The organism is Clostridium sp. 'White wine YQ' (genome assembly GCF_028728205.1).
Lineage (GTDB): Bacteria > Bacillota > Clostridia > Clostridiales > Clostridiaceae > Clostridium_T.
On sequence record NZ_JAQYUU010000001.1, the window covers coordinates 403700 to 461370 of the forward strand.

Annotated in this window: 55 protein-coding genes, 1 tRNA gene, 1 pseudogene and 1 riboswitch (1 of these 58 cut by a window edge); of the genes and pseudogenes, 41 read left to right on the top strand and 16 right to left on the bottom strand. The window is 29.8% G+C overall.

All coding sequences use genetic code 11. From position 1 onward, the window contains the following. The first annotated feature begins 25 nt into the window (after nt 1–25). Entirely contained in the window at nt 26–259 is a 234-nt protein-coding gene (locus PTZ02_RS01890) for a hypothetical protein (RefSeq protein WP_238882314.1), read from the top strand. A 387-nt stretch (nt 260–646) separates the two neighbouring features. Next, a complete protein-coding gene (locus tag PTZ02_RS01895) occupies nt 647–2644 on the top strand; it encodes a fructose-1,6-bisphosphatase (protein ID WP_274226134.1) in 1998 nt (665 codons plus the stop codon). A gap of 93 nt (nt 2645–2737) precedes the next feature. Here PTZ02_RS01895 and PTZ02_RS01900 read toward each other — a convergent pair whose 3' ends face one another. Beyond that, nucleotides 2738–3592 (bottom strand): MurR/RpiR family transcriptional regulator, encoded by an 855-nt coding sequence (locus PTZ02_RS01900; RefSeq protein ID WP_274226135.1) that lies wholly within the window; start codon nt 3590–3592, stop codon nt 2738–2740. Between the two features lie 260 nt (nt 3593–3852). Here PTZ02_RS01900 and PTZ02_RS01905 point away from each other — a divergent pair, with 260 nt between their 5' ends. From PTZ02_RS01905 to PTZ02_RS01925, 5 genes are all read left to right on the top strand, one after another. Beyond that, complete coding sequence (locus PTZ02_RS01905; protein WP_274226136.1) at nt 3853–5649, top strand: bifunctional diguanylate cyclase/phosphodiesterase; 1797 nt, start codon at nt 3853–3855, stop codon at nt 5647–5649. 107 nt (nt 5650–5756) lie between these two features. Next, the gene (locus PTZ02_RS01910) at nt 5757–7760 is read left to right on the top strand and encodes a cell division protein FtsA (RefSeq protein ID WP_274226137.1); all 2004 of its coding nucleotides are present in this window, start codon (nt 5757–5759) and stop codon (nt 7758–7760) included. 17 nt (nt 7761–7777) lie between these two features. Continuing rightward, complete coding sequence (locus tag PTZ02_RS01915; protein ID WP_274226138.1) at nt 7778–8956, top strand: M20 metallopeptidase family protein; 1179 nt, start codon at nt 7778–7780, stop codon at nt 8954–8956. A 120-nt stretch (nt 8957–9076) separates the two neighbouring features. Then, complete coding sequence (locus PTZ02_RS01920; RefSeq protein ID WP_274226139.1) at nt 9077–10048, top strand: RluA family pseudouridine synthase; 972 nt, start codon at nt 9077–9079, stop codon at nt 10046–10048. Between the two features lie 10 nt (nt 10049–10058). After that, entirely contained in the window at nt 10059–11666 is a 1608-nt protein-coding gene (locus tag PTZ02_RS01925) for a putative polysaccharide biosynthesis protein (RefSeq protein ID WP_274226140.1), read from the top strand. An 87-nt stretch (nt 11667–11753) separates the two neighbouring features. On the opposite strand, the gene spoVB is transcribed toward PTZ02_RS01925, so the two are convergent. Further along, a complete protein-coding gene (spoVB, locus tag PTZ02_RS01930) occupies nt 11754–13259 on the bottom strand; it encodes a stage V sporulation protein B (protein WP_274226141.1) in 1506 nt (501 codons plus the stop codon). A 170-nt stretch (nt 13260–13429) separates the two neighbouring features. Between spoVB and PTZ02_RS01935 the strand changes: the two genes are divergently transcribed. From PTZ02_RS01935 to PTZ02_RS01950, 4 genes are read left to right on the top strand one after another with little or no spacing between them, the layout of a single operon-like run. Beyond that, nucleotides 13430–14728, top strand: a complete 1299-nt coding sequence (locus PTZ02_RS01935; RefSeq protein WP_274226142.1) for a PQQ-dependent sugar dehydrogenase — start codon at nt 13430–13432, stop codon at nt 14726–14728. Then, nucleotides 14729–15463: a zinc dependent phospholipase C family protein gene (locus PTZ02_RS01940; protein ID WP_274226143.1), complete on the top strand. Its 735-nt coding sequence runs from the start codon at nt 14729–14731 to the stop codon at nt 15461–15463. Between the two features lie 57 nt (nt 15464–15520). Continuing rightward, entirely contained in the window at nt 15521–16147 is a 627-nt protein-coding gene (locus PTZ02_RS01945) for a hypothetical protein (protein WP_274226144.1), read from the top strand. Then, a complete protein-coding gene (locus tag PTZ02_RS01950; protein WP_274228052.1) occupies nt 16029–17693 on the top strand; it encodes a B12-binding domain-containing radical SAM protein in 1665 nt (554 codons plus the stop codon). The genes PTZ02_RS01945 and PTZ02_RS01950 overlap by 119 nt, the downstream gene beginning before the upstream one ends. A gap of 79 nt (nt 17694–17772) precedes the next feature. On the opposite strand, the gene PTZ02_RS01955 is transcribed toward PTZ02_RS01950, so the two are convergent. Both PTZ02_RS01955 and PTZ02_RS01960 read right to left on the bottom strand, forming a co-directional pair. Further along, a complete protein-coding gene (locus tag PTZ02_RS01955) occupies nt 17773–17979 on the bottom strand; it encodes a hypothetical protein (RefSeq protein ID WP_274226145.1) in 207 nt (68 codons plus the stop codon). 104 nt (nt 17980–18083) lie between these two features. Beyond that, entirely contained in the window at nt 18084–18560 is a 477-nt protein-coding gene (locus PTZ02_RS01960; protein ID WP_274226146.1) for a hypothetical protein, read from the bottom strand. Between the two features lie 587 nt (nt 18561–19147). Here PTZ02_RS01960 and PTZ02_RS01965 point away from each other — a divergent pair. Continuing rightward, nucleotides 19148–20101: an MraY family glycosyltransferase gene (locus PTZ02_RS01965; RefSeq protein ID WP_274226147.1), complete on the top strand. Its 954-nt coding sequence runs from the start codon at nt 19148–19150 to the stop codon at nt 20099–20101. A 93-nt stretch (nt 20102–20194) separates the two neighbouring features. Next, nucleotides 20195–21334, top strand: coding sequence for a MalY/PatB family protein (locus PTZ02_RS01970; RefSeq protein WP_274226148.1), 1140 nt, complete (start codon nt 20195–20197; stop codon nt 21332–21334). Nucleotides 21335–21394: 60 nt separating this feature from the next. Here PTZ02_RS01970 and PTZ02_RS01975 read toward each other — a convergent pair whose 3' ends face one another. After that, nucleotides 21395–21961 carry a hypothetical protein gene (locus PTZ02_RS01975; protein ID WP_274226149.1) on the bottom strand — a complete coding sequence of 189 codons (567 nt, stop codon included), beginning with the start codon at nt 21959–21961 and terminating at the stop codon, nt 21395–21397. A gap of 101 nt (nt 21962–22062) precedes the next feature. Next, nucleotides 22063–22172: riboswitch (SAM riboswitch) on the top strand. A gap of 77 nt (nt 22173–22249) precedes the next feature. On the opposite strand from PTZ02_RS01975, the gene metF reads away from it, so the two are divergent. Beyond that, a complete protein-coding gene (gene metF / locus PTZ02_RS01980) occupies nt 22250–23137 on the top strand; it encodes a methylenetetrahydrofolate reductase [NAD(P)H] (RefSeq protein ID WP_274226150.1) in 888 nt (295 codons plus the stop codon). Nucleotides 23138–23151: 14 nt separating this feature from the next. Further along, nucleotides 23152–23607, top strand: a complete 456-nt coding sequence (locus PTZ02_RS01985) for an S-ribosylhomocysteine lyase (protein ID WP_274226151.1) — start codon at nt 23152–23154, stop codon at nt 23605–23607. Between the two features lie 45 nt (nt 23608–23652). Here PTZ02_RS01985 and PTZ02_RS01990 read toward each other — a convergent pair whose 3' ends face one another. Together PTZ02_RS01990 and PTZ02_RS01995 are read right to left on the bottom strand one after the other, a co-directional pair. After that, entirely contained in the window at nt 23653–24159 is a 507-nt protein-coding gene (locus PTZ02_RS01990; RefSeq protein ID WP_274226152.1) for a hypothetical protein, read from the bottom strand. Further along, nucleotides 24152–24382: a helix-turn-helix transcriptional regulator gene (locus PTZ02_RS01995; protein WP_274226153.1), complete on the bottom strand. Its 231-nt coding sequence runs from the start codon at nt 24380–24382 to the stop codon at nt 24152–24154. The genes PTZ02_RS01990 and PTZ02_RS01995 overlap by 8 nt, the downstream gene beginning before the upstream one ends. Nucleotides 24383–24549: 167 nt before the next feature. On the opposite strand from PTZ02_RS01995, the gene PTZ02_RS02000 reads away from it, so the two are divergent. The 11 genes from PTZ02_RS02000 (at nt 24550) to PTZ02_RS02050 (ending at nt 35061) form a co-directional block, all read left to right on the top strand. Further along, complete coding sequence (locus PTZ02_RS02000) at nt 24550–24699, top strand: hypothetical protein (protein WP_202767698.1); 150 nt, start codon at nt 24550–24552, stop codon at nt 24697–24699. A 159-nt stretch (nt 24700–24858) separates the two neighbouring features. Next, on the top strand, nt 24859–25581 hold the full coding sequence (locus tag PTZ02_RS02005; RefSeq protein WP_274226154.1) for a hypothetical protein: 723 nt from the start codon (nt 24859–24861) through the stop codon (nt 25579–25581). Between the two features lie 164 nt (nt 25582–25745). Continuing rightward, complete coding sequence (gene def, locus PTZ02_RS02010; RefSeq protein ID WP_274226155.1) at nt 25746–26231, top strand: peptide deformylase; 486 nt, start codon at nt 25746–25748, stop codon at nt 26229–26231. Between the two features lie 138 nt (nt 26232–26369). Beyond that, nucleotides 26370–28655, top strand: a complete 2286-nt coding sequence (gene helD, locus PTZ02_RS02015) for an RNA polymerase recycling motor HelD (protein ID WP_274226156.1) — start codon at nt 26370–26372, stop codon at nt 28653–28655. A gap of 90 nt (nt 28656–28745) precedes the next feature. Next, nucleotides 28746–29918: an FprA family A-type flavoprotein gene (locus PTZ02_RS02020; protein WP_274226157.1), complete on the top strand. Its 1173-nt coding sequence runs from the start codon at nt 28746–28748 to the stop codon at nt 29916–29918. A 100-nt stretch (nt 29919–30018) separates the two neighbouring features. Continuing rightward, entirely contained in the window at nt 30019–30276 is a 258-nt protein-coding gene (locus PTZ02_RS02025; RefSeq protein ID WP_202768111.1) for a DUF1292 domain-containing protein, read from the top strand. Nucleotides 30277–30279: 3 nt separating this feature from the next. Next, nucleotides 30280–30678, top strand: a complete 399-nt coding sequence (locus tag PTZ02_RS02030) for a hypothetical protein (RefSeq protein ID WP_202767693.1) — start codon at nt 30280–30282, stop codon at nt 30676–30678. A gap of 779 nt (nt 30679–31457) precedes the next feature. Next, entirely contained in the window at nt 31458–31640 is a 183-nt protein-coding gene (locus PTZ02_RS02035) for a DUF896 domain-containing protein (protein WP_274226158.1), read from the top strand. 20 nt (nt 31641–31660) lie between these two features. Continuing rightward, nucleotides 31661–32569, top strand: coding sequence for an HPr(Ser) kinase/phosphatase (gene hprK, locus PTZ02_RS02040; protein WP_274226159.1), 909 nt, complete (start codon nt 31661–31663; stop codon nt 32567–32569). A gap of 85 nt (nt 32570–32654) precedes the next feature. Further along, nucleotides 32655–33584, top strand: a complete 930-nt coding sequence (locus PTZ02_RS02045; protein ID WP_274226160.1) for a magnesium transporter CorA family protein — start codon at nt 32655–32657, stop codon at nt 33582–33584. Between the two features lie 76 nt (nt 33585–33660). Then, nucleotides 33661–35061, top strand: coding sequence for an aminopeptidase (locus PTZ02_RS02050; RefSeq protein WP_274226161.1), 1401 nt, complete (start codon nt 33661–33663; stop codon nt 35059–35061). A 53-nt stretch (nt 35062–35114) separates the two neighbouring features. On the opposite strand, the gene PTZ02_RS02055 is transcribed toward PTZ02_RS02050, so the two are convergent. From PTZ02_RS02055 to PTZ02_RS02075, 5 genes are read right to left on the bottom strand one after another with little or no spacing between them, the layout of a single operon-like run. Next, a complete protein-coding gene (locus tag PTZ02_RS02055; protein WP_274226162.1) occupies nt 35115–35819 on the bottom strand; it encodes an ABC transporter ATP-binding protein in 705 nt (234 codons plus the stop codon). Between the two features lie 2 nt (nt 35820–35821). Further along, nucleotides 35822–36580, bottom strand: a complete 759-nt coding sequence (locus PTZ02_RS02060) for an ABC transporter ATP-binding protein (protein ID WP_274226163.1) — start codon at nt 36578–36580, stop codon at nt 35822–35824. A gap of 3 nt (nt 36581–36583) precedes the next feature. Beyond that, entirely contained in the window at nt 36584–37540 is a 957-nt protein-coding gene (locus PTZ02_RS02065) for a branched-chain amino acid ABC transporter permease (protein WP_202767686.1), read from the bottom strand. A gap of 9 nt (nt 37541–37549) precedes the next feature. After that, nucleotides 37550–38425 (bottom strand): branched-chain amino acid ABC transporter permease, encoded by an 876-nt coding sequence (locus PTZ02_RS02070; RefSeq protein ID WP_274226164.1) that lies wholly within the window; start codon nt 38423–38425, stop codon nt 37550–37552. A 23-nt stretch (nt 38426–38448) separates the two neighbouring features. Further along, on the bottom strand, nt 38449–39594 hold the full coding sequence (locus PTZ02_RS02075; RefSeq protein WP_274226165.1) for an ABC transporter substrate-binding protein: 1146 nt from the start codon (nt 39592–39594) through the stop codon (nt 38449–38451). A gap of 380 nt (nt 39595–39974) precedes the next feature. On the opposite strand from PTZ02_RS02075, the pseudogene PTZ02_RS02080 reads away from it, so the two are divergent. Beyond that, a pseudogene (locus PTZ02_RS02080) lies at nt 39975–40172 on the top strand (holin); the annotation flags it as partial. A 220-nt stretch (nt 40173–40392) separates the two neighbouring features. On the opposite strand, the gene PTZ02_RS02085 reads toward PTZ02_RS02080, so the two are convergent. After that, nucleotides 40393–41226 carry a PHP domain-containing protein gene (locus tag PTZ02_RS02085; RefSeq protein WP_274226166.1) on the bottom strand — a complete coding sequence of 278 codons (834 nt, stop codon included), beginning with the start codon at nt 41224–41226 and terminating at the stop codon, nt 40393–40395. 212 nt (nt 41227–41438) lie between these two features. Between PTZ02_RS02085 and folE the strand changes: the two genes are divergently transcribed. The 5 genes from folE (at nt 41439) to PTZ02_RS02110 (ending at nt 45309) form a co-directional block, all read left to right on the top strand. Further along, entirely contained in the window at nt 41439–41996 is a 558-nt protein-coding gene (gene folE / locus PTZ02_RS02090; RefSeq protein WP_274226167.1) for a GTP cyclohydrolase I FolE, read from the top strand. Then, complete coding sequence (locus tag PTZ02_RS02095) at nt 41989–42465, top strand: HD domain-containing protein (protein WP_274226168.1); 477 nt, start codon at nt 41989–41991, stop codon at nt 42463–42465. The genes folE and PTZ02_RS02095 overlap by 8 nt, the downstream gene beginning before the upstream one ends. Nucleotides 42466–42477: 12 nt before the next feature. Then, nucleotides 42478–43290: a dihydropteroate synthase gene (gene folP / locus PTZ02_RS02100; protein WP_274226169.1), complete on the top strand. Its 813-nt coding sequence runs from the start codon at nt 42478–42480 to the stop codon at nt 43288–43290. A gap of 4 nt (nt 43291–43294) precedes the next feature. Then, nucleotides 43295–44116: a 2-amino-4-hydroxy-6-hydroxymethyldihydropteridine diphosphokinase gene (folK, locus tag PTZ02_RS02105; RefSeq protein WP_274226170.1), complete on the top strand. Its 822-nt coding sequence runs from the start codon at nt 43295–43297 to the stop codon at nt 44114–44116. Nucleotides 44117–44271: 155 nt separating this feature from the next. Beyond that, on the top strand, nt 44272–45309 hold the full coding sequence (locus tag PTZ02_RS02110) for an abortive infection protein (protein WP_274226171.1): 1038 nt from the start codon (nt 44272–44274) through the stop codon (nt 45307–45309). A gap of 24 nt (nt 45310–45333) precedes the next feature. On the opposite strand, the gene PTZ02_RS02115 is transcribed toward PTZ02_RS02110, so the two are convergent. Further along, nucleotides 45334–46212, bottom strand: a complete 879-nt coding sequence (locus PTZ02_RS02115; protein ID WP_337992988.1) for a GNAT family N-acetyltransferase — start codon at nt 46210–46212, stop codon at nt 45334–45336. A 50-nt stretch (nt 46213–46262) separates the two neighbouring features. Beyond that, on the bottom strand, nt 46263–46733 hold the full coding sequence (locus PTZ02_RS02120) for a DUF4883 family protein (protein WP_274226173.1): 471 nt from the start codon (nt 46731–46733) through the stop codon (nt 46263–46265). Between the two features lie 206 nt (nt 46734–46939). Here PTZ02_RS02120 and PTZ02_RS02125 point away from each other — a divergent pair, with 206 nt between their 5' ends. The 5 genes from PTZ02_RS02125 to PTZ02_RS02145 all read left to right on the top strand — a co-directional run bounded on the left by PTZ02_RS02125 (nt 46940) and on the right by PTZ02_RS02145 (nt 51495). Next, on the top strand, nt 46940–47401 hold the full coding sequence (locus tag PTZ02_RS02125; protein ID WP_274226174.1) for a hypothetical protein: 462 nt from the start codon (nt 46940–46942) through the stop codon (nt 47399–47401). Nucleotides 47402–47498: 97 nt separating this feature from the next. Then, a complete protein-coding gene (locus tag PTZ02_RS02130; protein WP_274226175.1) occupies nt 47499–48503 on the top strand; it encodes a pyruvate kinase in 1005 nt (334 codons plus the stop codon). A gap of 64 nt (nt 48504–48567) precedes the next feature. Next, entirely contained in the window at nt 48568–50670 is a 2103-nt protein-coding gene (locus PTZ02_RS02135) for an SPFH domain-containing protein (protein ID WP_274226176.1), read from the top strand. Between the two features lie 116 nt (nt 50671–50786). After that, nucleotides 50787–50871, top strand: a tRNA-Leu gene (locus tag PTZ02_RS02140). A gap of 282 nt (nt 50872–51153) precedes the next feature. Next, nucleotides 51154–51495 carry a cupin domain-containing protein gene (locus PTZ02_RS02145; RefSeq protein WP_274226177.1) on the top strand — a complete coding sequence of 114 codons (342 nt, stop codon included), beginning with the start codon at nt 51154–51156 and terminating at the stop codon, nt 51493–51495. A gap of 126 nt (nt 51496–51621) precedes the next feature. Here the strand turns inward: PTZ02_RS02145 and PTZ02_RS02150 are convergent, their stop codons facing one another. Beyond that, nucleotides 51622–52383 carry a DeoR/GlpR family DNA-binding transcription regulator gene (locus PTZ02_RS02150; RefSeq protein WP_274226178.1) on the bottom strand — a complete coding sequence of 254 codons (762 nt, stop codon included), beginning with the start codon at nt 52381–52383 and terminating at the stop codon, nt 51622–51624. Between the two features lie 194 nt (nt 52384–52577). Between PTZ02_RS02150 and PTZ02_RS02155 the strand changes: the two genes are divergently transcribed. From PTZ02_RS02155 to PTZ02_RS02170, 4 genes are all read left to right on the top strand, one after another. Beyond that, the gene (locus PTZ02_RS02155) at nt 52578–53477 is read left to right on the top strand and encodes a glycyl-radical enzyme activating protein (protein ID WP_274226179.1); all 900 of its coding nucleotides are present in this window, start codon (nt 52578–52580) and stop codon (nt 53475–53477) included. A gap of 4 nt (nt 53478–53481) precedes the next feature. Continuing rightward, nucleotides 53482–55887, top strand: a complete 2406-nt coding sequence (locus tag PTZ02_RS02160) for a glycyl radical protein (protein ID WP_274226180.1) — start codon at nt 53482–53484, stop codon at nt 55885–55887. A gap of 236 nt (nt 55888–56123) precedes the next feature. Beyond that, a complete protein-coding gene (gene gpmA, locus PTZ02_RS02165) occupies nt 56124–56900 on the top strand; it encodes a 2,3-diphosphoglycerate-dependent phosphoglycerate mutase (protein WP_274226181.1) in 777 nt (258 codons plus the stop codon). A gap of 280 nt (nt 56901–57180) precedes the next feature. Next, a protein-coding gene (locus PTZ02_RS02170) for an HD domain-containing phosphohydrolase (RefSeq protein WP_274226182.1) crosses the window boundary here: on the top strand, nt 57181–57671 show its 5' portion. Its footprint extends 1945 nt past the window's final position; the window shows 491 of its 2436 coding nt (coding positions 1–491); it begins with the start codon at nt 57181–57183; its stop codon lies beyond the right edge, outside the window.

Below are 57671 nucleotides of genomic sequence, written 5' to 3' on the forward strand. Positions count from 1 at the left end.
AAATGAGTTAATTGGGGGTTATAAAATGGAGGGATCAAAATTCGAAGGCTTTGAAGGATATGAGCTTGATGAATATATAGAAGAACCTGAAGAAATTAAATTTCCTAAAGAAATATATATAGCATATGCAGTTTGTAGCAAGCAGTGTGGTAATGTTGAATTTATAGTTGATGGTAGTTCTCAAGTATGTCAATATTGTGGGAAAATGATGTTTAGAACTGAGGTAAAAAAATATGTCTTAAGAAATGAGCATAAATGAATATCTTAAGCTATGACTAATTAAGGAGGTTAAATGAAAAAGATAGATGTTAATAGAGCAATGCAGTTAAGTACTATAATTATACTGGCAATTGGTATGGAGCTTAAAATTTTTTCAGTAATATCCAATAATTAATTAATTGTTTGTGATGTTGTATTGGCTTCAATATACATTATATTTTTAATAATTAGATGGGTTAAAAAGAAAAATGAATAACTATAACATATTAATTTATGATAGATAAGAAAATATGTGCTACACTATTTATTTAAAGTATATAACATTGTACAAAAACAAAAGAAATAGTATACTCTATATATGAATTAAATTATGAAATGATTATTAATTTTAGATTTAAATTAGCCTTTAGTCTTAGGAGGAAATACTATGTCTTATATTGAAGAAGATTCAAGTAAAGAGTTTCATGACAAACTAAAATATCTTAAACTCCTATCAAATAGTTATCCAACTATAGCTGATGCTTGTACAGAAATAATAAATTTACAGGCGATTTTAAACCTTCCTAAAGGAACTGAACATTTTCTGTCAGATATTCATGGAGAATATGAACCTTTTATTCATGTCTTGAACAATGCTTCAGGAGTTATAAAACGTAAAGTTGATGATGTTTTTGGTAATATATTGAGCCTAAATGAGAAAAAAAGCCTTGCCACTTTAATATACTATCCAGAGCAAAAAATAGAATTAGAACTGAAAGAACAGCAAAATATCGAAGATTGGTACAAAATAACACTATATAGATTAATTGATATGTGCAGACATGTATCTTCAAAATATACCCGTTCTAAGGTAAGAAAAGCTCTACCAAAGGATTTCTCATACATTATAGAAGAACTTCTACATGAACAACCAGCCAAGATGAATAAAGAAAAATACTATGAGGAAATAATAAAAACCATAATTAGTGTGGGTCGAGCTAAAGAATTTATAGTAGCTATATCAAAGTTAATCCAACAACTAGTAATAGATAGACTTCATATAATAGGGGATATATTTGATAGAGGACCAGGAGCAGATATTATAATGGATACTCTTTTAAATTATCACTCTATTGATATTCAATGGGGCAATCATGACATAGTTTGGATGGGGGCAGCAGCAGGAAGTGAGGCATGCATTGCAACAGTTCTTAGAACAAGTGCAAGATATGCAAATCTAAGTACCATAGAAGATGGCTATGGAATAAACCTTTTACCATTAGCAACCTTTGCCATGGAATTTTATAATGATGATAAGTGCGAATTCTTTAATCCTAGGTTTGAAAACGATAATACTTGCAATGATAAAGATGTAAAACTTATGGCAAAGATGCATAAAGCTATAGCTATCATACAATTTAAACTAGAAGGAGATATAATTAAAAGACGTCCATACTTTAGAATGGATGAACGATTACTATTAAACAAGATAGACTATGATAAAGGCATAATTAATTTGAATGGGCAAATATATAAATTAAGGGATAGTAAATTTCCAACTATAAATCCTAATGACCCATATAAATTAATCCCAGAAGAGCTAGAGCTTATAGATAAGCTTAAATCATCCTTTTTAAATAGTGAAAAGCTACAAAAGCATGTTAGATTTCTTTTTGCAAAAGGAAACTTGTGTTTAAAGTATAATTCTAACTTACTATTCCATGGATGTATTCCACTAAATGAAGATGGAAGCTTTAGAAAAGTAACCATTGGAGCTTCGGGTAAAGAATACTACGGTAAAAATTACTTAGACAGATTAGAGATTTTAGTAAGAGAAGGATATTTTTATAAAAACAATCCAGAGGCTAAGCTATATGGCATGGATATAATATGGTATCTGTGGAATGGGGCAGATTCACCTCTTTTCGGAAAAGACAAGATGACAACCTTTGAAAGATATTTTATAGAGGATAAAGCAACCCATGTAGAGAAGAAAAATTACTATTTTGAACTAGAAGATAACGAGAGTGCATGTAATATGATCTTTAAGGAATTTGGGTTAGATCCAAAGATTTCTCATATAATAAATGGACATGTACCTGTTAAGTTAAAAAAAGGAGAAAGTCCGATAAAGGCAAATGGAAAACTTCTCGTTATAGATGGGGGATTTTCAAGGACGTATCAACCTGAAACTGGAATAGCAGGTTATACACTAATATATAATTCTTATGGGCTATTACTAGTATCACATGAACCTTTTGAATCTACGCAAAAAGCTATTGAAGAAGAAAAAGATATTCTTTCAACTACAATAGTGCTAGAACAGGAAGTTGAGAGAAAGCGAGTTGGGGATACAGATATTGGGGAGGAACTCAAAATTCAAATTGCGGATTTAGAGTGGCTTTTGGATGCATATAGAACAGGAATAATAAAAGAGCAACGATAATAAAACTTAGAAAAGGTGCAGTATTAGCTTTTTAGTTAATCATGCACCTTTGTTTACTTTCCAGAATAGATTTTATTACTGTAGTTCATTAATTTAATTATTATTCTCCGAGATCTTCCTATAGGTATCAATCTTATACGTAATATTATTATTGTAATCAAGTTCAAAATAGCATGTATAAATACAGTCTAAAAGATAAAGCAAGGACAATCTTGTTGAAAAGGACGATATCTTATTAAAGTGGTTTTCATTTGAACTTAAATACAGATTATAATTAGCATATTTAGTTAGTGGGTTTTCATTAGTAGAGGAAATCAAAATAATTGGTGTTTTGTTCTTTTTTAATATTTCTGCTATGTCTTGTATGATTTTTCCTCTTCCTTCATATGAAAATATTATAGCGATATGCTCTTTATCACTAGTGGATGCAGTTAAACGTTGAAGATACTCTTCCATTGGAACGTTAATAAAAGTTCCGATTTCCTGCATTTGAAACTTAAAATTTTCTGCAAAATATATATTTCCCGCAGATGTATAAAAATCAATATGCTTAGCTTCTTTTAAAGCGTTGACAATTAATCTTAATTGATCTAAATCTATTAAATTTAGTGACGACACTAAAGTCTGTTCATATAATTCTTTCATTTTCAAAGATATTTGATGCTGATTCTCGTTTTGTTTAAAAGGGTAATTGTAATCTAAGGAATTCTGTTCTTTTAAATATTCATTAATAGATACAGATACTTGTACCTTAAGTTCTGATAAACCTGCTAAGTCAAGTTTTTGACAAAGGCGATAGATAGTTGAAGCTGAAATAAAGCATGTCTCACTTATTTCAATTGCACTCATTTTAATAAACTTCTCTGGATTCTCTTCCATATAACTAACTAATATTTTTTCGTTTGCAGTTAAATTAGTCAATTTGTTTAATTTAGTAAAAATATTCATCTAATCACCTCGTAAATATTATACAAAAATACGGCTTTTAATGCTATTTTATATTAAAGCTTTTGCTTATGTAGAATTTTGTCATCCATTGTATAGTATTTGGATATTTTGTTTTATGATGGAATAAAATGAAAAAAATCCTTGAAAAAGCTGATATTTTATAGGTTTATAAGATTAAAGGAATTAATAATATATATTGGTAAGTTCCAAAAAATATGATAAAATTATAAGTAATCTAGCATAATACGAGGAATAATTATATGGAATACTTAGAGAATTTTGAAAATGCAATTGATTTAATTAAAAACGGATCAAAAGATGCAGAAAAAGTTAAGAAAATTGTAAAGGATTTATATGATCAATTAAAGTACAATGAAACAACAAAAAAGCTCATAATTGAAGGAGCTGCAGATTACGTATTTGAATGGAACATAGAGAAGGATTACTTTAATATATCTGAAGACTTTATTAATTTAGTAGGATTAAGTAATGTTAATAGTATTAATAGAAAAGAATTAAGTAAAGCCTTTGATATACTAATTCATGATGAGGATAGAAATAGGGTTAAAGAGTTAATATATGAATTTTTAGATGGAGAGAATGAATACTTTATTTGTGAGTGCAGAATCTTAAGAAACGATGGAGAATATGCATGGATTTATTGCAAGGGAAAAGGTATACATGATGAAACAGGAAGTCCATTATTAATGGCAGGATCCATACTTGATATTTCAGAGAAAAAATCTTATGAAGATTATATAATTAAAATGGCATTTGTAGATCAACTAACTTTATTACCAAACAGATTAAAGTTTGAGCATGATTTTAATAATTTAACCAATAATGATATTATGGGAGAAAATAAGTTCTCAATATTCATGTTTGATATTGATAATTTCAAAAACTTCAATGATACTTTTGGGTGTAATTTAGGTGATAAGGTAATTAAAGAGATATCTGAATTCTTAAGTACCCTAGATTTGAAATCTTATAGTTCATATAGAATTGGTGGAGATTCTTTTATATTACTAGTACATCAAGAAGATAAGAATGACATAATTTTAAGTTTAAATAAAATACTTAATAGATTTAAGTCTACTTGGAACATATCAGGATATGAATATTATTTTACAACTTCAATAGGAGTAGTAAGTTATCCTAAGGACGGAAAAGATGTAGAAACAATATTAAAAAATGTTGAGAGTGCTCTATTTAAATCAAAACAAGAAGGTAAAAATAAATATACCTTCTACTCTAAAGAGCATCATGATAGATTTCATAGGCAAATTCAACTTGAAAATAGCATGAGATGTGCGGTTAATAATAATTTTGACGGTTTTTATGTTGTCTATCAGCCGATAGTAGATAGTAATACTAAAAATTTAGTAACTGTTGAGTCTCTATTACGATGGGAACATAAAGATTTAGGAATGATTTCTCCACTTGAGTTTATTCCAATTGCTGAAACTTCAGGTTTAATAGTGCCTATGGGTGAATGGATACTTAAGGAAGCAATTTCTCAGTGCTCAGCTTGGAGAGTAATGGGAATAAATGATTTAACTGTAAACGTAAATCTATCAGTAAAACAGCTTCAAGTTGATGGTTTTGATAAAATGGTTATGGATTTACTTATGGAAGCAGGATTACCATCTGAGGCATTAACCTTAGAAATTACAGAGTCATTAATAATGACTGATTTTATTCATTCTTCAAGGATATTAGAAAATCTAAGAAATGAAGGAGTTAAGATATCCATAGATGATTTTGGTACTGGATATTCATCTCTTAGTTATCTAAGAAAATTACCTGTAGATAACTTGAAAATTGATAGGAGTTTTATTAGTGATATTGAGTCAGATAAGTATTGTGTGTCATTTACTGATACTATGATAAATTTAGCTCATAATTTAAATATAACGGTTACATCTGAAGGGGTAGAAACCGAAAGTCAGTTAAATATTCTTGAGAATTTAGGCAGTGATTATATTCAAGGGTATTATTTTAGTAAACCAATGACTCCTGCAGAACTTGTGAAATATGTTGAGGCGTATATATAATAGAAAGTCTTTCAATGTTGAAACATGCTAAATTATGTAATATAATTTTATTAGGCTCATATTCAAGAGAATATGAGCCTTTATCATAAAGGAGTAGATGAATTAGTATGAGAATAGATGGATTAAATTCAGATAATTTAATATTTGCATTAGATATAGGAACAAGAAGTGTAATTGGTACCGTTGGTATGGTAATTAAAGATAAATTTTCAGTTGTTGCTGAAAAGTATATAGAACATGATGAAAGAGCTATGCTTGATGGGCAAATACATGATATAGAATTAGTGGCTAAAAAGGTTAGAGAAGTTAAGGATTCCTTAGAAGAGGATTTAGGTATTACCTTAAAGGATGTATATATTGCTGCAGCTGGTAGACTTCTTAAAACTCTTGAAGTTACTGTTGAAGAGAGAGTAGACCCTACTGAAGAAATATCTAAAGATATAATCAGAGGGCTTGAAATGCATGGAATTAAGAAAGCTCAAAATAAGATAAATCATCAAAAAGCAGGAAAACTTTATCCAGTTGGATATAGCATTAAGAACTACTATTTAAATGGATATAGTATTTCTAATCTATTAGGGCATAAGGGAGAGCAAATTAGGGCTGACGTAATTGCAACCTTCTTACCTCGTTCAGTTGTAGATTCACTTTATGGAGTAATGAATAGAGTAGGACTTAAGGCTGTAAATATGACCTTAGAACCTATAGCAGCCATGGAAGCTGTCATTCCGCAAAATTTAAGACTGCTTAACATAGCATTAATAGATATAGGAGCAGGAACATCAGATATAGCAATATCTTCAAATGAAACAATTTCTGCTTATGGAATGGTGCCAATTGCTGGAGATGAAGTTACAGAGGTTATTTCTCAAGCTTTATTAGTGGATTTTAATACTGCTGAAGTAATTAAAAGAAAAATTCACACTGAGGATCAAATTACATACTTAGATATTATTGGATTAGAAAATAGTGTTTCAAAGGAACATTTATTAAACATAATAAGACCTGTTGTTACTAAGATGGCACAGGAAGTTGGCTCTAAAGTTATTGCATTAAATGGAGGTAAATCCCCTTCAGCATTATTCCTAGTTGGGGGAGGAGCACGTACTCCACTACTAAATGAGCTTATTGCAGAAAAATTAAATCTTCCCTTACAAAGAGTTGCAATAAGAGGAAGAGAATCTGTTACTCAATGTATACCAATGGATAATAAATTAGGTTCAGAAGGAGTAACTGTACTTGGAATTGCTTTAGTTGGACTTAAGAGTTCGGGAAGAGATTTCATAGATGTACTTCTAAATGACAAAACTATAAGTTTATTTAACTCACATAATCATAAGGTTATGGATGTATTAATTCAAGCTGGTATAAACCCTAAAGTCTTAATGGCCAAAAATGGAAAGAGCTTAAGATTTAATTTAAATGGAAGTAAGAGAATAACTTTCGGAGAACTAGGTGAAAAGGCTAAAGTTTATATTAATGAAAATGAGGAAACACTAGATAGTAAGGTGAAAAATGGAGATAACATTAAGCTGGTATTTGCAAAAGAAGGTAAAAATGCAAGTACAAAATGTATAGAGCTTATTAAAGAAGTGGATTCTAAAAGTTTTTACTTAAATGGTGAGAGTTATTATTTAGATCCTATTTTCCTAATAAATAACCAAAGTGTTACGCCTGATACATACATAAATGAAGGGGATAATGTTGAAATTATATACCCTAAGACAATTAAGGAAATTAAGAAATACATAATCAATGAAGATATAAATTTATATAAAGATGGAAAACTTTTAGAGGATGATTATGAGATATTAGATGGTGAACATATTTCAAAAGAAGAAGTTGTGAAAGAGAATGAAGTTGTTGCAAATGAAGCAGCAAAGGAGAAGTACGAACAAGTTAAAAAAGGAAACTCTATTACTGTAATAGTAAATGATGAGAAGATTGAATTAACTGGTAAGGAATCCTATGTTTTTGTAGACATTTTTAACTTCATTAATTTTGATATAACTCAAGTTAAAGGAAGCTTAAATCTAGTTTTAAATGACAAAAAGGCTGCATATACTGATACTTTAAATAATGGGGATGAAATCAAAGTTTTCTGGGATTAATTTTTAGGAGGAAATGAATGATAAATTTTTTAGAAGAAGCAATAAGCATTAAGGAAGAATTAATAGCATGGAGAAGAGACTTTCATGAAAATCCTGAGTTAGGTTTTGAAGAAGTTAGAACTTCAAGGGTTATAAAAGAGTTTTTAAATAAAGAGGGCATTCCTTTTGTGGAGGCAGCAAAGACTGGTATTGTAGCCACTATTAAAGGAGGCAATGAGGGTAAAACTATAGCTTTAAGAGCAGATATAGATGCCCTTCCTATACAAGATAAGAAAACTTGTGAGTATTCATCAAAGGTGCAGGGGAAAATGCACGCTTGTGGACATGATGCACATACCACAATTTTACTAGGGGCTGCAAAATTATTAAATAAACATAAAGAATCACTAAATGGGAATGTTAAGCTATTATTTGAACCAGCAGAGGAAACTATTGGTGGAGCACCATTTATGATTAAAGAAGGAGCACTTGAAAATCCTCATGTAGACGGGATTATAGGACTTCATGTTAATGAAAGTTTAAGGGCAGGAGAGATTAAGGTTAAGAAAGGTGTTGTTAATGCAGCATCCAATCCTTTTACAATTAAAGTTAAAGGAAAGGGTGGTCATGGAGCAGAACCACATAATACTGTAGATCCTATAGTTATAGCTTCACATTTGGTCCTTGCTCTTCAGCCATTAGTAAGTAGGGAGATATCTCCAGTTAATCCTGCTGTTGTTACAGTTGGAAGTATTAATGGAGGATTTGCTCAAAATGTAATTCCAGATGAGGTTGAATTAAAAGGAATTATAAGAACAATGACGAAAGAAGATAGGGCATATGCTGTAAAAAGAATTGAGGAAATTTCTAAGGGTATAGCAAGTACCTTTAGAGGTGAGTGCACTATTGAAATAGAGGAAAGTTATCCATGTCTATATAATAATGATGATATGGTGGATATAGTAAGAACATCGGCAGAAACTATTATTGGCACGGAAAATATATATGAACAAACAGCACCTTTTATGGGGGTTGAAAGTTTTGCATATTTTGCAATGGAAAGAAATGCTGCGTTTTATTTCTTAGGAATAGGCAACGAAGAAAAGGGAATAAATAAGCCTATTCATAATGCTCTTTTTGACATCGATGAAAATGCATTGCAAGTAGGTGTTGCAATCCAATGCCAAAGTGCATTTAATTATTTGACAAGAGGGTAAAATAAGATTAATCTAGTATAATGGAGAAAGCATATTTAACCACTTTAAGCTATGTATAAAGTGGTTAAATATATGCAATAAATTAAATATCCTATACAAATAAAATATGGAGTTGATTTTGTGAAAATTGAAATAGGAACTAATGAAGCAGGACAAAGGCTTGATAAGTTTGTTAGAAAGTTATTAAAGGATGTTCCTTTAAGTGCTATATTTAAAGCTTTAAGAAAAGGCGATGTCAAGGTTAATGGAAGAAAGCAAAAAGAAAAATATTCTCTTGAAATTGGGGATATTGTTGAAATCAGAAATATAGAGAGTGACCAAAAGAAGAAAGAATTTAATTTCCAAAGAGTTGATGCTGGTGGACTGAAAATAACTTTTGAAGATGAAAATATGTTATTAGTTGAAAAATGGCCAGGAGTTTTAGTTCATTCAGATAAGAAAAATGGAGAGCCAACCTTAACTGATTACGTTTTAAGCTATTTACATGAGAAAGGTGACTACCTGCCAGAGAAAGAAGTTACTTTTACACCTGCACCATGTAATAGATTAGATAGAAATACTTCAGGTATAGTGTTCTTTGGAAAGAACTTTGAATCTTTAAAAGTACTTAATGAATTGATTAGAGAAAGAAAAGTTAAGAAGTTTTATACAGCTTTAGTTAAAGGAAGAATTAATGATAGGGTTTATGAAGGATACATATTAAAAGATCAAGAAAATAATGTTTCTAAAATATATAATGATAGAATTCCTAATAGCAAAAAGATAGCAATGGAAGTTAAAACAATTCAAAGTAATGGAGCATACTCTTTAATTGAAATTGATTTGATTACTGGAAGAAGTCACCAGCTTAGAGCACATTTAGCTCATTTAGGAAACCCAATTATAGGTGATAGTAAATATGGAGATAAGAAGCTAAATGATTTCTTTTATAATAAGTTCGGGTTAAATTATCAATTCTTATATGCATATAAGGTTATATTTAAGGATGTACCTGAAAAGTTTAGTTATTTAAAAAATAAAACAATAGCTGAAAGTTTACCTCCAATGTTTAAAAAGATAAAGGTGGATGTTTTTAAATTTGTTATAAGATAGGGGTTTATCTATGAAAGAACAGTCAACCACTAAGGGCTTTGCAGTTTTATCAGCTGCAGGTTTCTTAGTTAAAATTCTATCTGTATTATATGTACCTATTTTAACAAGGATTTTAGGGGATCAGGGATATGGTATATATAGTAAAACTTATGATGTTTTTATATTCATTTATGCTGTAGCAAATTCAGGAATGCAGCCAGCTATATGTAAGGTTGTATCTGAACTTTCAGCCTTAGGCAGAGAAAGGGATGCCTTAAGAGCTTTTAGGATTGCTAGAAAGTTATTACTAGGAGTTGGTCTTCTATTTACTATTTTATTAATAGTACTCGCAAAACCAATTGCAGCACAGGCAAAATCTGATATAACCTATGGGTTAATAGCTTTGTCACCTACAATTGTTATATCTTCCACACTTGTAGCTTATAGAGGATACTTTAATGGTAAAAATCAAATGAATTCATTGGCTGCATCTCAAGTGTTGGAGCAGCTTATTAACGTTTTTGTAAGTCTTTTATTTGCATTTTTATTAGTTAAGAACTCCTTAGCATTAGGAAGTGCAGGAGGAACAATAGGTACTTCTGTAGGAGCCTTGGTAGCTTGTATTTACTTAATGGTTATCTTTGAATTTAAGCATTTTAGTAGAGAAGCAATAAAACAGCCAATTACAGGCAAGAAGATATCTAATAAGAAGATTATAAAAAAGATTATACAATATGGTTTGCCAATAACCTTAAGTGCAGGTTTATCTAATTTTGGAGCTTTAGTTGATATGTCAAATGTAAGTGGTAGGTTAATGCACATAGGCTTGACCAAAGAAAATGCGGATATATTATATGGTTTATTAAGTAAATATAAAAATCTTATGTATGTTCCATTGATTTTTATTACTGCATTAGGTTCAGCTGTACTTCCAGCTATCTCAAAAGCTGTGATATTAAATGACAGAAAAAATGTTAAATCAAAAATTAACTTCGCCTTAAGATTAACATATGGAATTACAATTCCAGCAGCCTTTGGATTATCTGTTCTAAATGAATATATCTATCTTGGATTCTATGGTAATTCTAGAGGAAGCAGCTTAATGATATTTGGTGCATTTGTAGTTATTTTTATGGGTCTTTCGCAGATAGAAATTACAATTCTTCAAAGCTTGGGAAAATTCAAATTCCTGCTACTTAGCTTGTTTTTTGGAATAGTAGGTAAGATTGTAACTAACTACATTTTAATTGGAATTAAAAGCATAAACATATATGGAGCAGTTATTGGTGGATTTGTATGCTTTGTAATACCTGTTATTATGAATCATAGAAAACTACAACAAACAGTTAGAGTAAAAATTCCACTAATAAGATTAGCACTTAAACCACTATTTGCATCTGTGGTAATGTCCTTAGTCTTATTTGGATTAGACAAGTTCTTTTTATTATTATTACCACACGCTATAACATCTAATAGAATAGTTATAACCTTATTAACTTTTGTATACATAGCATTAGGAGGATTTATATACCTATATCTAATGATTATGACTAAAGGCATAAGGAAAAGTGATATTGAGGGAATATCTCCAAAAGCGTTAAAAGTTATTCCTGGATTTATGAAAAGAAAACTTAGATAAAGATTTGTAAAAGAGGATGTCTTAAAAATAATTTTAAGACATCCTTTTTTGGAGGGTAAAAATTTTAATATAGATAATAGCTTATAGTTAATCCTCCTGTAACTTTCTATTTGCAAAAAGTAAAAATGAGAATAGCAAAACGCAAGAACCTACTGTTGTAAGAGTTTTAAACATAATGCCATCATAAGGTACTACTCTTAGGAATAGGTTTAAGCAGAATAAGGCTAGTACAAAAAATAACAATAATATTAGAATATTACTTATTGATAAATTTAATTTAATACTTTTATTTACTTCATAAAGATTTAGTGATAAACCAACAGTTGCAGTAATGACATTTGCAATGGCAACTCCCAATATATTAATTGAAGGTATAGCAGTTAATATAAAAAGTGAAGTTATTTCTATGAGTTCAACTATCAAAGAATTTCTTAATATCTTTCCTTGTTTACCAAGTCCATTTAGTATTCCAAACATTGTGATAGCAGGAAATAAAATTGGAGTACAAATTGACGCAGACCTAATAAAAAAGCCAAGATCATCTCTACTAAAGAACATCTCACCCAATAAGTCAGGTATTGTTTGACAAATTAGCAAAGTACATAGGCCTAATAAAAAGGCAATAATTAAAACTTGTTTTATTCTTCTGTAAACATTGAAGTATTCCTTACTATGAAGACTTTGAGATAAATCAGGAATCAGTAATGAATTAATGGATGCAATAACTATAATAGGAAAGGTTACTATAACAAAAGCCATTCCATTAAACTTACCTATTAATGATAAGGAGGCAGAATAAGTAAAACCTGCAACCATAAGCCTTCTAGGAACAATTAATGTTGAAATTGTAGTAAAAATAGATGTTAGAAATCCATTTACACCTAGAGGTATTGAAACAAAAAGTACATCAAATAATAACTGAGCTCTACCTTCAGTTCTTCCACCAGAAGTTTTTACACCCATTAAGGTGAATTTATAATAAACAAAAAGTAATGCCAAGCTTTGGAATTCACCAATACATAAAGCTAAATATGCAACTGTAACAAGAGCTGAAAGGCTTTGTGCACTAAATAGGTATATTAGTCCTATTAAAACAAAAATACGCATAGCTTTTTCTAATATATCAATAAACGAAGGCATGGTAACCTTGGATATACCATAAAAATAACCCTTAAGAATATTTGATACAGCAATGCAAAACATAGCTGGACAAGTTATTTTTATAGCATCGATGGTTCTTTCATCATGAACGCCATATGTACCAATCATAGGAGCAAAAGCAAAAACCAGTAGTCCTATAATAGCAGCCCATATTAAATTGAAAAATGCTACAGTTCTAAGGGTTTTAATTAGGTTTGGATAGTCTCCCTTATTGTGATAAAGGGCAGAAACTTTAGATATTGCAGCGATTATACCAGCTGTCATTAGCCCAATAAATAAGTTGTAAACTGGCATAACTAAACCATATAGACCTACTCCCTCAGGCCCTAGTTTTTTTGATAAGTAAATTGAAAAAATGAAACCAAGGACCCCTGTTGTTATATTGGAAGAGGTTAAAATAAAAGAATTTTTATAGAAACTATCTTTGCGCATGTTAATACCCCCTAAAAATATCAATATTAACATATTCTAATAATTGTAAAAATAGTACATAATTCACCTAAATATATAGTAATCAAATTTAACTTTACAAAATATAAATTAGTAAAGGGGTTTACAGGTATTAAAATTTAAATCTCTATTAGGGTATAGGGGGATTTTGAATGAAAAGATTTATTACATTGATATTATTAGCTTGTGTTATTTCTGTGGGTACTTTTTTTATCTATAGGATATCGAGAGAGAAAGTTAAATTATCTGTGTCGAATGGATATGAATATAAAATAATAGCAAAAGGTCAGCAAGGAGCAAAAGCTATTTGTGAAGATGAAAATAATAATATCTATATAGCTTTTAAAAGCGTAATTAAAATAATAAATGAAGATGGAAACGAAAAACAATTATATGAGGATTCTTCCCTAGACATATATTCAATAGTATATAAGGATGGAAAACTTTATTTTGTTTCAGGTAACTCATTGATGGAATTTGAGATAGTAAGTAAAAAAGTTAAAACCTTAATGAATAATCTTCCCAATATGGGTGAGTATAATGAAAGTAAATTGGTTTTAAAAGATAATCAAATATATGTTACTATTGGAACTGTCACTAATTCAGGTGTTGTATCAGATAATCAATTAGTTAAGGATGCGGGTATTTATGATAAAACTCCATTAGATATAACATTAAGTGGCATAAATTATGACCAAACTGGTGCATTTGCTAAATATGGAACTGAGACCAAAAAAAATGAAGTTGTAAAAGGAGTTTTTCCAGGAAATGCGTCCATAATATATTATGACTTAAGTAATCAGAATAAAAGGCTTTATGCTTGGGGAATAAGAAATATAGAAGGAATTGATTTTAATTCAAAAGGGGAAATATATGCAGCAGTTGGAGGAATGGAGCCTGTAAAGCCTAGGCCTATATATGGAGATGTAGATTATATTTATAAGATAGAGAAAGATATGTGGTATGGATGGCCAGATTTTTCAGGCGGGGATTCGGTTGATTCCTCAAGATTTGGAGATAAAGAGAGTGAGAAACCACAACTATTATTATCAATTCATCCTAGTAAAAACCCACCAGCTCCTTTTTTCCAAAGCAAGAATCTTTCAGGCTTGACAGCATTAGCAATAGATAAAAAAGAGATTATGTTTGAAAAAGATAGCATTATTTTCTTTGACAAAAAAGAAAATAAGGTATTTACTTTAAGTAAAGAGGGAGTATTGAATTCATATATATCCCTAAAAGGAAATGGAGAAATTAATGATATAAAAGTTGATAATACTGGAATTATACTGTTAGAAAAAAATCAAGGAATTGTATTTCAAGTATTTAAAGAAAATAATGAAAATGCCATTTCTTTCTCAAAGAAATTATTAATGACAATTTCATTTATATTATTAATATTTATAGTAACAATAATTATAAAACTTAAACTAACAAAAGAGGTGAAATAATTGGTCAAAAGGATAGAAAATGCTTATGGAAAAGTTGTAAGAGGGGTATTTTTTGCTGTAAACCCAATAAAGAAGGTAGCTGTAAAAACTACATGTATAATTCATAAGTTTATAAATATTCAAAGTATACAGATTCTTCATAATGAAGGAGAACTGGAGGCTTGGAGCTTTTATAAAGAGCATATAAGACAATTAAATGCCGGAGTAAAATGGGCAGACAGTGATTTTAAAAGTTCAAATCACTTCTTCCATTATGAGAAGGAAAAAGGACTTTATGGATTATCAAATGCCTTAAGTGAATGTGAAAAATATCATAAGATGTCTTTAGAGCATTTAAAAAAAGGTGAACTTGAAAAAGCATTATTCTATTTAGGTGCAGCTTGTCACTTATTACAAGACTCAACAGTTCCACACCATGTTAATAATAAATTATTAAAGAAACATAGAGAATTTGAATTATGGATCATATCAAAACTCTTTAATGATTATGATTTTACTCAAGAGGTTGGTATAATAAGAAATGAGTCAGTAAGAGATTATATCAAGAAGAACGCAATATTTGCTAATGCTACTCATGAGGGATATAGAACTATTGAAAATAAAGAGGAAAGATATTATTTAATAGCATCAGAGATATTGTCAAGAGCACAAAAAACTACTGCTGGATTTTTACTTGATTTTTATAATAAAAATTTACAAAATAGAAATTTACAACATAGAATTCCTTCTGCTTGAAGGAATTCTTTTTTTATTATAGAAAATATATATGTAAGTATTTACCAGGAGGCTGTTATGGAGAAAACAATAGTTTTGAATCTAAAAGATATGGAACTAAAGGGTGATATATTAGATGTAGGAGGAGAAAATTACGGAGTTATTTATAATATAAAAAAATATCTAGATAGTGAAGTTGCTGTAGATTTTGTTGATGAATCTAGAGAGATTATAAACTCTAATTATGATACATGTATCCTATTTTTTTCATTAGGAAAAATAAATAATAATAAGGAAAGGCATAAATTAATGTCTGAAATTTACCCTCTTATAAAGGAGGATGGTGAACTTTATATTTGGGATATTGTAAAGAAGAAGAATGAAGTATTTAAAAATAAGATAAGAGTAATACTTCCAGAAGAGAAGACTAAGGAATTTTCTATAAAAGATAGTAATTTCCTTAAGGAATGGTCAGCGGATGAAAGTAAAAAAGTTCTTGAAAAATATTGTGATATACTAGAAACTAGAGAATGGGAAGACATATTTTTTATCAAGGCAAAGAAGAAGGGAAGAAATACAGATGAAGATATTATTAACAGCGATCAACTCAAAGTACATTCACAGCAATTTAGCGGTGAGATACTTAAAGACATTTACAGAGGACTTAAATTATCAAGGTATTATAAGGGAATTTTCAATAAATGATAAAATAGAGAGAATACTAGAAGAAATTATAAAGGAGAAGCCAGATGTAGTAGCTTTTTCTACTTATATATGGAACTTGGAATACGTTGAAAGATTGACTGAGCTTATAAAAAGAGTAGATAGAAATATTGAAATACTATTTGGAGGACCTGAAGTTACCTATGATAGTAGGCTGTTTCTAGAAGAACATAACGGAAATTATGTAATCTCTGGTGAAGGAGAAAAAACATACAGAGATTTTGTGTTGTTTAAACTTGGGGAAAAAGATATAAAAGATATTAAAGGGTTATATTATAAAGAAAATGAAAAGGTATTTTTTAATGGAGAAAGACCTTTAATGGATATGTCTGAAATTGTTTTTCCATATAAAGATAATGACAATACCATACATGATAAGATAGTTTACTATGAAGCAAGCAGAGGATGTCCATTTAGTTGTAAATATTGTCTAAGCTCAACTATTCATGGAGTAAGATTTTTACCAGCAGATAGAGTAAAAAAAGAACTTCAATTCTTCATGGATCATAAGGTTAAATTAGTTAAGTTTGTAGATAGAACCTTTAACTGTAATCATAATTTTTCAATGGATGTGTGGAGCTTCTTAATAAATTCAGATACAAATACAAGATTTCATTTTGAAATTTCAGCTGATATTTTAACTGAAGAGGAATTAAAGCTATTAAGCACAGCTCCAAAGGGAAGATTTCAATTTGAAGTAGGAGTGCAGACTACAGATAATAAGGTTTTAAATAATATAAATAGATTTGTAAATTTCAATGAAATTAAAGAAAAAGTAGAAGAAATGATGAAGCTTAAGAACATTCATCAACACTTAGATTTAATAGCAGGTCTTCCAGAAGAAGATTATGAGACCTTTAAGAAATCCTTTAATGATGTTTATGAGATAAGACCAGAAAAAGTACAATTAGGTTTTCTAAAGCTATTAAAAGGCTCATTAATGAGAGATGAAAGTGAAAAGTGGGGAATGGAGTATTCACCATATCCACCTTATGAGATCTTAAGAACTTCAGTTTTAAGTTACGATGAAGTTATAAAATTAAAAAAAGTAGAAGAGATGGTAGATAAATATTATAACTCTGAAAAGTTTTATAATATTCTTAACTTCTTTGTAAATATGTTCGAAACACCTTTTGATTTCTACTATGAGCTAGGAATGTTCTTTGAAGAGAAAGGATACTTTAACAGAAATATAGGAAATGTAGAATACTATAAGGTTTTTATAGATTTCTATACTGAAAAGCTAAGTGGAGATAAACTTCTAGAACTTAAAGAGATAATTAAGTTTGATTACCTATCCTTTAATAAGAAGAAGTGGCTTCCAGACTTCTTAAACAGAACTATAACAAAGGAAGAAGAAAAAAATGTAATGCTAGAGTATAAAGAAATATATGCAAGTAAAAGGTACCATGTAGAAAAGTTTTCAATAGACATAATGAAATACGTTAAGAATAATGAAATTGTACAAAAAGACAAATATATTATTTTCAATGAAGAAAACATGGAACATATAATTGAAGTAGGATAAACAAAAAAGTAGTAGAATAATTTATTCTGCTACTTTTTTATTAACTAAAATATATGAAGGTGTTGATAATAACTAATTTTTAATCGTCATCATCTGTATCAATTGATGTGGTTTTTGAAGACCAGTTTTTATCCTCATGAAAACTAGGAAAAAGTGATGTACTATCATCACCATCTGGCCCAGCGAATCCAACGTTTAGATTAGCAGAAGTAGATGTTCCAAGCGAATCAGTTGTTGGAGGAGAAGCAAGTGTTTTATCTTTTTTATTTGTATTACTCTTTTTCATAAAAGCACCTCCACATCTAGTATGTTCAGTTAAGAGAAAAAATATTAGATTTTAAGGAAATACATTAAAGCGTATCGATTTGGAATAATGCTACGTTTAGGACATTACTTCTTCACAACAACATCCATATTATCTTTTAAGTTAGTCTTATCAACTTCTATAAATATAACCCATTTCCATGTACCATTAAATCCACTTTTGCCATCTACTTGTGCAACTGCAGATTTTTTTAGCTTAACAGTTAAAATTTTATTGTTTATATTTATACTTTCAACATTATATTGATTCACAGAAGAAGTAGATGAAGGGATTTGCAAATATAAAACTGCTTTTTCTTTATCAGGCGACTCCATTGGAATTTCCCTTGGGTTAAAGTATTTATCCTTAAATTTTTGGAAATCCTCATTTGTCAGCATTAGAATTGTATCTTGTGGTATAGGCTTTGATTTTTCATCATTTTCACTAAAGCCAATTACTTGAGAATAAAACTCTTTAAATTGCACGCTCTTTTTCGTTGAACAGCCAACAAGAAATTGAGAGGTAATAACAAAAAGACAAATAAAGACTAATAATTTTTTCATAGTAATCCCCCATTTATTTTAGGACTTAATATTAAATACAATTAGTAACATTAAAATTTGCTCATTATATGAATATTGTACAATAGATCAAATTATTTGTAATTAAGTTACAAATATATGTGTTACAAGAAACATGAACAAAGCTGAAGTAATGCTAAGCAGACCGCGTATTTCCTTTAAATAAAGTATGTAAAAATTAAAATTAATATAAAATTACATGGATAAATATATTCTTAATAAATAAGTTACATGAGACCAATAAAAACCGAAGGAATGCTAAACATGCCGCGCATGGATGAGGTTTTTAATTGGTCGTAACTATTTGTAACTAATATTTTATTATTTTTAACATTTTCTGTGGTATTATTTTAATGACAGAGGTGTATAATTTTGAGTGACATAAGATTTATTAGAAAAAACTTTGAATATTTCAATATTTTTTTATTGTTTTAACAAGAGAATAAAATGATGAATATTGATAATAAATAGAATAAAAGATATAATTATCTTTAGTTATGTAATAAAGGGGTTATTTGTGCATATTTTGATACTTAAGATTTAGTTAACACCCTAGAAGGAGATTATATATGAAGTATGGAATAGCATTAGCATGTGCTGTATTTATAGTTTATTTAATTATTCCTGTTTTAATGAAATTATTTGTAAAATATGATTTTTTAGATAAACCAACTGAAAGAAAAAAACATAAGGAACCAATACCTCTTTGTGGAGGACTTGGGATGTTTATCGGCTTTTTCGTAATGTATTTTGTATTTGTAGGAGATTTTATTACAAAGGAAAAGATTACAGTTTTTATAGCATCTCTAAGTATTTTATTAATTGGACTAATAGACGATTTCTATAAAACAAGAGGAAAAGAATTTCCTATATATCCTAGATTTATAGTACAAATACTTGCAGCTATTTTAGTTTATAGAAGTGGAATAGCTTTTAGTGGATTTACAAATCCTTTTAATGGACAATATGTGGAATTGCACGTAGTGGTTCAATTTATTCTTACAATAACTTGGATATTTGGGGTTACTACAGTAATAAATTGGTCAGATGGTATGGATGGACTTGCAGGTAGTTTGTCTACAATATCTTCAACAACTTTATTTGTTGTAGCTCTTGCAATGAGACAGCCAGAATCAGCTATGATGTGTATTATATTAGTTGGATCTATTTTAGGTTTCTTAAAGTATAACAGACATCCAGCTAAAGTATTTATGGGAGATTCAGGCGCTAACTTTTTAGGATTTATTTTAGGGATAATTGCCTTAGATGGAGCATTTAAGCAAGCTACAGTTATGAGTTTAATAATTCCAATATTAGCATTAGGTGTACCAATCTTTGATAATTTATTTGTAATTTTTAAAAGATACGCAGAAGGTAAGCCTATATATCAAGCAGATAGGAGCCAAATACATTTTAGACTTCAAGAAAAAGGACTTACTACAAATCAAATAGTTTTATATATTTGTGCAATTAGTATGTGCTTAAGCATAATATCAATAGTGTTATTATTTGTTAAAGTTTAAAAAATAGCTAGAGTTGAGATTTACTTATATAATAAAATCTCAGCTCTAATTTTATATAAAAGACAATTATAGTATCTAAAGGGAGGAAATTCTATGAGTATTAATTTTAATGAAGATATAAAAAGATTTAATACATCTTGCTATAAATGGGACCAATACGGAGAGGACTATATTCCATTATGGGTTGCAGATATGGATTTTAAATCGCCAGATACAATAATAAAAGCCTTAAATAATAGAATTGAGCATGGTATATTTGGATATACCAAACCTGATAAAGAGCTAGTAGAAACTATAGTAGAACATTTTAAGAGGGAATATAATACAGAGATAAAAGAATCATGGATAGTATGGCTTCCAAGCATCGTGCCAACTATAAATGTAGTATGTCAGATGATTGAGGGCTCTGTAATGATAAATACACCGGTATACCCTAACATAAGAAAAGCACCTGTAAATGTTAATAGGGAAGTAATTGAAGTTCCATTAAAGAGAGAACAGGGTAAGTATACTTTTGATTTTGAAGAAATGGAAAAATCGATAAGAGAGGATACTAAACTATTTATATTATGCAATCCACATAATCCTGTAGGAAGAGTTTTTTCTAAAGAGGAGTTAGAGGATTTAGCAGAGTTTTGTGAAAGGCATGAGCTAATCCTATGTTCTGATGAAATACATTGTCAGCTTATATTTGAAGGAAAACATATTCCACTAGTGTCACTTGGAGATAAAGTATCTCAAGGTATAACTCTTATGAGCCCAGGAAAAACATATAATCTTCCTGGAATACCAATAGCCTTTGGGGTTATACCAAACACAGAATTAAGAAAAAAGTTTCTTAGAGCATCAGAAGGATTGCTACCGCATCCAGGAGTTTTAAACTATGTTGTATGTAAAGAAGCATATAAAAATGGAGAGCCTTGGAGAAAAGAATTATTAGAATATCTAAAAGGAAATTTAGAATTTTTAGAGTGCGAATTTAAAAGCAGATTGCCAGAATTAAAATTAACTCCGGTGGAAGGAACGTATTTGCTTTGGATAGATTTTAGAGAAACAGGCATTAAGGATCCATATAAGTTTCTATATAAAAAGGCTAAAGTTATTCTTTCAGATGGAAAGGATTTTGGTGAAGAAGGATTTTTAAGGCTTAACTTTGGATGTAGAAGAGATACATTAGTTAGAGCTTTGGATAGAATTGAAAAAGCCTTGAGGGAAAATGAAAAAAATAGTTGAGATTAAATAAGGGAACTCAGCAAATACTGAATTCCCTTTATATTTAGACATAAGTTTCTGTTATTTGATTTCAGAGATAATATTTCCATCTTTGTCTAGCAGCACGTAGGTAGCAGTTGAATTTTCACTTGGAAGGTTAAATACTGCAAAATCTTTTCCATTTGATATTTCTGCTTCTTCCGTTGTTGAATTTGAGGTTATTTTGATTTTATTGACATTAGTATTTGAAAAATCTCCAAATACTATAAAGTATTTTCCTATAGTTTTAGTATTAATTTTAGTAGTTGACTCATATTGTTTAGTAGGAACAAACCTATTATAAAGGAATTTATGTCTATCAAATTCAATAATACCAGTTGAATTTTGGGACTCATAAATACCAATGATATTATCGTTTGTTGATATTATTTTATCGACTTTTATAGACTTATCATCAAATTTTTTAGAAGTAGTTTTTGTAATAGAATCTATAGGTGTATCTGTTGCAATGCTTTCACTCATAACTCCACCTAAATAAACTATGATTAATATTGATATTATTGCAAAGCTGTTTAATAGTAGTTTAATGTTTATCTTTTTTGACCCTTTAGTGCCTTCTGAATCTTTATGTTTATTTTTTTCGCTCATATATAAACCCTTCCTGTAGTTAAGTAATAAGTATATTATATCAGTATTGTAAGAATAAAAAAATATTTACAATATTATCATGATAGTGTATAATTTATTCAAACTTATCTAGAGTGGTGGAGGGACTGGCCCAATGAAACCCAGCAACCTATAAGTTATCATTTGACTTAGTGGGTGCTAATTCCTGCAGTGTTTAACTGGAAGATAAGGATATTATTTGGGGAAATCGCGTTATATAAACCTAAAGGTAATATCCTTTAGGTTTTTATTTTTTAAGGGGGTATTTATATGTTTATTAAGGATATTTTTGAGAGTAGGAAGGTAGTTTATTCTTTTGAGATCTTTCCACCAAAGACTACATCTTCACTTGAAACAATATACACAACACTAGAAAATCTTGGGGAATTAAAACCAGACTTTATATCAGTAACCTACGGAGCTGGTGGGAGTACAGTAGATAATAAAACTACACAATTATCTTCACTAATTAAGAATAAATATGGTATTGAGGCACTTGCACACTTAACCTGCATTGGATCAACAAAAGAAGATATCAATAATATTCTAAATGACTTGAAGAAGAATAATATTAATAATATCCTTGCACTTAGAGGAGATATTCCAATAGGTCAAACTAATAATGGGGAATTTTCCTATGCTTATGAATTAGTTAATCACATTAAAGATCAAGGAGATTTTGGGGTCAGTGCTGCTTGTTATCCAGAAGGGCATATAGAATGCAGGAATTTAGAGCTTGATATAGAGAGACTTAAGCAAAAGGTAGATAATGGTGCTGAACACTTAGTTTCTCAGTTGTTTTTTAATAATGAAATATTTTATAATTTTCTTGATAGAGCAGATAAAGAAGGAATCAATGTTCCTATTGAAGCAGGAATAATGCCAGTAGTGAATAAAAAGCAAATCGAGAGAATTAGCAGCCTTTGTGGTGCGCAGTTACCAGCTAAATTCTTAAGAATGATGGACAAATATGAGCATAACCCTGAAGCTTTAAGAGATGCAGGAATAGCATATGCAGTAGAGCAGATAGTTGATCTATTATCATCAGGAGTTAGGGGTATACACTTATATACAATGAATAATCCATTAGTAGCAAGAAGAATAACAGAAAATATAGGAACTATAATTACTACATTAAATGAAAAGGCAGTTATTTAAAAGGAGGAAACAAAATGGAAAAAGTAGAAAGTTTTGAGTTAGATCATAGAATAGTAAAGGCACCTTATATTAGAAAAGCTAAGACTCTAGATGGTAGTTTAGGGGACAAGGTAACTAAATTCGATTTAAGATTTACACAACCTAATAAGGAAGCTATCCCAACAGCTTCAATTCATGGATTAGAACATCTTTTAGCAGGTCTTTTAAGAGAAGAATTAGATGGAATAATTGATTTATCTCCAATGGGATGCAGAACAGGATTCTATCTAATAGTTTGGGGAGATAGAGAACCTGTAGAAGTTAAACCAGCTTTAGAAGCAGCACTTAAAAAAGTATTAGTTGCAGATGAGATTCCAGCAAGAAATGAAATTCAATGTGGTAACTATAGAGATCTATCACTTTTTGGTGCAAAAGAATATGCTAAAAAAGTTTTAGAAACTGGTTTTTCTCTAAATGTATTCGGTGAATAAATAATATAGAGACTTAAGGTATTTAAATGCCTTAAGTCTTTTATTTTAAAATATTTTATTCTTTTTTAAGAAAGCTAAAATATATAGAACAATGGACAAGGAAATGTATGCAGTAATTCCTAATATACTTTTTAAGTATAGAGCATATGAATTGCTATTTATATAAATCGCAAAGAAAACAAAAGCCAACAATAAAAATGAAAATATATATAATGATGCTCTAATACTGTTTTTATTTGTTTTACTTATTTTAATTAATTTAGGAAAACTCAAATCTGTTTTCGTTTTTATTTGATAACTTAATAAAAGAATAAGTGAACTTGAAATAAGAATCCAACCTATCTCTTTTACGTCAAATGTTTGGACTGAGTGAATTAACTTATTAGTTATAGTAAGTCCAAAAATAAAAATTGTAAATAAACATGTAAGTTTAAGAGAATCAAGGAAAGCTTGGGTTTCTCTCTCATCTTTTTCTTTAATAAATAACTCTACAGCAAAGTTAACTATAATACAAATAATTGCTAGTCCTATGATTATTAAATACTTATTCATCTTCCACATCCTCCTGTAATAATTCAAAGATATCATCAACTCTTTTATCAAAATATTGAGCTATTTTAAAGGCTAATTTTAATGATGGATTAAAGGTTCCACGTTCAATTTCTAGTATTGTTCCTCTAGACACATCTACATCTTCTGCAAGCTTTTCTTGTGTTATATTTTTTTCAGCTCTTAAAACCTTCAAATTAGTTTTGAATATTTTAGACTTAGCCATTTTTAGTTACCTCCGGTAAGTTTTGGTATAAATTGATTGTATTATATATAATATAAAATGTCAAATATATAATACATTTTGTGTGATATAAATAACATTAAATTTTGAATTATAAAATTCTAATTATTGAGAAAAATAAATCTGAGAAATAATAAAGGAGTGATTGTATGCTTAATGAGAAGGAAAAAGAATTATATAAAATAGCAAAAGAAAAAATAATAGCAGGTGAGAGTTGGGATAAAATAATGGAAGAAACCCATTTAAGATTAAAAGATTTAAAAAGAATACAAAGGGATGAAATAGATCCACATTTTTAATTTTTGAACATAAGTAATAGCCTAGGTAATATTTAGTTTACCTAGGCTATAATTTTATATAATACAAAAATCATATTAAGAAAAACTTAAGGTGATATATATAATTTTATTAAGAAAATAGAACTATTATAAATATATAAAGTAAAGGAGGTAATTAATATGAAAAGTAAGGGCAAGGCATTTATATACTCCCTATTACCGGGAGGTGGTCATTTTTACTTAGGTCTTTATAATAGAGGAATAATATTTTTATTAAGTACAATGGTTTTATCCATAGGTGGCAGAGAGCACGGATTCGGTAATTATAATTTTTTCGGAGGAATAAATAATCTATTTGATCATTTTGCATTTATTGTGTGGGTATTTTCAGCAGTGGATGCATTTATGTCTGCAGACTATATAAATAGAGGAATTATTAATTTAGAAGAGGAAACTAAATTCTCACAAAGAAATAAAAATTTATTAGGAGTAATACTTTCGATTATTCCAGGTTTCGGACATATTTATGAAGGTTATACTGATAAGGGTATGAAACTATTTATTACATTTCTAGCAGGTATATTCATAAATGGACTTTTAAACATGCAATTAGTAAATACATTGATTTTATTACTATCAGTATTTTCAGTCTTAGATTTACTTGCACTTAGAGAGGGGAAAAGCTTTGGATTCTTTGAAGGAGAGTCAAAAGAATTTAAGCTGTTTTTTAAGATAGTTGGAGTTGTACTTATATTCTTCGGAATATCTGAGGCTCTTCAAAATGCTGGATTCTACTTTGCAGACTTTGGGTATAATTATATATTTAACACTATATCAGTATTTATTAAAGCAGCAATATTTATTGTTATTGGTTTAATAGTTATATATAAAACAAGAAAATAATAAATATTATATAGAATGGCCTTCATAGTAAATTATGAAGGTCTTTACTATTTATTGAGAAAAGTTAAATCCACAAAATGCTACACAGTTTTATTATAAAGTTAATGCAAAAATCATGATTTTATGCAATAATAGTATTGTAAATAACCGAAAGGAGAATTGTGATGGCAGTTAGAAAAATTGTGCAACTAGGTGATGAACATTTAAAAAAAGTTTGTGAACCAGTAAAAGAAATAAATGAAGAAATTGATGAATTAATTCAAGACTTAAGGGATACTCTAGCAACTGTAGATGGGGTAGGATTAGCAGCACCACAAATTGCAGTAAATAAAAGAGTAGTATATATAGATTTAAGAGATGGAGAATCTGAACCAGTAGTACTTATAAATCCAGAGATACTAGAACAAGATGGTAAAGAAGTTGATTCTGAAGGATGCTTAAGTTACGTTGGATATGAAGGATTAGTTGAAAGACCAACTAGAGTTGTAGTTCAAGCTTATGACGAAGATGGAAATCTAATGGAATATGAAGCAGAAGGATTTTTAGCAAGATGTTTCTGCCATGAAATTGACCATTTAGATGGAATCATGTATGTTGATAAAGCTACAGAAGTTTACGAATTAGAAGAAGAAGAGGATTCAGAAGAATAGTTTGACAACCATTATTAGTGGTTGTATAATTTTGGTAGTAAATTATTAAATGAATTTATAAATAAACTTAGCCTAAGGCTAAGTTTATTTTCTTTAATAGTTAAGAAAGTAGAGTTACATTGAGAGGATGGTGATAGTATGCATAATGAATTTGATTATGAAGTTGAAGTTCTTCAGGAGAAAAAGAATAGGATCAACATTGAAATAGAGAGAAAAGTTAATGAAGAAGAGGGTTTTAAAACAAAAATTTCGGATTTAAAGAAAGCTTCAAGAGGAAGTTATAGCTTAGAGCTTGAGAATACAAAAATAATATATGATATAGTAAGTAAAAATCTTAAAAATTATTCAGAGGCTACAGAAAATCCTTATTTCGGAAGAATCGATTTTAAAGAAGATAAAAGAATGCCAGAAAATTTCTATATAGGAAAGTATGGTATATACGATTCAAAAGATGGGGAAGAGATAGTAATTGACTGGAGAGCACCTATTGCAGACCTTTACTATAGTGGTACACAAGGAGAAGCATACTATAGATCACCAGTTGGTGTAATAAACGGAAAGCTTCAATTGAAAAGAAAGTTCTTAATCAAAGATGGTGAACTTAAAGATATATTTGATGAAGGAATAAATGAAATAATTTTAAAAGGTGAAACTGCAGATGAAGAAAATGAATTAGTAGATGAATTTCTTAAAATAAATCTTGAAGAAAGTGCAGGAAGTAAGCTTAAGGAAGTAGTTGCTACAATTCAAAAAGAACAAAACGACATTATAAGAGCACCGCTTAATTTTCCACTGATTGTACAAGGTTCAGCAGGTTCAGGGAAAACTACAGTAGCACTTCATAGACTTGCGTATTTAGTTTATAGATATAATGAGAAGATAAAAGGGGAAGATATATTAGTATTAGCACCAAATAAATTGTTCCTAGATTATATATCTGAAATACTTCCTAATCTAGGTACTTATGAAGTTAATCAAAAAACTTTTCCTATTCTAGGGAAAGAATTTTTAGGATTAAAGGGTAAGATTTATACAAGAGACGAAAAGCTAAGGGAAATACTAGAAGGGGATAGTGAAAGAGCTAAATATTTAAAAAACATTAGTAAAATAAAAGGCTCAATACTATTTAAAACTATATTAGATAGATTAATTACCATTTGGGAAAGGGATTCACAAAATCTAGAGGATATTAAAATTCAGGGATTTACTCTTTATGGAGCTAATGAAATTAAAAGATTATACTTTAAAGATTTGGTACATTTCCCGGTAAATAAAAGGATAGAAGAGATACATAAATATTTTAATAAAAAGCTTGATAATACACTGCTTAGAGTATATGAGCAGCTTGATCTTTTCTATAATTTAAAGATAAATAAAATTAAAAAGAACGAAGAAGATTCACTAGATAGAAGAAAGAAACTAATAGAAATATACGATGAGAGAGATGAGAAAAAGAAAAATCTTAGAAATGAAGCTATTTCAAAATTAAAAGAGTATTTCGAGGCTTGGAATAGTCAAAGTGGAGAAGGACTTTATTATAGATTGTTTGAGGAAGACGAAATATTTGAAGAAGCTACTGGTGAAAAGATTCCTAAAAACTTAGAAAAATTTATGAGAGAAGAAGTTTTAAGTAATAGGGAAAAAGAAATAATAGATGAAGATGATATTGCAGCTCTTTTATATTTAAAGCTTAAAACTGAAGGAATTAAGGATGAGAATAAATATAAACATATAGTAATTGATGAGGCGCAAGATTATTCTCCGTTAATGTTTCATGTAACTAAAATGATGTGCCAAGGAAGTTCTATGACTATAGTTGGGGATTTAGGACAAGGAATATATAGCTATAAAGGAATTAACAATTGGGAAACCTTAATTGAAGATATTTTTAATGGAGAATGTACCTTTATATCATTAAGTCAAAGCTATAGAAGTACTATGGAAATAATTGATGTTGCAAATATTGTTTTAAATAAGCAATTAAATGCTCCAAAGCCGGCAAAGGCAGTAATTAGAAGTGGACCAGTTCCGGAAATAATTGAATATAATAATTTCAAAGACTTGGCTAAGAATATTGATGAAAAGGTAGAAGAAATAAGAAATGCAAATAAGAAATCTATTGCAATAATTTGTAAGGATTTTGAGGAATGTAAAAAGCTTAAGAGCAGAATAAAAAATTATAGTAATTTCTCCTGGGATGTTGTTAAAGAGGGGGATAAGGAGTTAAATGTAAATAATGTAATAATACCTTCATATTTAACAAAAGGATTAGAATTTGATGGTACAATACTTTTTAATGTAGATAGCAGTTTATATAAAGATACAGAGGAAGATAAAAAATTACTATATGTAGCTTTAACAAGAGCTTTGCATAGAGAAACTATCTTCTATAAAGGGGAATTAACACCATTACTAGAAGCTTAGGGAGCATTCTCCAATAGTTGTTAAAGAACTATCAATGTGATACAATTACTTTGTGTTTAAAGATGGAGTATAAGTATGGGGAGGTATAACATGTCTGTAGAAAAATTAAGAGAAAATATTTATTGGGTTGGAGTAAAAGATGCAAAACTAAGAGTGTTTGACATCATAATGGAAACTAAAAAAGGTACTACTTATAATTCATATGTAATTGATGATGAAAAAGTAGCTGTAGTAGATACAGTGAAAAATGGTTTTTATGATGAATTTAAGGAAAATCTTAGAGAAGTAATCGGAGATAAAAAGGTTGACTATGTAATAGTACAACATACAGAACTTGACCATAGCGGTTCATTAATAAAGTTAATAGAAGATTATCCAGATGTAACTGTAGTTGGGTCAAAAGCAGCTATAAATTATCTTAAAAATATTTTAAATAGAGAATTTAACTATATTGAAGCTAAGGAAGATTTATCTTTAGGAAAAACTACACTTAAATTTATTTCTGCACCAAACTTACATTGGCCAGACACTATATTTACATATGTTGAAGAATTAAACTTCTTATTCACATGTGACTTTACTGGATGTCACTATTGCCCAGCAGGAAGTATATCAGCTGCCTTTGGGGATGAATACTTTGAGGAAATGAAATATTATTTTGATTGCATAATGGGACCATTTAAGAAATTTGTAAATATGGGTTTAGATAAAATTAAGGATTTAAAGTTTGACATAATAGCACCAAGTCATGGACCAGTTCATGTTAATCATGTTCAAAAATTCTTAGATTTATATAGAGAATGGGCTAAGATTGAGGATGTAGAAAAAAACATACAAATATTCTATATTTCTGCATACGGTAATACTGAACATATGGCAAAATATCTAGCTGAGAAAATAAGCGCTAAAGGTATTAAGACCGAAGTTCATGAAATAACAGCTATGCCATTAGAAGAAGCATCAGCTTTAATTGAAAGAAGTAATGGCTTCTTAATTGGTTCACCAACAATAAATCAAGATGCAGTAAAACCATCTTGGGATTTATTAAGTTTAGTTAATCCTATAATTAACAGAGGAAAGGCAGCTGCAGCATTTGGATCTTTTGGTTGGAGTGGTGAAGGTGTGCCTATGTTAACTGAAAGATTAAAGAGCCTAAAACTTAAAGTTAACCATCCAGGATTAAAGTTTGCTTTTGTTCCATCAGATGAAGATTATAAAAATGCAGATGAGTTAGCTGAACAATTTGCTGAACTTGTAAAATAGATTTGTTTTTATTATAATGGGTAAAAAGTATATGACTTTTTACCCTTACTTTTTAATCACATAGAGAAAGGAAATGAGTATAATGGAAAATAAAGAAACAATGGAAGATAAAGAAATAATGTCCTTTAGAGACGAAGATGGAAATAAAGTTGATTTTGAGGCAATTGCAAGAATATATTTAGAAGAAAAAGAATATTTAATACTATCACCCCTAGAAGGAGATGGTAATGTTGAAGATGCCTTCATTTTTAGAGTAGATGAGGTAGAAGGAAAAGAAGAGTATAATTTTGTTGAAGATCAAAAAGAGTTTGAAGCTGTTAAAAAGGAGTATAAAAAATTACTATATCAAGGAGAATAGAAAATGGTAAGTAGTGAGATTTTAAAGTCATTAAAAGAAAAGGATTTAAGTGATATCGAAGAAATCAAATACAAAAAAGGTTTCTTGCTTGTAAAGTTTTTTTATGATTTTGATAAAGATGAATTAGCAGCAGCTAAAGCCTATGCTGATGAAGAAGAAACTTATGAGAGTGAAAGTGAAGAGTGGTACAAAGAATTATATCTACCATACCTATATGACATAGCACTAGATAATGTTGAAGAAATAATTGATGAAGTTATGGAAGAAGAGGAAGTAGAGGGACAATTTTTGGCCTATGACTTAGATATTAATAATCCTACCTATGGGGAATTTGTAGCACTATTTAATGACATTGATGAAGAAAAAGATATAGAAGAAGTTATGGATGAGTTAGGTCTTTAATATTACAGCTAAGGTTAACGACTTATGTTTTTTCTTAATTATATAATATGTACAAATGAAAACAGAAACCTTGGGTTTCTGTTTTATTATTCTTAGTAAGTGAGATAATTCAAGTATCTTATTAAATTAAAGATATATCTCGTCTAGATTAAAATCTAAGTTATGTGTAGATTACTTTGTTAATTGTTCTTTTTGTCTTTTAGCTAAGCTGTGTATCGTAAAGGAAAAGTTTTTCTTCTATTATGCTTTCTTTTATATTTTTTGTATAAACGAAGTTGTCCTTTTACTATAAGCTTGTCCAAATGTTGACTTAAGTATATAACAAAGCTATTGGTTGGAGATAAAAATTTTAATAAAAAATTTAAAAGAGTCTTTTCTAAGTTGATTCTGCGTTGAATTGTTTTTGTTTTCATTTCTTTCACCCCATCCTCTAAAATTTATACGGTGCAAAAAAAGGAAAGAAGGGCACCATATATTATATGCTTAGTCCTTATACCTATATTATACCAAATTGAAAAATATTGTAAATCAAAATTTAGCATTATTTTAATAAAAAATTGTAAATTTTATCAATATAAAGTAAATATCTTCTAAATTATACATTATATTACAAAGGTCGTAATATAAATTAATACAATTAAATATAAATTATTTATAAGTATTAAAACCAGAGGGATTTTTGTTAGTAATAATTACACTCCTGTGGTATAATTTCTTTATAGAAATTAGATATTGATTAGAGTTTAAAACACTCTAGAGATCAAAGGAGAAATTAGCAAATGAATGAAGACGCTTTAATTGCAAGAATAAATGAATTATATAAAAAAAGTAAAGAAGAAGGTCTAACAGATATAGAAAAAGAAGAGCAGGATAAACTAAGGAAAAAATATATAGAATCAGTAAAAAATAATTTTAGAGCTCAATTAAGTGGAATTAAACCAAAAAAGAAGTTTAATAATTAATATGTATGAGGGTGGTTAGCATGGAGGTTACAGTAGAAAAGCTTATCAAGGATTTTGATTTAGAGGTATTGGTTAAAGGGGAAGTTAATAAGATAATAAATGTAAGTGATATAAACAGACCAGGACTACAGCTTGCAGGATTTTATAACTACTTTGCTCCGGAACGTATTCAGGTAGTAGGTAAAGCCGAATGGAGCTTTTTAGATGATATGGGTATAGAGATTAGAAAAAAGAGATTGAATAAATTTTTTAGTTTCGATTCAACATGTTTAATTATTACAAGAGATTTAGAACCTCATAAGGAACTGGTAAGTGCGGCTGAAAAGAGTAAATCATGGTTACTTAGAAGTAATATGGTAACTACACAATTTATGAGTAAATGTACAATGTACCTTGCAGATAAGATGGCTCCAGAAACAAGACTTCATGGAGTTCTAGTTGATGTATACGGTATTGGAATATTAATAACTGGTGAAAGTGGAATTGGAAAAAGTGAAACTGCACTAGAATTAATAAAGAGGGGTCATAGAATTGTAACAGATGATGCAGTGGAGATAAGAGCAATTGATGGAGAATTAATTGGGACATCCCCTGAAATAACATTCGGAATGCTTGAAGTTAGGGGCATGGGAATTATTGATATAACTGCATTGTATGGATTAAGCTCAGTTATTCCTTCAAAAGATATAAAACTAATTATACATTTTGAACATTGGAAAGATGATGGGGATTATGAGAGATTAGGTACTAATGCAGATTATCAAGATATATTAGGTGTTGATGTTAGAAAGCTAATAGTTCCAATAAGACCAGGAAGAAATATAGCTGTAATAATTGAAGCAGCAGCAGCTAACTATAGATATTCCTTGATGTCAGATGTTACTCCAGTTGACATAATTGAAAGCAGAATGAATAAAATGAACGGATAATAATACAAGTATTTATGTAAATATAATAAAATTTCATCTTTTGGAACATAATATATATCTAGAAATATTTATTATAGGTGAGAAGATGATAATTTATGATATATCGAATAAATTCAAAGAAGTTGATAAATGGGAACAAGAAAAGAGCTTATATTGGATCATACTTCATGCAGAAGAAATTGAGGTATTGAACCTTGTACTTGACGAGGAATGTATACAAGAATGTAAGGATTTTTCACAAGAAGCTCAGATTCATTTTTACAATGATTATATTTTTATGGTATTAAATGTACTTGATATTTATGAGGAAGATATTATCTCTAAGGAGCTTAATATCTTCCTTAGTCATAATTTCATAATCACTGTGTATAAAGATAGAATACCAGTATTAGAGGAATTTATAAAAGATATAAAAAAGAATAGAAATTGTTTTATGTTAAAAGATAAAGGTAAGCCAGAAATAGTTCTATATTATATTCTAGATAGATTAATATTAAGAAACTATAATTGTATATCACTAGTTGAAGAAATGGCTGATAAGGTAGAGCTAGAGATATTAAGATCTCCTCATTCTAATCAAATAAGGGAACTTGTATTTTTAAGAGGTCAAACATACAAAATACGTAAAATACTCAACCCGTTACGATATATAGGAGATGCATTACTTGCAAATGAAAATGGAATAATTTCAGATAATTATATGATTTATTTTAAGAATATAGATAATAAAATATCAAAACTAATGAAGGCTATTGAGAATTTAACACAAGACTTGGCTATGGTAAGAGAAGCTTATGAAGCTGAAATATCAAATAAGACAAATGATTTGATGAAGGTTTTTACGGTAGTAACTACAGTGTTTCTACCATTAGAACTTATTACAGCTGTCTTTTCAATGAGCTTTGATTATATGCCTTTTAAAGAAAATAATTTTGCGTTTTTTGGAATACTTATTTTTATGGGGGGAATAGTTATAACCATGTTGTTTTATTTTAAAAAACATAGAATGTTCTAACTATAAAACATCTATTGGTTTGATATTCCATATAAATAAGTGTAAAATTATAAAAAAAGACATGGGAGGTTAGAATATGAGTAAAAAATTAAAAAAGGAATATTCCTTAGCTTGGGATAAATATTCTAAAGATGACTTAAAAAAAGTTTTTGAATTAAGTGATAGATATAAAGACTTTATATCTAAATGTAAGACTGAGAGAGAATCCGTGGATGAACTTATAGAACTTGCAGAAAATAATGGATATAGAAATTTACAAAACATAATTGATAATGGAGAAGTATTAAAGGCTGGAGATAAAGTTTATGCAAATAATATGGGTAAAACTTTAGCTTTATTTCTAATTGGTTCAGAACCTTTAGAAAAGGGATTAAGAATTCTAGGTGCTCATTTAGATTCACCTAGATTAGATTTAAAGCAAAATCCACTTTATGAAGATGGTGGGTTAGCTTTATTTGATACTCATTACTATGGTGGGGTGAAAAAATACCAGTGGGTTACCATACCACTAGCAATTCATGGAGTTTTAGTTAAAAAGGACGGAACTGTTATAAAGCTTAATGTAGGCGAAGATGAAAATGATCCAGTTGTAGGAGTATCAGATCTATTAATTCACCTTGCATCAAAACAATTAGAGAAGAAGGCAAATGTAGTAATTGAAGGTGAGGATCTTAATGTTTTAGTAGGTTCAATGCCAATAAAAGATAAGGATGCTAAAGAGAGAGTTAAAGAAAATATTTTAGCATTATTTAATGAAAAGTACGGAATAGAGGAAGAAGATTTTGTTTCAGCAGAACTAGAAATAGTCCCAGCAGGAAAAGCTAGAGACTACGGTTTAGATAGAAGTATGGTTATGGGATATGGACATGATGATAGAATATGCGCATATACAAGCTTTGAAGCTTTGATGAATATAGAAAAGACAGATAGAACTTGCGTTGCCCTATTCGTTGATAAAGAGGAAATAGGTAGTGTAGGAGCTACTGGAATGCAATCAAGATTCTTTGAAAATATTGTAGCCGAGATATTAGATAGAAAAGGTGAGTATTCAGAACTAAAGCTTAGAAGAGCATTAAATAACTCACATATGCTTTCTTCAGATGTTACAGTTGCATTTGATCCTAATTTCCCAAGTGTTGTAGAAAAGAATAACACTGCATACTTTGGAAAAGGAATTGTATTTAGTAAATACACTGGAGCAAGAGGGAAATCAGGTTCAAACGATGCAAATGCAGAATATGTAGCATATATCAGAAGAATCATGGAAAATCATAATGTAACTTGGCAAACTGGTGAGCTTGGAAAAGTTGACCAAGGTGGTGGAGGAACCATAGCATATATACTTGCTCAATACAATATGCAAGTAATAGACTGTGGAATAGCCCTTCATAATATGCATGCACCATGGGAAGTAGCTAGCAAAGCAGATATTTATGAAACTATGAGAGGATATGAAGCATTCTTAAAGGAAGCTTAAAATAATTGATAAATCCCCCTAGAATATTTAATATTCTAGGGGGATTTTATATGCTATTCTCCAAGATAAGCACTTCTAATCTTATCATCTTGTAATAGTTCTTTTGCATTACCTTCTAATACAATTGAACCAGTTTCTAAAACATAAGCTCTATCTGCTATAGACAAGGCCATATGAGCATTTTGTTCAACTAATAAGACTGTAGTTCCACCTTCATTAATTTCTTGTATTGTGTCAAAAATTCCTTTAACAACAAGAGGAGCTAATCCCATTGAAGGCTCATCAAGTAAAATCATTTCAGGTCTACACATTAAAGCTCTTCCCATAGCAAGCATTTGTTGTTCTCCACCTGATAAGGTACCAGCTCTTTGTTTAATTCTTTCTTTTAATCTAGGGAATTTAGTGAAGATTGATTCCATATCGGTAGTAATTCCCTTCTTATCTTTTCTTAAATATGCTCCAAGTTCTAGATTCTCCATTACAGTAAGCTCAGGGAAGATTTTTCTTCCTTCTGGAACATGAGAAAGGCCTAGAGAAAGTATTTTATGTGGAGCTATAGTCTTAAGAGCACTTCCTTTAAAGTTTATATCTCCAGATTTGTATGGAACCAATCCAGAAATAGCTCTAAGAGTAGAAGTTTTTCCTGCACCATTTGCACCTATTAAGGTTACTATCTCACCTTGATTTACTTCAAGAGAAATATCTTTAAGAGCGTGAATTCCTTCATAATATACATTTAAGTTATCTATCTTTAGCATGATTAAGCTCCTTCCCCAAGGTACGCTTCTATAACCTTAGGATTTCTCTTTATTTCTTCAGGTGTACCTTCTGCAATCTTTTTACCGTAATCTAGAACAGTTATCTTTTCGCAAATTCCCATTACAAGTTTCATGTCATGTTCAATTAGTAGAACAGAGATATCAAATTTGTCTTTAGTCCAGTTTATCATTTTCATAAGTTCTTGAGTTTCTTGTGGATTCATACCAGCAGCAGGTTCATCTAATAATATTAGCTTTGGATCAGCTGCAAGAGCTCTTACAATCTCAAGTCTTCTTTGTTCTCCATAGGAAAGATTCTTTGCTAATTCATCCTTCTTTGAATCAAGGTCAAAATATGATAAATATTCTAATGCTTGAGCTTCTATTTCCTTTTCTTCTTTTATAAATCTAGGAGTTCTAAAAATAGAATCAAAAACATTATATTTAACTCTATAATTAAAACTTATTTTTATATTATCTATTACAGATAAATTTGAAAATAATCTTATATTCTGAAATGTTCTTGCTATTTTCTTTTGAGTTATATTATAAGGCTTTAGGCCGTGAATATTTTCTCCTAAATAAGCTATAGTACCTTCAGTAGGAGCATAAACTCCAGTTAAAAGGTTAAAAATTGTAGTTTTACCTGCTCCGTTTGGACCAATTAAACCTACGATTTGCTTTTCACCTATTTCTAGAGAAAAATCAGAAACAGCTTTAAGTCCGCCAAATTGTATGGATAAGTTATCAACCTTTAACATGTGTTAGCTCTCCTTTCCTTTAGGTAATATTTTAGAAAATATTTTAAAAGATATTTCTTTAGTTCCAAGTAATCCTTGAGGTCTAAATATCATTAATACTATTAATGCAATAGGATAGATGATATTCTTTAAGTCCTTTAACCCTCTTAAGTACTCTGGTAAGAATGTTAATATAATGGTTGCGAGTACTGAGCCTGATAAAGATCCCATTCCACCTAATACCACGAAAGTTAATATTTCTATTGACTTCATAAAGTCGAAGGATTGAGGTTGAATGAACATAGTATTATGTGCAAGAAGTCCGCCAGCAACACCAGCAAAGAATGCAGCTATGATAAATGCCATAACTTTATATTTAAAGGTGTTAACTCCCATAGCTTCAGCAGCAATTTCATTTTCTCTAATTGAGATCATTGCTCTTCCTTGAGAAGAATGAATTATATTATATATAACTAAAATAGTTAAAACCATTATAATAAATGCCCAAGTAAAATCTGTGTGTTTTGGTATTCTACTTAAACCCCTAGCACCACCTACAGCTTCAGTGTTCATAATTATTCCTTTAATTATTTCACCAAAGGCTAAGGTTGCAATAGCAAAGTAGTCTCCTTTTAATTTTAGAGTAGGAATACCAATAACAAGAGATAGTAGTCCTGCAACCAATCCACCAACTAATAATACAACAATAAATGGAAGCTTATAGTGAATTGATAAATAAGCTGAAACATATGCACCAATTACCATAAACCCGGCATGTCCTAATGCTAGCTGTCCGGTAAATCCAACAACTAAATTTAATGATGCCGCTAAAATTATATTAATACATACAAGTATTATGATTCCGCCATAATAAGAGTTAATAATATGATTTTTCATTAAAATAGAAAGTACAAAATAGGTTACTATTAAAGAAACTAATATGATAATAGGTTTTAATTTTGAGTTTATATTATTCTTCATATTTTTCACCTACACTTTCTCTTTAGTCTTGTCCCCAAGTAAACCAGTAGGTTTAAATAGAAGAACAATTATTAATAATCCAAAAGCTATAGCATCTGATAAAGATGTTGAAATATATGCTTTTGTTAGGGTTTCAGATATTCCCATAACTATTCCACCAAGTAATGCACCTGGTATGCTTCCTATTCCTCCAACAACAGCTGCAACGAAAGCCTTTAGACCAGGCATCATTCCCATATAAGGATCAACACTTGGATAAGCTATTGCAACTAAAACACCTGCAATTCCAGCTAGAGCAGAACCTATAGCAAAGGTAAGAGAAATAATATTATTAACGTTTATTCCCATTAGGGAGGCAGCTTCCATATCTTGAGAAGCTGCTCTCATAGCTTTTCCAACCTTTGTTTTATATATTATATATTGAAGGAGTAATACAAGTAACGCAGATACCCCAAGCATTAATAGTATTTTCCCGTTTATGTGTAGTGAACCAATATTTATAGTTCCTACTGGAAATAAATCAGGGAATGGTTTTGGATCAGGACCAACTAAAAACCTCATACCATGTTCAAGTAATAGAGAAACACCAATTGCTGTAATTAAAAGTGTTATTCTAGGTGAATTTCTTAGAGGTTTATAAGCAACCTTCTCGATTATAATACCTAGTAATGCTGCAGCTAACATTGACACAATTAAAGTTGGTATCAATGATAAGCCTAATTTTGTTGAGGCATAGAAGCCTGCAAAGGCTCCTGCCATAAAAATATCTCCGTGAGCAAAATTAATAAGCTTTATTATACCGTATACCATTGTATAACCTATAGCAAGGAGGGCATACACACTACCTAATGCCAAGCCATTTATTAATTGTTGTAAAAGCTCCATATTATACTCCTCCTAATGTAATATTAAGGTTGAACCTTATCTACTAAAGTCTTCTTATCTCCATCTACTTTAATAATTACTGCTCCTTTAACTGCAGTTCTGTCAGCATCGAAAGTAACTTTTCCAGTAACTACTTGTAGATCTGTTTTTAATAATTGTTCTCTTATTTTATCTCCATCAGTTGAATTAGCTGCTTCGATTGCTTTAACTAAAATCTTAGCTGAATCATATGCTAATGCAGCAAATGCATCTGGATCCTTGCTGAATTTCTTTTTGTAAGCACTAACAAAATCAGAAACATTTTTATCAGTATCTTGAGTGTAATAGTGATTTAAGTAAAGAGCTCCATTTACAGCTGTTCCACCTATCTTAGTAAGATCTTGAGATTCCCAGCCATCTCCACCTAATAATTGAGCATTTATTCCCATATCTTTTGCTTGTTTAGCAATAAGACCAACAACATTATAGTAATCAGGAAGAACTAAAACGTCTGGGTTAGAAGCCTTGATTTTTGTTAACTGTGCATTGAAGTCTTTATCACTGTCATTGTAAGTTAAGAATTCAGCTACAGTACCACCATTTTTCTCAAGTTCAGCTTTGTATGCATCAGCTATACCCTTAGAGTAGTCAGATGCAACGTTATATAATACAGCTGCCTTTTTCTTCTTTAATGTATCAGTAGTATATTTAGCAAGGATTTTACCTTGATATGAGTCTATAAAACATCCTCTAAATACAAAATCTCCACCGTCTTTAGTTATGTTTGGCTCAGTTGAAGATGGTGTAATCATTGGAATTGATTTTGATGTAGCTAAAGGTCCTACAGCTTTAGAAGCACCAGATGTTACAGCACCTAGAATTGCAGTAACCCCTTCATCATCTACAAGTTTATTGAAAGCTTGTATAGCTTTATTTGGATCAGCTTCATCATCTTCAAATACGAATTGTACTTTCTTGCCGTTAATTCCACCAGCATTATTAATTTCGTCTTGATATAGCTCGGCCCCTTCTTTAACAGATTGACCGTATGTGGAAGCCTTACCAGTTAAAGGACCAATTCCACCTATCTTAATAGTGTCTCCACCTTCTGATTTTTTGGATGAACATCCAGTAAACGCTGCAGCAACTACCAAAGTAGCCATTACAGTTGCAAGAATCTTTTTCTTCATAAATAAATCCCCCTTAAGTTTTAAAATTTCAATTTGATAAATTATCAACAAAATCAATGTAAGTTGATTAATTAAATAAATATATTTAAAAATCGTTATTGATATATTAACACAATGCTTATTAAATTACAATATGATATTTTTAAATATTTTCAGAATAATATTAAAATTTGCATAATAAAAATGTTGTATTTTATATAAGCGTTTACTATAGGGTTTTAAGTTCAACTAATAACTATTCATGCCTGAAAATGTCTAGAAACTGACATTTTCAAACAAGAATAAGTTAAGTTTCCTATAGAAAACCCTATGTTTTCACCTACGTAAGCTTATGTGAATATTATATAAGGAAAAGAAAATATCAAAGGAGGAAGAGAAGTATGGATAAATCTAGATTTAAAAATTATGGTTTGTGGGTAGCTATATTTGCATTGATTCCCTTAATACTACAAGGATTTGGACTAGATATACTTCCTAAGAATTATCAAGAAATTGTTTCAGGCATATTAGGCATACTAGTTATGGCTGGTATATTAAATAATCCAACAACAGAAAACAAAGGATTCTTAGACGATAAGACTAGTTCAGCAACTACTCCAACTACTAACAGTACTACAACCAATAATACTACCGGAACAACAAGTACTACTGCATCTTCAGGAGAATTTGATCAAATTACTCAAGATACTATAGATAGAGAAAATTCTCAAGGACGATAATAGAAGTTAAGTAATTTAAGATAAGAGTAAAAAAGAAATGAGTAGAATGCAAAACAAAGCATTCTACTCACATTTTTATCTATAAATTATAATAAGCTTTTTTAAAAGCATTTAGCATATCTTCAGGGATTTCAGTAATTCCTAAATCACCATGTTTAGTGTCTCCATGAAGATCTCCATGAAAGTCTCCGCCAGCAGATACTAAAAGATTCTTTTCTGCACATAGCTTAATGAGCTTCTTAGTTTGCTCACTTTTGTTTTGAAAATAAATTGCCTCAAAACCATCAAAGTCAAACTCAGTAAAATCTTTTATTGGAGTCTTTCTTATTAGAATAGGATGAGCTAGAAATACTAAAGCATTATATTTTTTAAGTAGGGCTATTCCTTCAGGAACAGTTATCTTTTTATTTTCTACATAAGCAGGACTTTTATTTGAAATAAACTTATCGAATATTTCATCTTTAGTGTAGGGGTATCCACTTGCAATTATTTCATCAGCAATATGAGGTCTAGCAATAACACCTTTGCCTCTCTTTAAAACATTATCGTAAGAAATTTCAATATTAAAATACTTTTTTAAGTTTTCTACAATCTTTCTTCCCCTGTTAACTCTGTGGTCTTTCAATGAAAGTAAAAAATCAAGTAATTCTTTATTTTTATAACTGTCATCTTTAAAGAATCCTAGCATATGAATAGATTCTCCATTATGTACAGTTGAAAGTTCTATACCAGGAATAAATTCTAAGGATAATTCTTTAGCAATAGTAGAAGCTTCTTCCAAAGAATCAACGGTATCATGATCAGTAATTGCAAGCATCGTTGAACCATTTTCTTTAGCCCTTGTAATTAATTCTCTTGGGGTAAGTCTTCCATCAGAAGCTATTGTATGGGTATGCATATCAACTTTTATCATAGGTTTCTCCTTTCAGAATTAATAAATTAAATATATTTTATATCATTTTCGGGTTATATAATAGTAAAATAAGAAAAAAAGAGAACAATATCTTTAATGATAGTAGTATTGTCAGGTGGAATAGAAAGTAAAAAAATATATTAAAGGAACTAAAACTAATGATATAATTAATAGATATAATAGATATCTAAGCACATATGGAGGTAAAACGGATGGTTGATAAAATTAAAATACAAGATGCAGTAAGGATGATTTTAGAGGCTATTGGAGAAGATCCAGATAGAGAAGGTCTTAAGGATACTCCACTCAGAATAAGCAAAATGTATGAAGAGATATTTTCAGGTATTGGAGAAACGGCTGAAAAATATTTAGATAGAACTTTTACTGCTGAGAGAGATGATTTAGTAATAGAGAAGGATATTACATATTATTCCATGTGTGAACATCACTTAGTTCCATTCTTTGGCAAGGTACATATAGCATATATTCCAAATGGAAAAGTTGCAGGACTTTCAAAGCTTGCTAGAACTGTAGAGGTTTATGCTAAAAAACCACAATTGCAAGAAAGACTAACTGCTGAAATCGCAGATGCCATGATGGAATATTTAAAACCAAAAGGCGTGATGGTTATTATAGAAGGGGAACATATGTGTATGACCATGAGAGGTGTTAAAAAGCCTGGGACCAAGACAGTTACTACTTCTTATAGAGGTGATTTTGAAGAAAATGTTGACCTTAGAAGAGAGGTAAGAGAGCTGATTAATGGATAGAGTAAATGAAATCTTGAATAGCAGAGAATATAGAGCTCTATTAGATAAAATTGAGCTGTTAGAAAAGGATAGACTATACTGCAAACATAATCTTGAGCATTTTTTGAATATGGCAAGGATATGTTACATAATTAATTTAGAAAGAAATCTTGGATTTTCAAAAGAAATAATTTATATTATTGGACTTCTCCATGATATAGGAAGAGGAGAACAATATGAAAAAGGAACTCCTCATAATGAAGCTTCATATGAAATAGCTAAAAGTTTCTTAGATAGAATTAACTTTTCATTGGAAGAAAAAGAGCTTATTAAAGAAGGTATATTAGGGCATAGAAGAATAGAGAAAACTTCTCTTATAGCTAGTCTTATATATGAAGGGGATAAACTATCTAGAGAATGTTATAATTGTAATGCTACTCTTGGATGCAATTGGGATGATAGTAAGAAGAATTTAGAAATAAAGTACTAAAGGGGCGATAAAGTGAAAATAGGTAATAAAGAATTTGATTTAGGGAAAAGGACATATATTATGGGTATACTCAATGTTACTCCAGATTCTTTTTCTGATGGTGGAAAATATAATAATTTAGAACAAGCCTTAAAGCAAGGAGAAAAGTTAATAGCTGAAGGTGCTGATATTATTGATATAGGAGGGGAATCTACTAGGCCAGGTGCTATGTATGTAACTGCAGAGGAAGAAATAAATAGAGTAGTTCCTATAATAAAAGCATTAAAAGAAAAACATGATATTATTATATCAATTGATACTTATAAAGCAGAAGTTGCAGAAGCAGCAGTTAAAGCAGGAGCAGACTTAATAAATGATGTTTGGGGCTTTAAAAAAGATAAGGATATGGCAATTGTGGCTGCAAAGTATGGAGTTCAGTGTTGCCTTATGCATAATAAGGACAATAAGGAATACACTGACGTAATTGAAGATATGAAGAAGGAACTTCAAGAATCGGTTGAAATTGCATTAAAAGCAGGAGTTAAAAAAGAAAATATTATTTTAGATCCAGGAATAGGCTTTGCAAAAACATTAGAAAACAATATTGAGGTTATGGATAGATTAGAGGAATTACTAACACTAGGTTATCCAATGCTTTTAGCTACTTCAAGAAAATCTATGATAGGACTAACTCTAGATCTTCCACCAGAGGAAAGAGTGGAGGGTACTGTAGCTACAACTGTAGTTGGAATAATGAAGGGTTACGATTTTGTGAGAGTTCATGATGTTAAGGAAAATAAAAGAGCTGCACAAATGACTGATGCTATAGTTAGGAGAAATAAATAGTATTATGGATAAATTATATGTAAGAGATTTAGAGGTATTTGCCTTCCATGGTGTGTTTGAGGAAGAGAAAAAATTAGGTCAAAAGTTTTTAATATCCTTAGAACTTTCTTTAGATTTAAAAACTCCAGGAAGAACTGGTGACTTAACTGCTTCAGTACATTATGGAGAATTATCACAAAGGGTTGAGCAGGAATTTAATAAAATAAGCTATGATTTAATTGAAACAGCCTGCAATAAAATTAGTGAATTTGTGCTTATAAATTATCCTTTAGTTAAGGAAATAAAGGTATCTGTTAAGAAGCCTTGGGCACCTATACATAGAAACTTAGATACAGTTGAAGTTGAAATCACTAGAAAAAGAAGTAGGGCAGTGCTATCATTAGGTTCAAACCTAGGCGATAAAGAAGAAAATTTAAAAAAAGCTATAGAAATAATAGATGAGCATGATTTATGCAAAGTATTAAAGACTTCAAGTTTTATAAAGACAGAGCCTTGGGGTTACACAGAGCAAGAAGAATTTTTAAATTGTGCAATAGAAATTGAAACCATGCTATCACCTAGTGAATTAATGGATTTCTTATTACATATAGAACAAAAATTAAAAAGAGAGAGAGTAATTAAATGGGGACCTAGAACACTAGATATAGACATAATTTTTATGGATGAAATAGTATCAAATGATGAACATGTAATATTACCTCATCCAAGAATGCATCAAAGATTATTTGTACTAGAACCAGTAAATGAAATATGTCCATTTTATTTACACCCATTAATGAACAAAAGAGTATTTGAACTTTTAGAAATAGCAAAAGAAACTCCTTAGGGGGTTAGAAACTCCTTAGGGGGTTAGAAACTCCTTAGGGAGTTTCTTTTTGTTTGCTATTGAGATTAAAATAAGCTTTATGATTTTAGCATAAAATATATAATATGTTAAAGACTATAACATATAAAGTATTTTACTAAGGAAGGTGAATTTACATGAGTGAAGCATTGCGCATCAAAGGAATTAATTACGATGTAGGAACTTATACTGATGGAAAAGATAATTCCTCAAGGGATAAGTTTGATTCTAATATTGTTAAACGAGAGATGGAGATAATAAAGAATGACTTGCATTGTAATGCAGTTAGAATTTCAGGCTATGATTTATATAGATTAACTACAGCTGCAAAATATGCTTTAGAGAATGACTTGCAGGTTTGGTTTTCGCCAGCAATCATAGATGAGAATGAAGAAGAAACTCTAGAGTACTATGAAAAGTGTGCTGAAGAAGCTGAAAAACTAAGGGAATCTCAAGATGATATTGTTTTTGTTGCAGGTTGTGAACTTACCTTCTTTATGGATGGACTGGTATTAGGAGACACTGCATTTGAGAGGATAGGAACATTTATGAAACCTATGAAGCTTCTAAAAAGTACTCTTTCTAACGGTTCCTTTAATAAAAATCTAAATAATTACTTATCAAAAGCAACAGATGTTATTAAAGGCAAGTTTAATGGAAAGATAACCTATGCTTCTGGCCCTTGGGAGGATGTAGATTGGGATCTATTTGATATGGTATGTATAGACTATTATATGGATAAAAACAATAAAAACTCATACAGAAAAGGATTGAAAAAATATTATAAACATAAAAAACCTGTGATAATAACAGAGTTTGGGTGCTGCACTTATGAAGGAGCAGAAGATAAAGGAGGTTATGGCTGGGCTATTGTAGATAAAAGTAAAACTCCTCTAGAGATAAGTGGAGATTATAAAAGAGATGAGAGTATTCAGGCAAAATATATAAAGGACTCATTAGATATTTTTTGTGAAGAAGATGTAGAAGGGGCTTTTGTATTTACTTTTATAAGTGGAAACTATCCTCATAAAGAAGAGCCTCTATATGATTTAGATATGGCAGCTTACGGCATTGTTAAAAGTTATGAAGATAAGCTTGGAAATGTTTATAAGGATATGCCATGGGATCCTAAGGCTTCCTTTAATATGATATCAGAATATTATTCAATGATATAAAAACAAAAACCTTTAGATTTTACTCTAAAGGTTTTTCTTATAGTACTCAAAGGCTGTTTCAATTTTAAAGCCGCATTTTTGGTAAAGGTTAAATGCTTTATCATTGTCGCTGTCAACTTCTATGGCAATTTTTTTGAGGTTTCTTTTAATTAATTCATTTAAGACGGAATAAACTAAGTCTTTGCCATATCCTTCACCTTGATACATTGGAGATATTCCAAGACCATTTATCATTGCTTCATTATTCTCAAATCTTACGGAACACATACCTATATAATTTCCATCTACTTCTGCTAAGAATTGCTCTCTATCTTCAGCATTAAATACTTTTGTTGCAATACTTTTTGATTCTTCATAATTTTCGTCAAATATATCTTCGCCTAGAGAGATAAGTGTTGGAATATCATCAATTGTAGGGGAAGATAATTTCATTGAACTTAAAATTTTGTTTTCAGCATGATTAAAATCATATGTGAGTGAGTATTCAGTAAAAGTATATTTTGCACCTAGTTTTTTTATAATGTCTTTTGAAACTATGCATTGTGCCTCGCAAGTAAAAAGTATTCTTTTTACTTTATATTTCTTAAGTTCACTAGTAACAGAGATTTGTAATTCTCTAAAATATCCCCTGTTCCTATAATCAGGATGGGTGTAGGCTGAAAGTTCAGCTTCATATCTTGTAGGAATAAAAATGTTAATTAAGCTTACTAATTGATTATCTTCGTAAGCCAAAAAAGTAGTTTTTATATCCTTACTAAAGTTTAGAGAATTATCAAGAAACATCTCTCCACTTAATTTATCATATGTTTTGCAGACATGTTCTAATTCTCTAATAGATTTAATTATAGCTTTATCTAATGTATTTAAAGTTTTTATAAACAGAAAAATCCCTACCTTCCAAATAACTTATTTATATAATAACACATTCTGACAACTATTTGAGTATTCTAGCCTTATTTTATATAGTGCTTACATAAAGAGATAAGCTTTTGTCCAGGTGGAATACTTAATTCACTTAAAACATCTTCATCAAAAACTCCATCCCAAGGGGCAATGGTTATGATTTCATTTTCATAGACCTTTAAAAGATATTTACTATTTTTAATTGTTACAAACACTTTATATAAACATCTTTTAGTTTTATCTACCGAAGCTTCTTTGTAGTATTCAGGATGTATTGAGTTAACGAAGTCTATAAATGATTTGTTTTCTTCTTTAGGAATTTGTTTCTCTTTATAAAAATTAGTATCAAGTATCGATACTTTAAAATCATCGCTATCACTTAATTTGTCCTTTAACTCTTGAGTATAATATTGTTCTGATGGCTTGGACTCAAGATTTATGTATTTAGGATCTTTAAGAGCACAACCACTTAGTAAGAAAATTAATGAGCAGGCTAAAAATGCTGCCAGAACTTTTTTCATGAAAATCACTCCTTTTTTTGCTTCATTATAATTTATTAAATGGTTATACACCTTAGAACCTTTTAAGGGTAATAACATACAATAATAAAAAGTGTAAATAGCTTTTGAAACATTCATTGCTGTTTACACTTTTCTATAGGGTTTTAAGTTCAACTATTAACTTAAAACCCTATATATAACTTTAAATTCTCTTGAGGAGGAAGTGTATGAAATATGGAATAGATATTGAAAATCGCTATTTAAGAAATAAAATTGCCAAAGAGTTAAGGGAAAAAGACCACGTTGTCATAATTATGAATGATATTGAGTACTCAGGTTTTGGTGATATGTTACTTAAAAAGGTAATCTTAGCTAATCAATCAAAGGTTGATATCTATCTATATTTAAATCTCGTAGAAGGTGATGAGGAGTCATTAAGAATATTTGGAGATGGCAGTAGTCTTTCAAAAAGGTTCTATGAAAAATTTACTTATGAAAAAGAAAAGATAAATTTCAAGGTTTCAGATTATAAAAAAGACATGAGTTATTATATTGTAGCGAATATAGAAAATAGCGTCGTGTGCGTTGAAGTAATGACAAAAAGGGGAATTTCTTTGTGGGAGATTGAACCTTATATCAGTAAAGCATTGCTTGATATAAGCAAGGATTGGGAGGGAATTATAGGGTAGAAGTACTTTATAGTCTCTCCCTTTTAATATAATTTAATGAATAAAATTTAGTTTTAAATTATAGGATTAAAAAAGAAGTAATTTTTAAGGGGTAATTATGGATATAATTTGTACAGTAGCACCAAATACATTAGAAAAAACAACATTAAATAAATTAAGAAATTCAGGTGGAAATATAATCAGGTTAAATTTCTCCCACTTTAGTGAAGATTTCTTTAGGGAAATAGTAAAGAAAATAAGAAAAGAGGGTATTAGTGTCAACATTTTAGGTGATATACAAGGAAGTAAAATAAGGGTGTGGAGTGAAATGCAAAGGCCAATTAGACTTTTGCATAAGGAACTAATTAAAATATGTTCCTATGAAAAATATAAGGAATTAATATCATTAGAGGAAAAACTAATTCCTCTTAATTTGAATATAGATAATTTTAAGAAGATCACTTCTAGGGAAATAACATTTCAAGATGGTGCAATAAATCTTCAAATAGTAAATAAAAATGAAGATTTTTTGATTGGAAAGGTTAAAAGAGGAGGAATTGTTAGGGCAGAAAAAAGCTGTAATATTAAAGGGTATATAAGAGAGGAGAAAAGTATCAGTACTAAAGATAAACGAGATATTGATTTTTGTTTAGAAGAAGAGCTGAATATAATTGCCTTATCTTATATAGAAAGCAAAGAGGGGCTTTTAAAATATAAAAACTATATCTTAAATAAGTCAAAAGAAATGGGAAAAGTCCTTCCTAAATTATATGCTAAAATAGAAACTTTTAAGGGTGTTGAAAATATAAAAAGTATATCAGAAGAATGTGACGGCATTATTATCGCAAGAGGAGATTTGGTGCCAGAGGTTGGGATAAACAATATACCTATTATACAAAGAATGATATTTAAAAGATGTAAATCCAGGGAATTGATAGTAGCTACTCATTTATTAGATTCTTTAGTTAAAGGGAAAGAAGTATCTCCAGCAGAAGTGGATGATATTTATTGGTTTATTAAAAATGGAGCAACAGGATTTTTGTTAGCAAAAGAAACAACAATAACTGATGATCCATCAAAAGCAGTAAATATAATAAATAAGTTAATTAATAAATATTCATAATTTGTAAATAGAAAATTTATACAATGATGATATAATAAGTATATTAATTAAGGGGGGAGAATAAATGACAGACATAATTTTTTGGGTAGTTGGATGCATTGTAGGTATTTTTTTATTATGGTTTCTAATATTTAGGGTATTAGGGCTTACAATAATCAAAAGTGATGAAGTAGGAATAGTAGAAATTTGGCTTGGTAGAAAAAAAGGACAGAAGGATAATAACTCAGTTATTTCTCTTAATGGAGAAGCTGGATATCAGCCAGATTTATTAAAACCAGGAATTCATCTAAGATCAGTATTTAAATACAAAATTCATAGACAAAAGCTTATTACTATTCCACAAGGACAAATTGGGTATGTTTTTGCTCGTGACGGAGAAGCTTTAAAGCCATCTCAATCTCTGGGAAAAATAATAGATTCATGCAATAATTTTCAAAGTGTTAGAGCATTCTTAGAAAATGGTGGTCAAAAAGGACCTCAAAGAGGAATACTAAGAGAAGGTACTTATGCTTTTAATACAGCACAATTCATAATTATAACTGAAAGTCAGATTTATTATTTACCTATTGGTAATGATGATAAAGCTTCAGTTATGGGAATGGCAAATGATATATGGAATAAGAGTAATCCAAATCCATATGCAAATGGGTTTAGACCAATAGTTATTGAAGGTGAAAGTGATCTAGTAGGAGTTGTAACTACAAAAGACGGTCCATCTTTACCAGAAGGAGATATAATAGCCCCAGTTGTAGGAAATGACAAAAACTTAAAAGAAATCTATCACAATAATTTTCAGGATATTGAAAAGTTCTTAGCAGCTGGAGGATATAGAGGTAGACAACTTCAAGTAATTACAGATGGTAAGTACTATATAAATAGACTGTTTGCATCAGTAGAATTAGTTAAAAAGACAATAATTGATGTGGGATATGTTGGAGTAGTTAACTCCTTTACAGGTGCAAAAGGAAAAGACCAGTCTGATGTAACTTATACTCATGGAGAATTGGTTGCAAGTAGTGAAAGAGGTGTATGGAAAGAACCGTTAATGGCTGGTAAATATGCTTTGAATCCATATGCAATCAAGGTATTTCCAGTTCCAACTACAAACTTTATTTTAAAATGGAATAGTAAAGAGAATGGAAAGTTACAATATGATAGTAATTTAAAGGAAGTAAGCTTAATAACTAAGGATGCCTTTGAACCATTATTACCACTATCAGTTGTAGTGCATATAGACTATAAGAAAGCTCCGCTTGTAATTCAAAGATTTGGTGATATTAAAATGCTTGTTGAGCAGACTTTAGATCCACTAATAGGAACTTATTTTAAAAATATTGGACAGACTAAGACCTTAATTGAGCTAGTTCAAAATAGAACAGAGATACAACTATTAGCCACTGAGGCTATGAAAGAAAAATTCGAAAAATACAATCTTGAACTTGAAGAGGTATTAGTAGGAACTCCTTCAGGAGAAAAAGATCCTCGTATTGAAGATATGTTAACTCAGTTAAGAGATAGACAAATAGCAAGAGAAAAAATAGAAACCTATAAGAGTCAAAAAGATGCAGCAGACATGGAAAAAACTTTAAGAGAAGCAGAAGCTGTAGCTAAGCAACAAACCATGAAAACAGAATCTTTAATTAATATTGAAATTCAGGCTAACCAAGGTAAAGCAGAACTTGAAAGATCTATTCAAGAAGCTAAGAAAATAGAAACTATAGCAATGGCAAATGCCAATAAAACTAAGTTCGAAGCTGAAGCTCAAGCTGAACTTGAAGCAAGGGTAGGTATAGGTAAAGCTATAGCTATCGAAGAACAAGTTAGAGCATACGGTGGACCACAATATCAAGTTACTCAAGATGTAATGGACAAATTCACAAAAGCAATAGCAACATCAGGAATTGATATAGTTCCTAAGAATGTTATTACTATGGGAAATAGTGCTGAAAATGGACATGTAGATGCTGTTCAAAGCTTGCTAACTGTACTACTAAGCAAAGAAATTGGCGTTGAATATAAACCTAATGAAAATCACAATATTGTAGTGGAAGAAATTAAGAAATCCATTATTGAAACCATAAACTCAAAGGACAAAGACAAAAAGGAAAGTAAAGAAGTAAGAGAAGAAAGTGAGCAAACTATAACTACAAAAGACATTAAAGAATAAATAAAAAGAGGATATCTAAAAATAGCTTTAAGATATCCTCTTTCTATATTTTAACATGAAATTACAAGTTAATATTGCATTAACATAAAAGATGTGATAATATATTTAAGTGCCTTGCTGATGTGGCGGAATGGCAGACGCAGTGGACTCAAAATCCACCGACCACAAATCGTGAGGGTTCGAGTCCCTCCATCAGCACCAAAAAAAGAGAAGTGAATTAATATTCACTTCTCTTTTTTTATATCCATTTTTAATATGGCTAAATTGCTATGCTAATGTAATATGGACGAGTTTTCCAGTTGGTGATAATATTTTAATTAGAAATAAATATGGTAAGTATAATAGGGTTGATTAAGAATTGATGTGACAGCTTTAATTTGTTTTATATACTATATAAAACTATAATCAAATGAACAATAGTAAAATATGACGAATTAAGAGATTCACTTTTAGATTTAAAGTATAAAATCGGAGGAATAAAAAATGAAAATTAGTAAGGATAATGCAGAACACTATATTTGGGGAGGCATATGTGATGGTTGGCATTTAGTTAAAACTAATGAACTAAGTATTATACATGAGAAGATGCCTTCAAAAACTTCAGAAGTTAGGCATCTTCATCAAAAAGCAAAGCAGTTTTTCTTTGTACTGTCCGGACAAGCAACAATAGAACTCAATGAGAAAACTATTTTATTAAATGAGTACGAAGGAATAGAAATATTACCAGGGATTCCTCACCAGATGATGAATAATTCAGATTGTGACATAGAATTTGTGGTTGTTTCTACGCCTACAAGTAAAGGTGATAGAATTTTAGTTGAATAGATATAATTATAAATTATGTTGCACAATTTTCTTATATTGAGCATTATAGCCTTAAAATTTCACCTGAAATTTTAAGGCTATTTTTCAACACTATATTAAAATATAGTCATTTATTTAGATTAAAGTTTAAATTACTCTAATATCCTTAGACTCTAAAACATCTAAAATCTTCTTTTCAGGAAGCTCATCTGTAATGATATTATTTATATCATCTAAAATAGCAAATCTATATGAACCGTCAAAAATAAACTTAGTATTTTCCATTACTATAAAGGTTTCTTTTGAAGCTTTGATAATAGCTTTTTTAGTGTTACCTTCCTCTAAATCAAAGTTACTTATGCTGTTATCAAGTACATTAACTCCACAGCTACCTATGAAGGCTTTATCTACTCTATATTTAGAAATATCTAATGAGGCAGCAGAACCTACAACCCCTCCAAGAAGTTTGTTATATCTTCCGCCAATGCAAATTAATTCAGTATTAGTATTTTCATTAAAGAGAGTTGAGATCTCTACCATATTTGTAACTAATGTAACTTTTTTATTTTCTTCAGCTATTAATTTAGCTATCAAAAAATTAATACTGGATATATCTAAAAAAATCATATCCAAGTCATTGATTTCTTTAAGAGCTTTTCTAGCTATAACTTGTTTTTTATCAGTATTTCTAACAAGCCTAGTTTCAATGCTTGTGCTTTCAGCCTTTTTTCTTTCAAGTATTGCCCCACCATAAGTTCTCTTCAATTTTCCTTCTTTTTCAAGTCTCTGAAGATCTTTTCTTATCATAGGTTCGGACATGTTAAATTTCGCACTTAAATCTTTAACATATACTTTTCCTTGCTCCTCTAATATATTAATAATTGCATTTAATCTTTCTTCTGCAAACATTTAATTCCTCCTTGAGTGATAATGAATGATAAAATTTGATAATATACTTATTGTATATTAAATGAAGTTAAAAATAAAGATTATTATAAATAAACCTTATAATAATATATTGACGCAAAAATATTTTAAGAGTAAAATGATATTGAACAATAACAAGTGATAATGAATGATAATTAGTGAAAGGGTGAGAGAAGATGGAAGCCTTGATTTGCGATATTGAACATTATGCCATACATGATGGTCCAGGGATTAGAACAGTGGTTTTCTTAAAAGGTTGTCCTTTAAGGTGCTTGTGGTGTAGTAATCCTGAAACTCAGAGTAGTAAAAATCAATTGTATTATTCGGATACTAATTGTATTTTATGTGGAAGATGTATAGAAAGTTGTGATGATTTAGCATTAAGTTTAGTAGATGGGAAGATAAAAATAGATCATGAAAAGTGTACAACCTGCGGCAAATGTATTAAAGCTTGTCCGACTTCATCTCTGAAATTTGTTGCTGAACACATGACAGTTCAGGAGGTTTTTGAAGAGGTTTACAAAGATGAAGTTTTCTATAGACAATCTTCAGGAGGAATAACAGTTTCTGGGGGAGAAGTACTCATGAATGCTGATTTTGTTATAGAACTACTTACTAAGTGCAAAGAAAATTATATAAATACTGCCGTTGAGACTTCAGGATATGGAAACGTTGAAAAGTTAAAAGAACTAAGCAAAGTTACAGATACTTTCTTATTTGATATAAAGCATACTGATTCACAAATTCATAAAGAGCTAACGGGGGTACCTAATGAAGTTATACTAAATAATCTTAAAGAGCTTTCTAGGCTAAACAAACAGATTATTATAAGAATTCCATTAATAACAGGTTTAAATGATGATAAAGAAAACATAGGTAAAACTATTAAAATAGCCAAGGAAAATAATATTAATGAAATTCATATTCTTCCTTATCACACCTTAGGAATGGACAAATATAAGAGACTACAGAAGGAATATAAGCTAAAAGATTTAGAAAAAAGAGATTTAAAATATATAGAAACTTTAAAGGCTATGGTTGAAGAAGAAAATATAAAATGTATTATAGGGGGATAGAAAAATGAAAAGTTTTGAAATTAAAAGTGAAAGAATTAAAAAGTTAAGGGAATCTGTTTTATCCCAAACTCCAATGGTGTGCATTGAGCGTGCAAGATATATCACTGAGGCTTATAAAGAAAATGAAGCTCAGCCAATATACATTAAAAGGGCTAGAGCAGTAGAAAAAATCTTAAGAAATATGAGCATCTATATTAAAGATGGGGAACTTATAGTAGGTAATCAAGCCTCAGAAGAAAGAACTGCACCAATATTTCCAGAGTATGCAGTAGATTGGATGGAGGATGAACTTAATGATAAAGGGAATTTCAATAAGAGAGATGGAGATAACTTTTATCTTCCAGAGGAACATATAGAAGAACTAAGAGAAATTATAGGTTATTGGAAAGGAAAGACCTTAAAAGATAAGTGTATGGCAGTAATTCCTGAAGAGGTTAAGAAAGCTTCTGAAATTAAAGTTATACATGGAGAAGGAAATATGACATCTGGGGATGGGCATATAGTACCTGATTTTGAAAAAGCTTTAAAGTTAGGATTGAATGGAATTATAAAAGAAGCAGAAGAAAGATTTAATAAAATTGATATAAGTGATGATGATGCATTAAGGGAAATAGCTTTTCTACAATCTATAATTATAATTAATAAAAGCATTATAGAATTTGGAGAAAGATATTCAAGGCTTGCATATGAATTAAGTGAAAAAGAGACAGACGAGAAGAAAAAAGAAGAATTAATAAAGATATCAAAAATTTGTAAGAAGGTACCAGGAGATGCTCCAGAAAGTTTTGAAGAAGCTCTTCAAATGATTTGGTTTATTCATTTAGTAATACAAATAGAAAGCAATGGACACTCTGCATCTCTTGGAAGAGTGGATCAATACTTAAACTCTTATTATATGAAAGATATTAAAGAAGGAATAATCGATAGAGAATATGCCAAAGAGTTATTACAATGCTTATGGATAAAGCTATATTCAATTCTTAAGATAAGATCAACTTCTCATTCAGGCTATGGGGCAGGATATCCGACTTATCAAAATGTTACAATTGGAGGAACTAATTCTGACTTTACTGATGCAGTAAATGAATTGAGCTTTTTGATTTTAGAAAGTGTTGGGGAAGCAAAATTAACTCAACCAAATCTTTCAGCAAGGGTTCATGCAAATACATCGGAAAGATTTTTAAGAGAATGCGCTGAAGTTATATCCACAGGCTTTGGAATGCCTGCACTTCATAATGATGATATAATCATTCCTGCTCTTCTAAACAAAGGTGTATACTACAAAGATGCTTATAACTATACAATGGTAGGTTGTGTTGAAGTAGCTGTTCCAGGAAAATGGGGCTATAGATGTACAGGAATGACATTCCTTAATTTTATAAAAGCCTTTGAACTTACACTAAATGATGGATTTGATAAAAGAACTGGATATATTCTTAATGCAGGAAATGGTTCATTAAAGGATTTTAAAGAATATGAAGATCTTTGGAAAGCTTGGGAGAAGAATATAGAATATTATACAAAATTATCAGTAGTTTCAGATAAGGTTGCAGATGTAAATCTATTAGATTATCCAGATATATTCTGCTCTTCATTAATTGATAATTGCATAGAAAGATGTAAAACTATAAAAGAAGGGGGAGCTGTATATGATATAATTTCAGGGCTTCAAGTTGGACTAGCAAATGCAGCTAATAGTTTTGCAGCTCTTAAGAAATTTGTATATGAGGATAAATTATTTACCCTAGAAGAAATAAAAGATGCATTAGATAGCAACTTTGAAGGAGTTAATGGAGAAAGAATAAGAAAAGTATTAGAGGGAGCACCAAAATACGGAAATGATAATTCATATGTTGATAATATAGCTGTGGATGTATATGAAACCTATATTAAAGAGATTTCAAAATATAATAATACAAGGTATGGTAAAGGTCCAATAGGCGGGAATTATGGTTTATCTACATCAGGAATATCTTCTAATGTACCAATGGGATGTGTAACTGGAGCAACCCCTGATGGAAGAAAGGCATGGACTCCAGCTGCAGAAGGATGTTCACCAGTACAAGGAACAGATACTAAAGGACCAACATCAGTTTTAAAAACTGTATCAAAACTTCCTAATATTCTTATGACTGGCGGTCAATTATTAAATGTTAGATTTACTCCAAACTTAGTTAATAATGATATTGGATTTGAAAAGTTTATTATGTTTATTAAGAGCTTTATTGCAGTTAAGGGATGGCATATTCAATTTAATATCATGTCTACAGAAACCTTAAGAAATGCACAAAAGAACCCAGAAGAATATAGAGATATAATAGTTAGAGTTGCGGGATATTGTGCACAATTTGTAACATTAGATGCTACTACACAAGAAGACATTATAAGCAGAACGGAACAAAGATTTTAATAATCTTAAAAGCCACTAGAGTAACAATTCTTTAGTGGCTTTTATACTTTGTATAAAAGGGCAATAAACTTAGAAAAATGAAATAAAAAGGGTAAGTAATGGTTTAAATTATGTTATTTAGGAGTTTTTAGATAATATAGGAGGTTAAATATAAGCATATTAGGTGTATAATTATTATATAGTAATGATTATTAATATCGATTAAATAAATATAATGGAGGATAGGAGGAAATATTATGAAAAAAGTTGTTTTGTTAAGACATGGAGAAAGTGTATGGAATAAAGAAAACAGGTTTACAGGCTGGTCAGATGTGGAGCTTTCAGAGAAAGGCATTGAAGAAGCTAAGAAGGCAGGAGAAATACTTAGAAAAGAGGGTTATAATTTCGATAAAGGATTTTCTTCAGTACTTAAAAGGTCAATTAAGACTTTATGGTACGTATTAGATGAATTAGATTTATTATGGATACCAGTAGAAAGATCTTGGAGATTAAACGAGAGACATTATGGAGCACTTCAAGGGCTTAACAAGGCAGAAACTGCATTGAAATATGGAGACGAACAAGTCCATAAATGGAGAAGAGACTCAGAAGTATATCCACCTGCTTTATCAAAAGATGACGAAAGATACCCTGGAAATGAAAAAAAATATAGTGAGTTAAAAGAAGAAGAACTACCACTTACTGAAAATTTAAATGACACTATTAAGAGGGTTATACCTTACTGGAATGAAGTCATAGCACCAGAAGTTAAAAGTGGCAAGAATATAGTAATAGCAGCTCATGGAAATAGTCTTAGAGCTTTAGTTAAGTATTTGGACAATCTATCAAATGAAGAGGTTACTAATTTAAATATTCCAACAGGAACTCCTTTGGTTTATGAACTTGATGATGAATTAAAACCAATAAGGCATTATTATCTAGGAGATCCTGAGGAAATTAGGAAAGCAGAAGAAGCAGTTCAAAAACAAGGGGAAGCTGCAAAGGAAGAGGTAGCTAGTTCCATAAGGGTATAAAATTATCACAAGAAAAGAGCAGCAAAAAAAGTTAGTAAATGCTCCTTGGAAAATAGGAAATTATCACCACAACTGCCTAGATAATGAAATTTAATTAATACAGAGAATTCTCTTAAAATGAGATTTTCTGTATTTTTTTATGGGAAATATTATCTTATGCATCATGACGAAAAAAGAAGAAAAATGAAGAAGAAACAATAAAGAAAAGTAGATAAACATACGATAATAATAATATAAATTGCAAGATATAGAAGAAAAATCCTTTGTGGGGAGTGATGAAATGAAGGTTAAACAAAAAACTTTTTCTGTAGTTATTTTAAGTTTTATCTTCATGTTTCTGGTAACATATGCTGTATTTTATCTAGCATATTATGGATTCATAGAGAAACATAAAAAAAATGAAATAGAAGAAAGCTTTCAAACGGTAGACTATATTTTAAGCAATGAAGAAGAAAATTTGAAAAGTTCGCTTTTAGATTGGGCCGTTTGGGATGATACCTATGAATTTATAAATAATAAAAATGACGATTATATAAAATCTAACTTAGACTTTAGCTCGCTAGTTACACTGAATTTGAAAATGATGATCTTTTTAGATGATAAAGGTAATTTGGTATATAGTAAAGAAACTGGAATTGATAAAGAAGTAGCAGAAGAGTTGAGTAATGAAATTTTACTAAAGAATAAAGAGATAAAAGATATTGGAAGTACTAAAAGTCCATTGCTTTTAGTAAAAAATAAAGCTTTTCTAGTTGCAAAGTCAAAGGTTAC

Bases quoted from the DNA above. Each gene is read 5' to 3' on its own strand.
- helD (WP_274226156.1), top strand. From the start codon at position 26,370: ATGCATAATGAATTTGATTATGAAGTTGAAGTTCTTCAGGAGAAAAAG.
- PTZ02_RS02000 (WP_202767698.1), top strand. From the start codon at position 24,550: ATGCTTAATGAGAAGGAAAAAGAATTATATAAAATAGCAAAAGAAAAA.
- PTZ02_RS02110 (WP_274226171.1), top strand. From the start codon at position 44,272: ATGAGTGAAGCATTGCGCATCAAAGGAATTAATTACGATGTAGGAACT.
- PTZ02_RS02045 (WP_274226160.1), top strand. From the start codon at position 32,655: ATGATAATTTATGATATATCGAATAAATTCAAAGAAGTTGATAAATGG.
- PTZ02_RS02150 (WP_274226178.1), bottom strand. From the start codon at position 52,383: ATGTTTGCAGAAGAAAGATTAAATGCAATTATTAATATATTAGAGGAG.
- PTZ02_RS02035 (WP_274226158.1), top strand. From the start codon at position 31,458: ATGAATGAAGACGCTTTAATTGCAAGAATAAATGAATTATATAAAAAA.
- PTZ02_RS01975 (WP_274226149.1), bottom strand. From the start codon at position 21,961: ATGAGCGAAAAAAATAAACATAAAGATTCAGAAGGCACTAAAGGGTCA.
- PTZ02_RS02020 (WP_274226157.1), top strand. From the start codon at position 28,746: ATGTCTGTAGAAAAATTAAGAGAAAATATTTATTGGGTTGGAGTAAAA.
- PTZ02_RS02055 (WP_274226162.1), bottom strand. From the start codon at position 35,819: ATGCTAAAGATAGATAACTTAAATGTATATTATGAAGGAATTCACGCT.
- PTZ02_RS01955 (WP_274226145.1), bottom strand. From the start codon at position 17,979: ATGAAAAAGAGTAATACAAATAAAAAAGATAAAACACTTGCTTCTCCT.
- PTZ02_RS02160 (WP_274226180.1), top strand. From the start codon at position 53,482: ATGAAAAGTTTTGAAATTAAAAGTGAAAGAATTAAAAAGTTAAGGGAA.
- PTZ02_RS01890 (WP_238882314.1), top strand. From the start codon at position 26: ATGGAGGGATCAAAATTCGAAGGCTTTGAAGGATATGAGCTTGATGAA.
- PTZ02_RS01905 (WP_274226136.1), top strand. From the start codon at position 3,853: ATGGAATACTTAGAGAATTTTGAAAATGCAATTGATTTAATTAAAAAC.
- PTZ02_RS02030 (WP_202767693.1), top strand. From the start codon at position 30,280: ATGGTAAGTAGTGAGATTTTAAAGTCATTAAAAGAAAAGGATTTAAGT.
- PTZ02_RS01945 (WP_274226144.1), top strand. From the start codon at position 15,521: ATGGAGAAAACAATAGTTTTGAATCTAAAAGATATGGAACTAAAGGGT.
- def (WP_274226155.1), top strand. From the start codon at position 25,746: ATGGCAGTTAGAAAAATTGTGCAACTAGGTGATGAACATTTAAAAAAA.
- PTZ02_RS01990 (WP_274226152.1), bottom strand. From the start codon at position 24,159: ATGAATAAGTATTTAATAATCATAGGACTAGCAATTATTTGTATTATA.
- PTZ02_RS01995 (WP_274226153.1), bottom strand. From the start codon at position 24,382: ATGGCTAAGTCTAAAATATTCAAAACTAATTTGAAGGTTTTAAGAGCT.
- PTZ02_RS02095 (WP_274226168.1), top strand. From the start codon at position 41,989: ATGGATAGAGTAAATGAAATCTTGAATAGCAGAGAATATAGAGCTCTA.
- gpmA (WP_274226181.1), top strand. From the start codon at position 56,124: ATGAAAAAAGTTGTTTTGTTAAGACATGGAGAAAGTGTATGGAATAAA.
- PTZ02_RS01910 (WP_274226137.1), top strand. From the start codon at position 5,757: ATGAGAATAGATGGATTAAATTCAGATAATTTAATATTTGCATTAGAT.
- PTZ02_RS01970 (WP_274226148.1), top strand. From the start codon at position 20,195: ATGAGTATTAATTTTAATGAAGATATAAAAAGATTTAATACATCTTGC.
- PTZ02_RS01925 (WP_274226140.1), top strand. From the start codon at position 10,059: ATGAAAGAACAGTCAACCACTAAGGGCTTTGCAGTTTTATCAGCTGCA.
- PTZ02_RS02075 (WP_274226165.1), bottom strand. From the start codon at position 39,594: ATGAAGAAAAAGATTCTTGCAACTGTAATGGCTACTTTGGTAGTTGCT.
- PTZ02_RS02065 (WP_202767686.1), bottom strand. From the start codon at position 37,540: ATGAAGAATAATATAAACTCAAAATTAAAACCTATTATCATATTAGTT.
- PTZ02_RS01900 (WP_274226135.1), bottom strand. From the start codon at position 3,592: ATGAATATTTTTACTAAATTAAACAAATTGACTAATTTAACTGCAAAC.
- PTZ02_RS02070 (WP_274226164.1), bottom strand. From the start codon at position 38,425: ATGGAGCTTTTACAACAATTAATAAATGGCTTGGCATTAGGTAGTGTG.
- PTZ02_RS01915 (WP_274226138.1), top strand. From the start codon at position 7,778: ATGATAAATTTTTTAGAAGAAGCAATAAGCATTAAGGAAGAATTAATA.
- folE (WP_274226167.1), top strand. From the start codon at position 41,439: ATGGTTGATAAAATTAAAATACAAGATGCAGTAAGGATGATTTTAGAG.
- hprK (WP_274226159.1), top strand. From the start codon at position 31,661: ATGGAGGTTACAGTAGAAAAGCTTATCAAGGATTTTGATTTAGAGGTA.
- PTZ02_RS01960 (WP_274226146.1), bottom strand. From the start codon at position 18,560: ATGAAAAAATTATTAGTCTTTATTTGTCTTTTTGTTATTACCTCTCAA.
- PTZ02_RS02005 (WP_274226154.1), top strand. From the start codon at position 24,859: ATGAAAAGTAAGGGCAAGGCATTTATATACTCCCTATTACCGGGAGGT.
- PTZ02_RS02135 (WP_274226176.1), top strand. From the start codon at position 48,568: ATGACAGACATAATTTTTTGGGTAGTTGGATGCATTGTAGGTATTTTT.
- PTZ02_RS02085 (WP_274226166.1), bottom strand. From the start codon at position 41,226: ATGATAAAAGTTGATATGCATACCCATACAATAGCTTCTGATGGAAGA.
- PTZ02_RS02155 (WP_274226179.1), top strand. From the start codon at position 52,578: ATGGAAGCCTTGATTTGCGATATTGAACATTATGCCATACATGATGGT.
- PTZ02_RS01895 (WP_274226134.1), top strand. From the start codon at position 647: ATGTCTTATATTGAAGAAGATTCAAGTAAAGAGTTTCATGACAAACTA.
- PTZ02_RS01965 (WP_274226147.1), top strand. From the start codon at position 19,148: ATGAAGTATGGAATAGCATTAGCATGTGCTGTATTTATAGTTTATTTA.
- PTZ02_RS02050 (WP_274226161.1), top strand. From the start codon at position 33,661: ATGAGTAAAAAATTAAAAAAGGAATATTCCTTAGCTTGGGATAAATAT.
- PTZ02_RS02125 (WP_274226174.1), top strand. From the start codon at position 46,940: ATGAAATATGGAATAGATATTGAAAATCGCTATTTAAGAAATAAAATT.
- PTZ02_RS02060 (WP_274226163.1), bottom strand. From the start codon at position 36,580: ATGTTAAAGGTTGATAACTTATCCATACAATTTGGCGGACTTAAAGCT.
- PTZ02_RS02120 (WP_274226173.1), bottom strand. From the start codon at position 46,733: ATGAAAAAAGTTCTGGCAGCATTTTTAGCCTGCTCATTAATTTTCTTA.
- metF (WP_274226150.1), top strand. From the start codon at position 22,250: ATGTTTATTAAGGATATTTTTGAGAGTAGGAAGGTAGTTTATTCTTTT.
- PTZ02_RS01935 (WP_274226142.1), top strand. From the start codon at position 13,430: ATGAAAAGATTTATTACATTGATATTATTAGCTTGTGTTATTTCTGTG.
- spoVB (WP_274226141.1), bottom strand. From the start codon at position 13,259: ATGCGCAAAGATAGTTTCTATAAAAATTCTTTTATTTTAACCTCTTCC.
- PTZ02_RS01985 (WP_274226151.1), top strand. From the start codon at position 23,152: ATGGAAAAAGTAGAAAGTTTTGAGTTAGATCATAGAATAGTAAAGGCA.
- PTZ02_RS02025 (WP_202768111.1), top strand. From the start codon at position 30,019: ATGGAAGATAAAGAAATAATGTCCTTTAGAGACGAAGATGGAAATAAA.
- folK (WP_274226170.1), top strand. From the start codon at position 43,295: ATGGATAAATTATATGTAAGAGATTTAGAGGTATTTGCCTTCCATGGT.
- PTZ02_RS02145 (WP_274226177.1), top strand. From the start codon at position 51,154: ATGAAAATTAGTAAGGATAATGCAGAACACTATATTTGGGGAGGCATA.
- PTZ02_RS02130 (WP_274226175.1), top strand. From the start codon at position 47,499: ATGGATATAATTTGTACAGTAGCACCAAATACATTAGAAAAAACAACA.